This is a genomic window from Peribacillus sp. NPDC096379 (assembly GCF_044762875.1).
In the GTDB taxonomy this organism is placed as follows: Bacteria; Bacillota; Bacilli; order Bacillales; family DSM-1321; genus Peribacillus.
The window spans coordinates 57,672-109,281 of sequence record NZ_JBIWFD010000007.1 but is presented as its reverse complement, the minus strand read 5'-3'; the positions used below and the strand labels follow the sequence as shown (position 1 = coordinate 109,281).

The window sequence follows — 51,610 nt, the reverse complement described above, 5'->3', positions numbered from 1 at the left end:
TCACACCCGTTCCCATTCCGAACACGGAAGTTAAGCTCTTTTGCGCCGATGGTAGTTGGGGGTCTCCCCCTGTGAGAGTAGGACGTTGCCAGGCTGTTTTATCTTTTTATTTTGAGTTTTATAGGAAACATTATATTATTCCGCAGTAGCTCAGTGGTAGAGCATTCGGCTGTTAACCGAACGGTCGTAGGTTCGAGTCCTACCTGCGGAGCCATGCTTCCATAGCTCAGCAGGTAGAGCACTTCCATGGTAAGGAAGAGGTCAGCGGTTCGAGCCCGCTTGGGAGCTTCCTGAATGATGATTAAACATTATTTTAAAAAATACAGGCCCTTTGGTCAAGCGGTTAAGACACCGCCCTTTCACGGCGGTAACACGGGTTCGAATCCCGTAAGGGTCACCATATATATACATATTGGAGGATTAGCTCAGCTGGGAGAGCATCTGCCTTACAAGCAGAGGGTCGGCGGTTCGATCCCGTCATCCTCCACCATTTTCATTTGCCGGTGTAGCTCAACTGGTAGAGCAACTGACTTGTAATCAGTAGGTTGGGGGTTCAAGTCCTCTTGCCGGCATCAATTTTTTGGAGGGGTAGCGAAGTGGCTAAACGCGGCGGACTGTAAATCCGCTCCTTCGGGTTCGGCAGTTCGAATCTGCCCCCCTCCACCATTTTTATAAGAAATTATCTGTTGGTCAGTTATATATTATCCTTAAAAGGGAAGTATATAATTACCACCTATTTTTTTGTCAAAATGTTATGTTTATTGGGCTATAGCCAAGCGGTAAGGCAACGGATTTTGATTCCGTCATGCGAAGGTTCGAATCCTTCTAGCCCAGCCACTTTTTAATAGTATTGCATACAAATATGTATCAAACGAATTAAGATGTATCTTCTCATTAGTCTTATTCGAGCCATTAGCTCAGTTGGTAGAGCATCTGACTTTTAATCAGAGGGTCGCAGGTTCGAATCCTGCATGGCTCATTTTAATTGCGGAAGTAGTTCAGTGGTAGAATACAACCTTGCCAAGGTTGGGGTCGCGGGTTCGAATCCCGTCTTCCGCTCCAAGTCACGATTACATATTGGGGGGCCTTAGCTCAGCTGGGAGAGCGCCTGCCTTGCACGCAGGAGGTCAGCGGTTCGATCCCGCTAGGCTCCACCATCTAATTACATATCACTACATTTATGTCTTAAGCCATCCAGGTTTAAGACTTTTTTAATTGGTTGCACCCATTCTTCCATTTTTATTAGAAAACCAAGAATAAGTCTGGATGGGGTAATTAAGCAGTATATACTCATTGAAAGAAACAAGACTAATAATGCGGCCTTAGACTTCGTTTATTTGTTTTATATGCTGACACTTCAAAAGTAATATATCGTACTTCTGTATATGTATTACAAATTGTTCGGAAATACCGGTAGAGTAAGCAAAAATTTAGAAGATATGTTTTAAATAATTGATAGATCCCAACTATTGAGAGTTTACCCCTTGCTTATGAACAGATATATATCCTTTATATTTCTATTATTGGATTTAATTAAACATATTTTGTTAAAGTTTGTTAAAATAATAGTAATGTTTTTGGAACCTTTTAGCTTGCGATTCGTATACGTATCGTATAGCCGCATGAGCGGGGGTAAATAAATGGAGTTAATTGTTAAACAAAGGATTCATGAAGTATTAAAAGGTGATCAAAATGCTTTTGGGGACGTTGTCGAACTATATAAGGATAAAGTCTTCCAACTTTGCTTTCGAATGTTAGGCAATCGTCATGAGGCTGAAGATATGGCTCAAGAAGCCTTTGTAAGGGCATATGTGAATATTCATCGATTTAATATTCAAATGAAATTCTCTACTTGGATTTACAGGATTGCTACGAATTTATGTATAGACCGGATTAGGAAGAAGAAACCTGATTATTTTTTAGATGCGGAAGTTGCAGGTACTGATGGCTTAGACATGTATTCTCAAATTGCAGCTGAAATTGCCTTACCAGAAGAACAGGTAGAATCGATGGAGCTGCAAGAAACGATTCAAGCTGAAATTCTTAAACTGCCTGAAAAATATCGATCAGCGATTGTATTGAAGTATATTGAGGAATTATCTTTAAAGGAAATCAGTGAGATCTTGGATTTGCCAATTGGCACGGTGAAAACGAGAATACATAGAGGTCGAGAGGCATTAAGAAAGCAAATGCGTCATTTATAAAAAGAAGGTGAAAAAAGAATGAAATGTCCTGATGAGGTTTATGAATATATGCACAATTATTTAGATGAAGAAATCAGTGCAGAAGATGAGGAATCTTTGAGAAAACATTTACAAGGCTGTAAAGAGTGTCGTACGTATTTTCATGAGATGAAGAAAGCGGTGGCTCTAGTACAAAGTACGTCGCATATTAAAGCCCCTGACAATTTTACAGAACGAGTAAAGGCGAGTCTTCCAAAAGAAAAGAAAAATATTAGTACCAAGCGGTGGATGAGAAATCACCCATTGTTAACGGCTGCTTCTTTATTTATTATTTTAATGGCAGGATCACTGTTCCAAACGTGGAACCAGGATGAAACTTTCTCTGTATCAAAACAAAATAATTTGGTAGTTGATAACGAGACCGTCATTGTACCTGCTGGCGAAATTGTTAACGGAGATGTAATTGTCAGAAATGGGGACATTCGTATTGAGGGAGAAGTGAAGGGCAATGTGACAGTTATAAACGGTAAGCAATACATGGCTTCAGCAGGTAATGTTACCGGTCAAATCTACGTAATTGATCAAATGTTTGAGTGGCTTTGGTTTAGTATAAAGGATACAGGCAAAGCTTTATTCCAGTTGGATGAGAACTGACTAAAAGACAAGTATGGAGCCCTGTTTTTGCAAGTAGGGCTTATTTGTCTATGATTGAAATTCAGGATAAGTATCCCAATTAGAAGGTATACATTCTTTAGTAGTATTAGAAAATAAATGATATACTAAGGTGTGTTACATTGCATGGATTTAGAGTATCACCGACTGGAGGAAGTAACATGTCATTATCCAACTTTACTTTCCTGGATTATTTCATAAATATTATCGATATTGTCCTTGTATGGTTTGTTATATATAAATTATTAGTTGTTATTAAAGGAACGAAGGCAATTCAGCTGCTTAAAGGGATATTTGTCATTGTTGTGGTTCACAGTTTAAGTAATTTACTTGGCTTTAATACGCTTGGATGGCTTATGGAGCAAGTCATGGACTGGGGAGTCCTCGCTACCATTATTATCTTTCAACCAGAATTAAGGCGAGCGCTGGAGCAGCTAGGTAGAGGGAAATTTTTCTCAAGAAGCATTGTGCAAGAGGAGGAAGAGCAGGATCGCTTGGTAGAGGAAATTGTAAAGGCTACCTCTTATATGGCCAAGCGGCGGATTGGTGCATTGATTTCGATTGAAAAGGATACAGGTTTAACCGACTTCATTGAGACAGGTATTCCATTAGGATCTCATATTTCATCGGAGTTATTAATCAATATATTCATACCTAATACTCCGTTACATGATGGTGCTGTTATACTAAAGGATAATCAATTGGCAGCTGCAGCCTGTTATTTGCCGCTATCAGAGAGCCCATTCATATCAAAAGAGCTTGGAACAAGGCATAGGGCGGCGATAGGAATAAGTGAAGTAACGGACTGTATTACAGTGATTGTATCCGAGGAAACCGGCGGAATCTCCGTAACGAAAAATGGAGAGATTTATCGTGAGCTCAGTCTTGAGACTTTTAAGGAAATGTTGACAAAAGAGCTTGTTGATGACACGAAGCAAGCTTCCTCAGGACGTTGGAATTTGAGGGGGAAGAAAAATGGATAAATTCATGAACAGCATTTGGTTCACGAGAATTATTGCATTCGCAATCGCTGCTCTTTTATTTATTTCTGTCAATTTTGTGCCTGATTCGAAACTCAGTAAAGCAGGTACATCTACCCCTGGGGAAAATGATACTGAGATTATTAAAGATATACCGGTAGAAATATATTATGATCAGAAAAACCTTGTTGTTACTGGCGCACCGGAAACGGTTGATATTACGTTAACAGGTGTGAAACCTGTATTAATGTCTGCAAAAAGTAAACGGGATTTTAAAGTATACATTGACCTTTCAGATCCAGACATTACAATGGGTGATAAAAGAGTGCCACTTAAGATCATGGATTTAAGTGAAAAGTTGAAAGCAACGATTGATCCTGGATATGTGACAGTGAACGTTCAAGAACGAGTAACAGAAGAGTTTTCGGTAGAACCAGATTATAATCGGGCCAATCTAAAGGATGGCTATACGACAGAATCCTTAGTTATTCATCCACAAACTGTGAAGATTACAGGGGCGAAGGATACGATTGACCAGATTTCTTATGTAAAGGCGATGCTTCAGTTAAATAAAGATGTAAAAGATACTGTCAATGGACAAGCAACCATTCGCGCACTGGATCGAGACTTGAATAAGTTAAATGTTATAATTGAGCCAGCTACTGTACGCTATACATTAAAAGTAAATATATCTTCTAAAACGGTGCCGATTACACTCGTACAAACTGGTAAAGTAAAAAGTGGTCTGGAGATAAAAAGTATTACAGCAGAACAGAAGGAAGTTGTCCTTTATGGGAAAGCGTCGGTGTTACAAAATATAAAAGTAGTGAATGTACCCATCGATGTATCAAAAATAGTCGGTGACGAAGAACTTGACTTGCCAATTACTGTCCCCGATAATGTTCAAAGGATTTCTAGAGAAAAGGTGACAGTGAAAATTAAGACAGACCGTGTTGAAGAAAAGGAAAAAGAAAAAGAAAAAGAAGAAGAAACAAGCCCACCGAGCAATCAAGAAACGGAACAGCCAAAAGACAAGGAAGCTACCGTACAGACGAAAACCATTTCTAATATTGTGATTCAAGCAATTGGATTGCCAGCTGAGAAACAAATAGAATTTTTATCACCAACAAAAGGTGTTACAAGTATCCTTATAAAAGGATCAGAAGATGAACTGAAAAAAGTGAATGAATCCAATATACAGCTTTCAATTAATGCTGCGGATTTGGAAGAAGGCGAGCATGATCTGGAGATTCAAGTCAATGCTCCATCTTCAATAACCTGGGAACTGCAAAACAAACAGGCATCAATATCGATATCGAATATAAAAAAAGACGAGACATAATGTGATGTATTCCAATTAGGAATCATTTGAAGAAGGAGCGAATTGTAATGGGAAAATATTTTGGAACGGATGGGGTTAGAGGAGTCGCGAATAGTGAATTAACACCTGAATTGGCATTTAAACTAGGCCGATTTGGTGGCTATGTATTAACCAAGAATACGGAGCGACCGAAAGTATTAATTGGCCGTGATACCCGAATTTCTGGTCATATGCTAGAAGGTGCCTTAGTGGCAGGGCTATTATCCATTGGAGCCGAAGTCATGCGTCTTGGAGTTATTTCAACACCGGGTGTTTCGTACTTGACGAAGGCCTTAAGCGCAGAAGCTGGTGTTATGATTTCTGCTTCACACAATCCAGTAGCTGATAACGGAATTAAGTTTTTTGGGCCAGATGGTTTCAAGCTTTCCGATGATCAAGAGCATGAGATAGAGGAGTTAATTGATTTAGAAACGGATCAACTGCCACGTCCTGTAGCGGGAGATTTAGGTCATGTAAATGATTATTTTGAAGGCGGTCAGAAATACCTTCAATACTTGAAACAAACCGTAGATGAAGATTTCACGGGAATACATGTTGCCTTAGACTGTGCACATGGTGCCACGTCTTCACTGGCTGCACACTTATTCGCCGATTTAGATGCGGATATTTCTACAATGGGTGCCTCACCTAACGGGTTAAATATTAATGAAGGGGTTGGGTCTACTCATCCCGAAGCTCTTTCACGATTTTTATTGGAGAAGGGTGCAGACATTGGGCTAGCATTTGATGGAGATGGAGATCGTCTGATTGCTATTGATGAAAAAGGAAATATTGTCGATGGTGATCAAATCATGTATATTTGTGCGAAATACTTGAATGAAGAAAATCGATTAAAGCATGGTACGGTCGTTTCAACGGTTATGAGTAATCTTGGTTTCTATAAAAAGTTAGATGAAATTGGTATTAAAAGTGTTCAAACCGCTGTCGGTGATCGTTATGTTGTGGAAGAAATGAAGAAAGGTGGGTATAACCTAGGCGGAGAACAGTCAGGTCATATCATCTTCTTAGACTACAATACAACCGGGGATGGTTTGTTAACGGGTGTACAACTTGTTAATATTATCCAAACGACAAAAAAACCATTATCTGTGCTTGCTGCTGAAATGAAGAAATATCCGCAAACATTGGTAAATGTCCGTGTCACTGATAAGCATGGTGTGACAGAAAACGCTAAAGTTCAGGAGATTATTTCTGAAGTAGAAGCAGAAATGAATGGTAACGGAAGAATTTTGGTTCGTCCATCCGGTACAGAACCATTAGTCCGTGTAATGGCAGAGGCTCCTGATGCTACACAATGTAATCAGTATGTAGAACGTATTGTAGCTGTTGTGAAAGCTGAGATGGGGCTTGAAGAATGAAACAAGTATGCATAAGAGGAACGTTTATTTCTCTTATGCATATTTTTATAAAAGAGCGTGTTCAATAAAGAGGATAAAAAGAGCCGAGAAGTTTAAAGAGCGATTGTCTCGAGGACCGGAAGACAGAGCTTGGATGCAATTCGACAGATATTTTTACCGGACTTTTTGAACGTCCTCTAAAAGCAAGAGTTTTAAACAAGATGATTGACGGATCATCTTGTTTAGGTTATGATTATCCTGTTTTTACATGAATGGGGAAATAAACATGGGAGGAGGACTGTGTCAGTACAAATATAAGCGCCAGGACTAAGCTCGGACGAAATAGCTTAGTTGACGAGGTGGAGGTTTATCGATATTTCGGCGGATGCCTCCCGGCTGTATGTGTATAGCCGCAAGAATTTCGATTTTAAAACAGCGGGGTAACTTGCTGCACAAAGAATCGGAAATACACATAAAAATAACTAGAGACAAGGGGGCAAGCATGCCCCCCAGCATTCTTGTTCCCTTGCCGATTTCTGGAGGAACAAATTATGTGCGGAATTGTTGGATATATTGGTAATCGAGATGCAAAGGAAATTTTATTAAAAGGCTTAGAAAAGCTTGAATATAGAGGCTATGATTCTGCAGGTATTGCGGTCAAAAATGAATCAAGTGTGCGAGTCTTTAAAGAAAAAGGGCGGATTGCAGATCTACGTGGAGTTGTAGATGTAACGGTTGCTGCAAATACAGGGATTGGTCATACTCGCTGGGCAACACACGGTGTACCAAACCATGAGAATGCTCACCCGCATCAAAGCACTTCAGGACGATTGACATTGGTTCATAACGGAGTGATCGAAAACTATGCAATCCTGAAACGTGACTATTTGGATGGAGTAGCATTTAACAGTGATACAGACACAGAAGTTATCGTTCAACTTATTGAGAAATTCGTCAATGAAGGACAGGATGTTGAATCTGCCTTTATTTCAACACTTAAGCTTCTTAAAGGATCTTATGCACTTGCATTACTAGATAACCAAAATGACGACACGATTTTCGTTGCAAAAAATAAAAGCCCGTTGCTAATTGGTGTAGGTGACGATTTTAATGTGGTGGCTTCTGACGCGATGGCGATGATTCAAGTAACCGATCAATACGTAGAATTGATGGATAAAGAAGTAGTCATCGTAACGAAGGAAAACGTCACAATTAAGAACTTGGATGGTCAAGAAATGACTCGTTCCCCTTACACGGCAGAACTGGATGCAAGTGATATAGAAAAAGGCACGTACCCTCATTATATGTTGAAAGAAATTGATGAGCAGCCTGCTGTTATGCGTAAAATCATTCAAGCTTATCAGAATGAAGAAGGTAATCTGGTCATTGATTACAATATTGCTGAAGCAGTGAGTGAAGCGGACCGTATTTATATCGTTGCATGTGGAACAAGTTATCATGCAGGTTTAATTGGCCAACAATTCATTGAGAAAATGGCGAAGATTCCAGTTGAAGTTCATGTTGCTTCTGAATTTGTCTACAATATGCCATTGCTTTCAGAAAAACCGCTATTCATCTTTATCTCACAGAGCGGTGAAACAGCTGATAGCCGTGCCGTACTAGTAGCCATTAAAGAACTTGGACATAAGGCTCTTGCGATTACAAACGTTCCTGGGTCCACGTTGTCACGTGAAGCAGATTACACATTGCTATTACATGCAGGTCCTGAGATTGCTGTTGCTTCAACGAAGGCTTATACAGCACAAATTGCTGTACTTGCCATTTTGGCTAATGTAACAGCTAAATTCCGTAACCAGTCTGTCGAATTTGATCTTGTAAAAGAACTGGGGATTATCGGAACAGCCATGGAAGCACTTTGTGACTCGAAAGAAGAATTTGAAGCCATCGCTCGTGAATATCTGTCTGTTACACGCAATGCATTCTTTATTGGGCGTTCATTAGATTATTACGTTGGTCTTGAAGGGTCACTGAAACTTAAAGAAATTTCATATATCCAAGCAGAAGGATTTGCAGGCGGCGAATTAAAACACGGAACCATTGCCTTGATTGAAGATGGCACACCGATTATTGCCCTTGCCACTCAAGAGGCCGTCAATTTGAGCATTCGTGGCAACGTCAAAGAGGTCGTAGCCCGTGGAGCAAATCCATGCATTATTTCAATGAAAGGCTTGGAAGAAGAAGATGACCGCTTTGTCATTCCTGCTGTTCATGAATTATTAACACCTCTTGTCTCTGTCATACCGTTCCAACTCATTGCCTACTACGCAGCACTTCACCGCGAATGTGACGTAGATAAACCACGTAACTTAGCGAAAAGTGTTACAGTGGAATAAGGTTTAAGCTAAAAATGAGATTGTTTGTTCGTGAGTAACAAAGTTGCTTAAATATGGAAGTTTGAAATCCGTTTGCTTATATTTAAAATAAGCGAACGGATTTTTTTGTTTTGGAGGAAAAGCTGCCTGCTACCAGTCATCACTAGAACTTCGTGCCAGGCACGCCCCGAGAGAACCGTCTAGGGTGGAGCAGTGCCATTTAGTCCAATTCATAAGGAAATGGTATTTGAGTAAAAAATGCTGGTAACCGAATGAAATAACTTGATTGATTAGCTTGGAGAAAGGGTTCGAATGTTATGTCGATCATATTCCTCTGCTATATGAAAAGGTAGTGAGCTGTCTGTAACGATAAGATCAATATTCTTTAATGGACAAATTGTAATATAAGACGATGTCTCAAATTTTGATGAATCAGCCACTACAACTTTGTATTTTGTTCGTGAAAGAATGGTTTGAATAACGCCTACTTCATGAATTCTAAAATCTGTCAAACCATGTTCAATGGATAATGCATTTACCGTGATAAAAGCAATATCAATATTAAAGTGAGAAAGTACTTCTTCACATTGTTTCCCATACAAAGTATATTCCTCTGGATTATAAAAACCACCAGTGAGGATTACATTGAAATTTTTATTAGCTCCAAGAATACCTAATATACGAAGATCGTTTGTAATAATGGTTAATCTCTTAAACTTTTCCACAAGTACTTTAGCAATTTCAATTGTTGTTGTACCACCGTTTAAAGCAATTGCTTGTCCTTCTTCAATTAATTCAATTGCTAATGAGGCAACTTCTAGTTTTTTCTCTAAATGATTCACTTCTCGTTCGTTAAAAAGTTTGTTTAGAACATTATCTTTATTTTGCTTTAAAATAGCTCCTCCATGTACTCGTTTTAATAAGCCTTTTTTTTCAAGTACTTCTAAATCTCTACGAACAGTATCTATCGAGACATTCAATAATGTAGCAAGTTCAGAAGCTTTTACAGCTTTTTGTTGCTTTAAGTAGGCTTCAATTTTTTGATGGCGATGTTCTTGTAACAATGCCCTTACCTCCGTCTCATTCACCAATAAATAGTGATAGTTATTATCTATCTAAATCATAACATTTATTATAAAAATGCAAAACAATGCAAAAAAAAGCAAAATGTAAAGTTAAAATTAAATATTTATTGTGAGAATATCGTAAATTTTGCGTTAATAATCCGTAAAACCAATTGTAAAACTGCAAAAAAACAACTATTGTTGCATTATGGAGCAAAAAACAGCAATAGGAAGAATGTATTAGAAAATAAAACCGCGAAAAATAGCAAGGAGTAAATATTAAATAATAAGAGTGAAAAAAGCAAAAGAGCGAATAGTGAATAATAAAAGTGAGAAGGAAAGGATATGAATCATGGGAAACTACTACAATCCAGTAAAAATTAAAATAGCTCCTTTAGAAGTGATAGGGAATGTATTAAATAACCTAAATCCTCAACTAAGCAAGATTGTACTTTTAACTCGAGGAGGGGATTTCTCAGAATCCCAGGCCGGTCAAACCCTATATAAATGTCTTGAAGGCTTTGAAGTCAAACAATTAGAAGTGGAAATTTCCAATCCTGATGTTGAGGATTTATTTCATTATTTTCAACAAATTAATCACTTTGATTATCAATGCATAGTAGGAATTGGTGGCGGCAGTGTTCTTGATCTTTCGAAATCATTATCTGCATTAAAGAATATGGAGATAGATTCTACCTCAGCTTTACGTTCTGTGATTGAACAAAAACTTTATAAAGAAAATCCAAACATCGTACCATGGATTGGAATCCCTACAACTTCAGGTACTGGTTCTGAGGTTACTTGCTGGGCAACGATTTGGGATCGCGCTAACGGAGTGAAAATGTCAGTTGATAGTGAAAAATTATATGCACATACAGCAATCATTGATCCAACTCTAACAGCATCATTACCGAAAAGTTTAACGGCTTCAACAGCTTTAGATGCTTTATGTCATGCAACTGAGGCTTACTGGTCAAAGAACTCCAATGAAATTTCAAGAGTCTATTCATTAGAGGCGATCCATAGTATTGTCAATCATTTTGAAAAGGTATTAAATCATCCGACTGAAGTTACTTTAAGGAAAGAAATAGCTTTGGGAAGCTTGTATGCAGGTCTGGCCTTTAGCAATACAAGGACAACGGCATGCCATTCCATATCATATCCTCTGACATTGGAACTTGGAATGGTCCATGGGATAGCGGCAAGCATCACGTTGGCTAAAGTGATGGAAATCAATTTTGATTCTATTATTGAAAACGATAAGTTGCTCCAAGCATTTGGCGTAAGCAGCTGTAGCGAAATTCAAGAGCTTATCGAACATTTCCATCAACTATCAGGTTTCTCAAGCAAACTCAGAGATTACAAGGCCAATGAAGAAATAATCGAAACGATTGCCGGAAATGCCTTTACGAAGGGCCGAATGGATAATAACCCAGTTGCTTTAACGAAGGAAGATGTCAAACAAATTCTACTATCTATTTATTAATGAAAAGGGGAGAAAAAAATGAAGACTAAATTTTCATTTTTAATGTTTTTAATATTCACTGTTTTGTTAACGGCATGTAGTGGTGGCAACGGAGATACAGCAAAAACTGGTAACGGTGGCAATACAAAAGTGGATGATGTGATTAAAATGGTTTGGTATCCGAACGAGTCCGGTGAAAGTATGAAAGCATCTCGTGAAGAAATTGGCAGGCTTATTTCAGAGGCGACAGGTAAAAAAGTTGAGCATCAATTAACAACTGACTATGCCATTGCGATTGAAACGATGGTTAACAACAATGCTGACCTTGCATTTATGGGATCACAAAGTTATGTCGAAGCAAATAAGAGGAATGCTGCTGTTCAAACAATAGCAGTAAAATCTGGAAAATCCGGTACTTTGGATGATGCCAAGTACTATAGCTGGTTAGCGGTTAATTTGGACGAACAAGACAAGTACAAAGAAAATGGAGAATTTTCACTTGATAAAATAGCAAATACAAGGTTTTCATTCGTATCTAACAGCTCAACATCAGGATTTAAAGTACCATCCACAAATATTATCGCTCATTTTTCAAAACAAGAAAAGTATGCAGATTTAACGGCAGAGGATTTAATGGAAGGTGGACCATTATTCTCTCAAGTATTATTTGGTAACTCTCACCAAGGCTCCGCAGTAAATTTATTATCGGGTAAAGCTGATGTTGTGGCATTCTGTGATACTTGTGTGAAGGACTATGTGGAGATTGCTGAAGGTGATGAGAATACAGCCGGTGCTGTTTATCGCGTTAAAGATGATGCTGCAGAACCTTTTAATACAGTTACAGGTAAAGAATTTACATTAATGAGTGCTACACCAGTATTAAATGAACCATTCGTAGTGAACATGGATACAATCGGTCAAGAGGATTTTGATAAAATTCAACAACTATTAACTTCAGATGAATTTGCAAAAAATGAAAAAATCTTTGCTCCTAAAGATTCAGGACAGACAGCTTTATTCTCTAAAGAAGGTGAAGAAAGACTACTTGCTGTTGAAGATAAATGGTATGATCCAATCCGCGAACTTTCAAAATAATACACTTTCCCATCATTATGTGGAAATGAAAATAGTAAGAGTGTACATATATTTATATGCGCACTCTTGCTTATTAAATAAGCAATAAAAAGGAGTCAATTCACATGTCATTGTTAAAAGTAGAGGGACTCGGAAAATCATATACATCAGACATAAAAATATTAAAGAATATTAATTTTGAAATAAAAGCTGGAGAATTTGTTTCGATCATTGGTCCGTCTGGTGCTGGTAAATCAACCATGTTACGTTGTATGAATCGAATGGTTGAATTTAATGAAGGAAAGATTATTTTTAATAACAACGATGTAGGAAGTTTGAATAAAAAGGAATTACGCAAATTGCGAACAAGCATTGGGATGGTCTTTCAGCATTACAACCTCGTACCTCGTTTGACGGTTATTGAGAATGTGCTGCATGGCAGGTTTGGGTATAAAACAACGATGCAAGGAATTTTAGGTAGATATACGGAAGAGGAGAAAGAACGTGCCTTTTACTTGCTAGAGAAATTAGGAATTCATGAACATGCTTATAAACGCTGTGACCAGTTAAGCGGTGGTCAGCAGCAACGTGTAGGTATATGCAGAGCGCTTATTCAAGAACCGAAACTGGTTCTATGTGATGAGCCGATTGCTTCGCTTGATCCGAGTTCCTCTAAGATTATCATGGACCATTTAAAATCTATAAGTACGGAGATGGGCATTACCTGTTTAGTGAATTTACATCAAGTTGAAGTGGCGCAAAATTATTCAGATCGTATCATCGGTTTGAATAAAGGTGAAATTGTATTTTCTGGAACGAGCAGTGAACTTTCTGAAGAACAAATTAACAAAATTTATGGTACAGAAACTAAAGACTTAATAATGGCATAAGGAGCAATGACAGTGAATGAAAAAACGATGCGAAAAAGCAGGTGGCAGGCAGTAATCTTTCTTCTCATCATCATCGTTCTCACCTATTTATCATCAGCTATCACACAATTTAATTTCATAGATGGGATGGCGACAATACCTGAAGCAGTAGGTTGGATTTTTTCAAACTTAATGATTACACAGGAGTCGCTTGGCAAATTGCCAAAGATACTAGAAAAATTAAACGAAACCATCTTAATGTCCATTGCTGCGACAACATTAGCGGCAGTTGTTTCCCTCTTTTTAGGATTATTTGGATCGAAAACGACCAAAATAAATAACTTCTTAAGTGTATTTGCTCGTTTTATTGCATCCGTATCAAGAAATATTCCAGTTGTTGCATGGTCGTTGATTTTGCTCCTTTCTTTTGGACAAAATTCAGTGACAGGTTTTTTAGCTCTATTTGTTGGGACGGTAGGGTTTTTAACGAGAGCGTTTATCGAATCAATAGATGAAGCTAGCCAAAGTGCTGTTGAAGCATTAAAAGCAACGGGTGCAACCTATTTCCAAATTGTCAGTAAGGCGGTCATTCCACAATGTTTACCACAGATGATCAGCTGGATATTGTTCATGATTGAAACGAATATTAGAAATGCAACATTGGTTGGGATATTAACGGCTACAGGAATTGGATATACATTTGATGTGTATTATAAGACCTTGAATTACAATGCTGTAGCACTTGTGACATTTTGTATTGTCATTGCCGTTCTTATTGTAGATTTTATATCAAACTATATACGGAGGGTGATTCTATAATGGAAGCAACGTATATTAGAAGAAAGAATGATGGCCGTATTAATATAAGGTCGGGTAACAAAGTTGATCAAGTAGTAAGATGGACATTGATTCTTTTGACGATCTTGACGATCGTAGCCTTTATCTTTTTTAACTATGCAGGGCTAGATTTAGGCTCAGCTATTACTGAAACAGCTAATAACTTAAAAGTGATGTTTCTCGAACCAGCATTGAGTCATTTCAATTGGGGAGAAGCAACCTATCAAGTAGGGGTTACACTGGGTTTAGCCTTCTTAGCTACAATTATAGGAGCGATTATTGCTTTTTTCCTTTCTTTGATGGCCGCAACGAACTTATCGAATGTATGGGTATCGAGAATCGTTCGCGTATGTGTTGCCATTATTCGAGCTGTTCCCACTGTATTATGGGTTTTAATCTTTGCGATTGCCGCTGGGCTAGGAAGTGAAGCTGCAATTCTTGGTATGTTATTTCATTCTATCGCTTATTTAGTTAAAGCATTTTCAGAGGCATTTGAAGAAGTAGATAAAGGAATATTTGAAGCGCTGCAAGCAACGGGTGCCAACTGGTGGCATATCGTGAAAAGTGGGGTCTTACCGTCTACTTTTACCTATTTATTGTCATGGGTTTTCTTGCGCTTTGAAATCAATTTCGGCGTAGCCGTAGCAATGGGCGCAGCAGCTGGAGCAGGTGGGATAGGATTTGATCTTTTTATGGCATCTAGCTTCTATTTCGATCTGCGAGAGGTTGGATTTATTACCTATGCGATTCTCATTATTGCGTTTATATTAGAAGTTTTTTCAACCCGTTTGAAAAGTCGTTACTTCCCAGCAAATTCTGACTAACTCGTGGATGATGAGAAAAATATGGATTGATGATATTTTCCCTTTTATGTAGACATTGTAAAAAAACAAAGAAATCTTCTCTTTTTACAATATGTTTAGCAAGGAGTGGATGTAGAACCATGGATCATTACAAACTTTTAACACCTGGGCCCTTGACTACGACAAGTACTGTGAAAGAGGAAATGCTCTTTGATCGTTGTACTTGGGACAATGACTATAAATTCATTACGCAAAAAATAAGAGCAAAGCTTCTTGAATTTGCAGGTGCTTCAAAAGAGGAGTATACGGTCGTACTTATACAAGGAAGTGGTACGTTCGCAGTTGAATCCGTCATGACTACTACCATAATGAATGATGATAAGGCTTTAATTATTACAAACGGTGCATATGGTGAACGGATTGTAAAAATGGCTAAATGTATGGGTCTTAAATTCAGGGAATATAGCGTAGAATACAATGAATATCCAAATGAAGCTGAAGTAAGGGGAATTTTAGAAGAAGATCAAGAAATTACACATTTGATCATGGTTCATTGTGAAACAACGACAGGAATACTAAATCCGATCGATATGATTTCAAAACTATCGAAGGAATTTGGGAAAACATTAATCATCGATGCTATGAGTAGTTTTGGTGGAATGGAAATCAATGTACCTTCCCTTGGAATTGATTATTTAATAAGCAGCGCCAATAAATGTATTCAGGGTGTACCTGGATTTGGCTTTGTCATTGCTAAGCTTGAGAAACTCTTAGCATGTGAAGGGAATTCTCGTAGTTTATCATTAGATTTATATGATCAATGGAAGGAAATGGACAAGGATGGAAAATGGCGCTACACGTCACCAACACATGTAGTGGCTGCCTTCTCTAAAGCGATTGATGAATTAATAGAAGAAGGTGGCATTCCAGCTAGATTTAATCGCTATCAAAATAATAATCAAATTTTAAGAGAAAGACTTGCGCGTATTGGAATTCATGCCTATATTACGGCGGAAAAACAATCACCTATTATTACAACCTTTCTATTTCCAAACAAACAATTCAACTTTGAACACTTCTATTCATTTGTGAAAGAGAGAGTATGTGATCTATCCAGGGAAGTTAACGGATGCAGATACATTCCGAATTGGTAACATTGGTGAGATTTATGAAGAAGATATTCAAGAATTATGTAATATTATCGAAGAATACATGGGAGTGTTGACAAAATGAATAATATTGAAGGCGTACTATTTGATTGGGCTGGGACAACTGTTGATTTTGGATGCTTTGCACCAGTAAATGTATTTATTGATATTTTTAAGAATGCGGGTATTGAAGTGTCAATGGAAGAGGCAAGAGCACCAATGGGGTTGTTAAAGATTGACCATATTCGTGCCATGCTGTCTATGCCAAGAATTTCTGCTGAATGGGAAGAAAAATTTGGGAAAGCATTTAATGAGCAAGATGTGGAGAACCTGTATGCTGAATTTGAGCCTGCACTCCTGTCTTCCTTAGCAGAGTATACTGACCCCATTCCAGAGGTTATTGAGACGGTGAGTAATTTAAGAAGTCGAGGATTAAAAATTGGTTCGACAACAGGATATACACAAACAATGATGGATGTCGTTGTTCCTAATGCTTTGAAAAAAGGCTATGGTCCAGATTTTTATATTACCCCTGATGGAACAAATTCGCTTGGAAGACCTTATCCTTATATGATTTATCGGAACATGGAGGCATTGAAACTAACTTCAGCATGGAAGGTAGTAAAAGTAGGAGATACCACTTCTGATATTAAAGAGGGAGTGAATGCAGGTGTTTGGTCGGTTGGTGTCATCATCGGAAGCTCTGAAATGGGATTAAGTTTAAATGAATTTAATGCATTATCTGAGTCTGATAAAGAAGGAATCATATCTAAAACAGAAGAATCCTTTTTGAAAAAGGGAGCTGATTTTACGATCAAATCAATGCGTGAGCTTCCACAGCTAATTGAGAAAATCAATGTTCTGATTGCTGAAGGGAAAAGGCCAGGAGTAAGTTCAAAATAAGCAAGGGGACGGTTCTTAAAGGGGACAATCGGAAGTTTGGAGAAAAAAAAGCACAATGAGCGGTTTTATCTGCTTTTTGTGTCTTTTTGCGTTCTAGTGTTAAGTCTGAACGCAAAAAATGGCCCCCCCACCAATAGGCAGGGAATTCACGAGTTTATCGTATGGTCACAGTTCTCCTTCAGGCGCTTTATATCTGCTTTAGGTGGAAAACCAAACATGCGGGCATATTCACGGCTGAATTGCGAAGGGCTTTCATAGCCTACCCGGAATGCATCCTCTGATTCTAATAATAAAACCAATGGTGGTAAATACAGCCCAGATACAGCATCAGCAAATCAAGAATATGTTTATGAAGTAGTTAAAAAATATATAACTACGTTGTCAATCAAATAATATAGAAAACCAGATTAGCACCAGTTCCATTTTCAATTAAAAAAATAATTGATTCCCATCTCTTATCTCGGGTTCGACTGCCTGTGGGTAAAAGAAGTGCATCCATTTTCGAAGGCTTTAGTTGAGGAACTATAGAGCTGTTTATGCAGCTCTTTTTTTATTGGACTAACTGGTGCTTATCTTGAATAAGGTTTAAGCAATGATCTTCAGCAATCGGGCGCTTTTCCGGATTAAGGAAAGTGTCTTTTCTCTATGAGTAGGGTGCGTTCACTGATTGAAAAATGATCAAACTTTTTTATAAAAATTAAATAATTAATCTCAAATGTGGAATCCATTTTGATCAATCTTTTTTCAAAATGGATTCTTTTTATTTGCCGCAAAATACGGGTTAGATGAAAGATAAGCTATCAGATGGACGAGTGTTAGAGCAATTCTGGATTGAGCGTGAGTAATGAGAGCATAAAGGCATTGATTGGGGCGTTGTAACGGAATACCCCATATTAAAAGTTTCCTATCTGAAATTACAGAATCTACTTAGCAATCCCAAATCAGACGGTGTTATAAGATTATTGATCGAACGGAACCCATTGTATTATGGAAAGTTCAACGTATTGACGCATTGAAGTCACATCATATTCATGAAAGAAAGCCGCATTTGCAAGAGAGAGAAACAATATGGAATAAACCAACTTATATAGGAGGAAGTTCAAAGAGTCCGGTAAAAAAGCTGGCGAATTGCATCAAAGCTCTCCCTCTCCAGTACTCACGTATTACTGCGTACGCGCAGGTCTAGAGACGAACATTCCTCCAACATCTTTGCTCTTTTTATCCCTTTTGAACACCCACTATAAGTAACAAGTATTTTTGTTGATTTATTTAAGCGAGTTAAACAATGGAAAGAAAAGTGCTTTTTTTACAATTGTGGTTTAAGTAATATTCCACATTAAAAATTTTTAATCATAATCCCATTAAGATTTTCATTTTTAACTGGTACTTTTAATATCGACCTTTGTTTTATTGGATAAGTAATTAGAATACTAGAATTCTTTAAGTTGTTGCCTTTCTTACAATCAACTTAGATATTCCATTAGTAAAGGAGAGTTGAATTATGGAAAATTGGATTACAGATATAATGAATAATTATGGTTATATGGGGATATTTCTCTTAATTATGTTAGAAAATATTTTTCCTCCTATCCCATCAGAGGTCATACTAACTTTTGGAGGTTTTATGACCACAACCACGAATATGAGCGTTCTATGGGTTGTGGTTGCCTCGACTGCAGGGGCAGTGGCAGGTGCTGTTATTCTTTATGCTATTGGAATGGTAGTTAATGTGAATCGGCTTGAAAAAATTGTCGATAAATGGGGTCACTTTTTACGCCTTACCAAAAAAGATATTGATAAGGCACAGTCATGGTTTGACAGGTACGGAGTTTGGACTGTCTTCTTTTGTAGATTTATCCCACTAATAAGAAGTTTGATATCCATCCCAGCAGGCATGGCACGTATGAATTTTTGGGTGTTTATCCTTCTTACTACAGTTGGAACAATGATCTGGAATGTTGTCTTGATTAAAGTGGGCGCTGCGGTTGGTTCTTCGTGGCATGATATCGTTAATTATATGAACATATATTCGAACATCGCCTATGCAATTTTGGCCATAATTTTTATTATTTTATTTGTAATATATGCAAAAAAGAGAATGAAAAAGAACAGCGACCAATAGGAGTGTTTGTATATGGATTCATTAAATGTGATTGAACTATTAAAATATTTATTTTTAGGATTAATTCAGGGGATTACGGAACCTATTCCCGTTTCGTCGAGTGGTCACCTAGTTTTATTTGAACATTTTATGGGCTTGAAAATATCCGGATTAAGTTTTGAAGTATTGGTTAATTTCGCCTCATTACTAGCAGTGTTATTTATTTATCGTTCAGATTTGATCCAATTAACAAAGAACAGTGTATCGTATGTAGTCGTTTCAGAAAAAACTCAAAGCATGAAGAAAGACTTTTATTTTGTCCTTTATCTAATTATTGGTACCGTCCCTGCTGGAATTATTGGTGTCCTATTTCAGGACCAAATAGCAGAGGTTTTTAAAGGAGTAAGAGTTATTGGTATTACCTTAATCATTACGGGTATTGCGCTTTGGCTTATTCGAAATTTAAAGGGTAGTAAAAGTGATGGTGAATTAACACTTAAAGATTCTATCATCATTGGATTATCTCAGGCAGTTGCCCTGATACCGGGGATTAGTCGTTCAGGAGCAACCATTGTCTCGGCTATGGCTCTAGGGACAAAACGAGATACTGCGCTTAAGTTTTCTTTCTTTCTCTATATTCCAGTTAGTTTAGGTGGAATGATCTTATCGATTTCGGACTTAGTCCACGATCCTAGGATAGGGGAACTTCTTCTACCATATACCTTAGCCTTTATTGCTTCATTAATTGCTTCCTATTTTTCTTTAAAATGGTTTATTAATATTATGAAAAAAGGAAAACTTGGTTACTTTTCAATCTATTGTTTTATCGTAGGCATTGCTGTCATTATTTTTGGGTAATGAAATTTGATTTTTGGCTACTCCACTTAAAGGTGGAGTTTTTATTTTGTGGATTATGAAAAAAAATTCATCGGAATTTTAGTTTGTATTATTTTAACCTTCAAAAGAGATTCATAGTCATTCAGTATGTTTAGATTGTATTTGGAAAATTGGGCATTAAGGAGGGTTTAAAATGATTAAGGCAACAAATTTAACAAAGCAGTATGACAATGGTTTTGTGGCTGTTGATTCTTTGAATCTTCAGGTGAATAAAGGGGATATATATGGTTTTCTAGGTCCAAATGGTGCAGGGAAAACGACCACTATTCGAATGTTAAATGGGTTGATTGAACCAAGTTATGGGAACGTGACCATTTGGGGGAAAGAAGTAAAGTCTGAGAATGCTTCAATTAGTAAACTAATTGGGGTATTGCCAGAGTCGCATGGTTACTATAATTGGATGTCTGGAAGAGAATATATAAAATTATTTGCTGAACTCTATGGTGTTGAAAAGAATAAGGTCAAGTCTAGGGTGGATGAAGTTCTTGAGTGGGTAGGTATGTCCGAAAAAGCAGACATTCTAATTGGGCAATATTCACGAGGAATGAGGCAAAGGATCGGCATTGCGAAAACAATTGTCCATGAGCCATCTATTGTTTTTCTTGATGAACCTACATTAGGCCTAGACCCTCAAGGTCAAAAAGATATACAGTCTATTATTACTAGGTTAAATAAAGAACAGAAAGTTACAGTTTTTATCACCTCCCACTTATTAAAAGAAATCTCAGAAATTTGTAATCGTGTCGCCATAGTAAAAAAAGGAAAACTACTTGAAGAAGGGTATTTAGATGAATTAATTAAGGGCTATCGTTTGGTTTTAAGGAATGAGAATCCAACATTAGAAGATATATTCTTTAGTCTAACAAGCGATGAAGTTGGGAGGGGACTATAATGTTCAGTTTAATCAAAAAGGAGATAAGGGAACATGTCCTTTCTCGAAAAGGTGTTTGGATCTTCTTTGCTATCTCCATTCTATTCAGTGGTTTAACCTATAGTTTTATCTCAGTGAAGGAACTAAGTTTGCTTGCACAAGTTGAAGTAAATATGACATTTATGAAAGCGTTAATTGGGATAAGTATTTTAGTTTCAATTATTTTAGGTTCAACAATGGTTTCTGGTGAAAGGGAACAAGGGACTTTAGAAAGTCTTTTATTGACACCATTATCAAAGATGAAAATAATCCTTTCCAAGGTAATAGGAATTTTGGCATTTTGGTTGATTATCTCAATTATATCGATTCCTTACTTTTATGCACTCACATATGGGACCAATATGTTGTTTACGATTCTAGCCTATTTATATCTAATAGGGTTGCCGCTAGTCATTAGTTTTTCATTGCTGTCATTAGCCTTTTCTTCATGGATTTCATCTAGTAAGAATGCAACACTCCTATCGATTATTGTGTTTTTAGTGACTGCTATACCAATGTTTCTTTCAACGACAATGAAGAAATCAGGTTTTGCCCATTTAGTTGACTCATTAAGTCCTGTTTCCTCAAGTATGCTGACATTGAAGGACTGGTTAGTGAATAAACTAAGTACTTTTACAATCTTAATGGATAGTTTACCTGTTTTGTGTTTCTTGATTATATCTATCATTTGTCTATCCTATGCTAGTAAAAAAATGGACTTCTTAGGAGGGGAGTAATGTGTTTAAAAAGGCAGCAATTATAATAGCAATACTTTTGGGATTTGTTGTAACTGGAAAAAATGCTTTTGCTATGGAACAACCGACTGTTGAGGTCCAAATAATCTCTCCTAATCAGGTGAAAGATTATCCGGGGAAAGAGACAATGGTCAAAGCACAAGTAAGGAATCATACAAACCATTCTATAAAAGATTTAGTTGTTTATATTACTATGGCTGATATGGGAAAAAAGTGGACAGTTAATCTCGAAGATTATAGTGCCGATAAACCAGAACAGATTAAAGAATTAAAAGCCGGGGAAACAAAGGAAATTTCACTACCAATTCGATTTGTTTATACCAGCAATTATTATTTATATGTGACTGCTACAAGTGCTCATAGTTTGGATATTTATTCAAGTGTTGGAATCCCAATAGAAATAATGGGTAATACAAAAATAGATCCGACGATTATACAAATTGTATCTATAGGAACCCCGCTTATTATTTTGGTCTTTGTGATTATACATTTCACTAAAAACAGAAGGAAGAGAGTTGCTTAAGGGATCATATATGGTTGTGGATAAAGATTTAATTTTTCTAAATAAGACTTTCGAAGAAATGGTGATAGAAAAGCAATCAAAATGAAAAAAAATTCATGTTAAGGTTAACCTAATTTTAAAGTCTATTCAGATTCACTTCATAGTAGAGGCTTAAAGTAAGGATGTACCACAAAACAATTTGAGGAGGAAGACAAATGAAGAAAGCATTTTTAGTACCTGCACTGGCAGTAGTCGTTATTGGAGGAGGAGTGGCTGGTTCTCTTCTAAACACTTCCGCATTCGCAGCAAACTCTGATAGTACTAGTAAAGTAGAGGTGTCAGATAAGCAAGAACAGAAGCAATTAGAAAAAGAAGCAACCATCACTAAGGAAGAGGCTATTTCAGCCGCATTAAAACAAGTAGCAGGAAAAGCAACGAAGACAGAACTTGAAGATGAAGACGGAAGAGTTGTTTATGGTATAGAAGTTACTGACGATCAAGGGAAAAAGCAGGATGTAAAAGTAGATGCTAAAACAGGTAAAGTGCTAAAAGTAGAAGCAGATGAAGAAAATGAAAAAGCCGATAAAGAAGAGAAAGAAGACAAAGACGGAGGGGTTTCCGATAAGCAAGAACAGCAGCAATTAGAGAAGGAAGCCAAAATTTCAGCTAATGAGAGTACATCTATTGCATTAAAAGAGGTAAAAGGCAAAGTAACGGATACTGAACTTGAGGATGAAGATGGAACTGTTGTATATGGTGTGGAAATTACCGACGACCAAGGTAAGAAACACGATGTAAAAGTAGATGCCAAAACAGGTAAAGTACTAAAAGTTGAAGCAGATGACGAAAATGAAACAGAAAATGATAGTGATCAAGAATAATTAGTTAACAATAGAAAATAAAGGTCCTGCTTGCATTGCAAGTGGGACTTGTTCATTTGTATACAGATTAAGTGCACTTGCAACAAAAATATAGTTTGTATCATACCTTTTCTTTTTGGTTTAAGATAGTAGTGTCAATTTAATTAAATTCAAAAAGTAATTCAAAATAAATAAAGTAACAAGTTGGAGGGTATAAATTTGGATATTTTAGTAATTGAAGATGAAGAAGCATTATCAGAATTTATAGTACTTGAATTAACACATGAAGGATACGATGTAACGGCTGCCTATGATGGAAGAGAGGGTCTTGAACTTGCATTAGCAAGAAAGTGGGATGTAGTCCTTCTTGATTTAATGTTGCCAAAGTTAAACGGTATCGAAGTTTGCAGAAGATTAAAAGCAGTAAAGGATATTCCGATTATTATGATTACAGCAAGGGACAGTGTAATGGACCGGGTACTAGGGCTTGATAGTGGGGCTGATGATTATATCCCAAAGCCATTTGCGATTGAGGAATTACTGGCTAGAATTAGAGTCATTATGAGAAGAGAAGAAAAACGAAATGACGTACCTACTTTGATTTTATCATTTCAAGATTTAGAGTTGAATATTGAATCAAGATTATTAAAAAAAGGTGAACAGTTGATAGAATTAACGAAAAAGGAATACGACTTATTGTTTATGTTAATGAAAAATATTAATCGTGTCTTAACAAGGGAGGTTCTCCTAGAAACTATCTGGGGTTATGATGCGGAAATTGAGACAAATGTTGTCGACGTTTATGTAAGACATCTTCGAAATAAATTAGATTCTGCAGATAAAGAAAGTTATATTCAAACGATGAGAGGGATGGGGTATGTGATGAGAGAATGAGAAAATTAAAAGATTTAATTCCAAAAAACATCAATATTAAATGGAAATTAACTTTATGGGCTGCCTTCTTAATGCTTTTTTTATTTTTTTCTTATAATATTTTACAGTATTTTGTTATTCAGAACTGGGTAGTCAATAAAGAAAAACAAACCATTCATAAAAAGATGGAAGAAGTAACTGCGTACATTCAGGATTCTAGTTTTTTAGGAAGTGTTTCCGATAGTGAAAAATATTTAGACGTTCTGAATGAAAAGTATCAACTGATAAGGATCGTGAAGAAGAACAATTCCCCATTATTTACGATTTCGGACGAAGTGCCACAGAGTTGGGTTGCGCCAAAAAATGTGACAAAAGAAGAACTAGTTGAAATTTCTCCGAAGGGCGATCGTTTGCTGATATATAGGAGGCCAATCGAAGTGAATGGCTTTAAAGGAACAGTAGAAATTGTTCGTAATTTGGAGAATTTTGATAGTTTGATTAATCAAATATTTATGTTAGTTATCGTAACAGGACTGGTTGCTATGATCCTTAGTCTGCTTGGTGGCAGACTTATTTCCTTTCAACTGTTAAAGCCAATTAATTCAATGATAAGAACCATGAAAAGAATAAAAGAAAATGGTTTGGAAGAAAGAGTTCAAATTAACAAACAACGTGATGAAATGACGGAGTTAGGGATTATGTTTAATGAATTAATGGATAACTTAGAAAAGTCTTTTCAGCAGCAACAACAATTTGTAGAAGATGCATCCCATGAACTAAAAACACCGTTGTCCATAATACATGGGCATTTATCACTTATAAATCGTTGGGGAAAGGATAATCCAACGGTATTAGAACGCTCTATTCATTTAAGTTTAAATGAAACCAACAGACTTATTTATCTTGTTTCAGAGTTGTTGACTCTTTCAAGAGCTGAAGAATCAACTACAAACACAAATTCCTTGGAAGAAGTCAAAATAAAAGAGATTTTAGTGGATATTGTTGAAAATTTCAAAATAATAAATAATGATTTTGAAATACTCTCCACTATAGATATTAGTTCGGATTTCACCTTGAAAATTCTAAAGAGCCATCTGGAACAAATAATGATCATTTTATTAGACAATGCCATTAAATATTCAGCAAATGAAAAGATCATACAGATTTATGTAAGAAATACAGGCAAGCAATTGACGATTGAGGTAAAAGATTATGGAGTGGGTATCCCGAAAGAAGAATTACCTTTTGTGTCCAATCGCTTTTATCGTGTGGATAAGGCCAGAAGTAGAAAACATGGTGGAAATGGATTAGGATTATCGATTGCAAAAAGGTTATTGGATATTTATCAAGGGACCATAGAAATGGATAGTGTGTATGGGAAGTGGACGAAGGTTCAGATTACTTTTACACTAGAAGAGGATGTTCAAAAAGTCCGGTAAAAAAGCTTGCGAATTGTGTCATCGCTCATGAATGACATACTGTTAAAATTGCGAGCGTTCTGTGCAAGTCTCGTCCTCGCGATGCGCTCGCGGAACTTCTTGGCTCTTTTTATCCTTTTTGAATATGCACTACAAAGGGGAAGTTGTAAAGATCGAAGCAGGAATGATTAAGCTATAAGATGGGGATTATGAGCCATTTTAGTATGTATTAAAATTGTTAGTTGATAACTGGCGTAAAGAATGCAGTTAAATAAAAAATAGGGAGGAAGTTATTTTGATTAAAGCTGTTATTTTCGACTTTGATGGTTTAATTTTAGACACAGAGACGGTTTGGTATGAGGCATATAAAGAAACGATGGGTTTTTATAAATCTGATTTGCCTCTTGAACATTTTGTTAAATGTATCGGAACAGATAATACTGAACTCCATGAGTTTTTCAAAGAACAACTGGGGGAGAGTTGTAATATTGAAGAAATTGAAACCAGAGCAAAAAGCTTACATAAAGTAAAGATGGAAACATCCCAAGCACGTGTTGGTGTAAAGGATTATTTAGAAGAAGCAAAAAAATTGGGATATAGGATTGCCCTTGCTTCAAGTTCCACAAAAGAGTGGGTCACTCATTATTTGGGTGAACTCGGACTGTTAAACTATTTTGAAGTTATGATCACAGGGGATGAAGTTGATAAAGTGAAACCAGCGCCTGATTTGTATTTAAAGGCAATCGAAGTTTTAAACATTCATGCCACAGAAGCCGTAGCATTTGAAGATTCGTTAAATGGGCTTCAATCGGCTCTAAATGCTGGATTAAAGTGTGTAATCGTACCAAATCCTGTGACGGAAGCTTTAGCTTTTGAAAATCACCATTTACGACTTTCATCTATGAAGGAAAAGAGCCTGATAGATGTGATAAAACTTATTGAGCAATAGATGCAAGGGGACGGCTCTGGAATATAAAAGTGAAAACAAAAAGGAGATACTTATGTGCCGAAACATTAGAACATTATTTAATTTCGATCCACCAGCTACCGATGACGAGATCCACGCAGCATCTCTTCAGTACATCAGAAAGATAACGGGCTATAACAAACCCTCAAAGGTGAACGAGGAGGCATTTTATCGTGCAATCAATGAGATAGCAACGGTTTCTAGGAATCTATTAAATACGCTGGAGACCAGTGCCGAGCCTCGCAATCGTGAGGTCGAAGCTGAGCGTGCTCGTATCAGAGCAGCTAAAAGGTTTGGAACGAATTAGTGAGGAATAAGGAATAGAAATTGTATTTATCTGAATGTTTAATTTGATCAAATTCAGGTGTAGACAACTATCACACCAGAATTTCAAAACTATGAAAATCCTTCAAAATTATGGTAACCTTAGTATATTACTAAAAGGAGTGATTAGTTATGGGTAATTCAGTTCCTGAAATAACACTTAATGATGGTGTTACTCTGCCGGTAATAGGTTTGGGTACATATACACTTAAGGGGAATCAAGGTGTCAATTCTATACAAAATGCTATTGATGAGATAGGCTATCGACTAATTGATTCTGCTTATAATTATGAAAACGAAGGAACTGTAGGTGAAGCCGTTAGACGCAGTTCTGTTCCAAGAGAACATTTAAGGATTACCTCCAAATTACCTGGACGCTATCAAGAGTATGAAAAAGCTGTTACTACCATAGAAGAATCCTTATATCGTGCAAATCTAGATTATTATGATTTATATCTAATTCATTGGCCTAACCCTAAACAGGATCACTACGTGGAAGCTTGGCAAGCACTAATTGACGCTAAAAAGCGGGGGCTTATTCGATCTATTGGTGTTTGTAATTTCTTACCGGAACATATTGAACGCTTAGAAAAGGAAACGGGCGTTAAGCCGAGCGTAAACCAAATCGAATTACATCCATTTTTTAATCAAGCACAACAAAGAGAATGGCATAAAGAGAATGATATTAAGACACAATCTTGGAGTCCGTTAGCACGGGCTAATGAAGTCTTAGAAAATAACATTATTCAACAGATTGCTAACAATCATAACAAGTCTATTTCACAAGTTATTTTACGATGGCATTACCAACTCGAGGCCATTGTAATTCCTAAATCTTCTTCACCTGTGAGACAACTCGAAAATATATCAATTTTTGACTTTAACCTAGATGAAGCAGAAATGAGCCTTATTTCAGGGTTAACTCGTCCAGATGGTAGGCTTAAAAATCAAGATCCTGCTACATATGAAGAATTTTAAACTAGTAGATTGTTATTAAACTAAAGCTTTTTTTAATAAAGCTATTCAATAAATAGACACAAACTTATATTAAGTTTGTGTCTATTTATTTTGTTATGCAACCTGAATATTGATAAAAACAGTTTTAGCTAGTATTAATTATGCTGCACATAGAATGGTATGAATTGTAAACCGGATTTGTACTTAAAGTACGCACTCGCTATCTATTTCATAAAATTGTATGATCCAAAAAAATACATAATTCTATCTTCTTTGGGTCACCTTGTAAGGCTAGTAGAGGTCAACCAAATTGACATCCAATAGCGGATTTTGTATAGTAAGTGGCGAAGATTATGATTGGAGTGAATCGTTTGACTTCAAACTCTGAATTACAAAATTTAGATCTTATAGATTTATTAAGTGAGCGACATAGTTTGGTCCGAAGAATCTCAGAGAAAGCATGGAATGATCAAAGTGAGATTTATATTTCAAATTCTGAATGGTATATCATGGCCAGGGTTTTTAAAAAGCGACCAACCATTTCGTATGTTACGAAAAATGTAAATATTTCTCGCCAGGCGATACATAAGTTTATCAAAAATCTTTCTGCAAAAGGATTAGTGGAAGTCCGAAATGTCGAAAACAACAAGAAAGAGAAGTGTATCCAGTTAACAGCTTTAGGAGAAGAATGCTATGAAAAGAACGCGGCTCTTAAAGCCCAACTAGAGAAAAAAATTGCAGAAAAAATAGGTGCTGAGCAAGTAAATATTCTTAAAGATATTTTAAAGTTAGATTGGGGAATATAACTTTAACGACTGTTAAAGGAAGATAAAAAACCCCCTCTTTGTCAACGTGGTTGACGAAGAGGGGGTTTTTCTTTAAGCTAAAATAGCCAAATGGAGTATTCACTTTATCCTATTTAATTCTCTTTATCAATCTTATTACCATTTCATTTACTTCTTCGAAAGTAGTGTTCAATGAAATGGCTAATTCTTTAAATAGTATATTTTGTGTAGTGTCCAAAAGTTTACGATCTTGTTCATAAAATTTTCTTTCCTGAAGTTCAACCTCAATTTTTTTTCGCATCAGCGTATTTACAACTTTAGCGATTTCTTTTCGATCACCTGTATTTACTAGATCGAAATATATATCGTGACGCATGTTAGGTTTGTCAATCCATCTTATCCCAGTGTTTTTAAAAGATTCAAGTATTTCATCGGCTTCCTCTTGATGGATTAGTTCAAGCATGACTACCTTATCATTATTAATAGGAGTACTTATTGTTAATTGATGATTGTTCTCTATAGGATGCAATACGTAATAAGGTCTTGTGATACCTGAAACTGTTTTTTCGCAAATATCATCAATTTTACAAATGCCATGTGCAGAATAGATGATTAAATCGCCTATATTAAACATTTTTTCCTCCTGATATGAAATGTCAATTAAGTTGATAATAACTTAATGAAAAAATAATGTCAATCAAGTTGACAATAAGGATTTTTTTTTGATATAGTAAACAAACCGGTTGGTATGTGGGGGTGTGCAACGGAAATGGATACAAAATCGCTGATAATCGACATCGCGACAAATCTTTTTCAACGGAAAGGATATAAGAGCGTAGGAGTAAACGAAATCTTAAAAGCATGTTCGATTACAAAAGGTGCGCTTTATCATCATTTTCCGAATGGAAAAGAAGAATTACTCATCGCTTGTCTGAAGAACATGGATGAAGCGATTACTACGGACATCGAGGATATTTTCAAACGATATCAAACGACGATGGAAGCCCTTCATGCGATGATTAAGAAATTAGTAGCCAACTTTGATCGGGAAGGTACGATTACTAGTTATACATTTAGCAGCATAGTTAGCGAAACGGCATCACTAAGTGAACCAGTTCTAAATGCTTGTTCGGACCTTTACACAAAGATTCAAGGGATTTATTCGGAAAAGTTAGTAGCAGACGGATTTTCGGAAGAAACGGCTTACTCAATTGCTCTCATGATGACGGCTTCTATCGAGGGTGGAATTATGCTTTGTTTAACCAATAAAACAAGTGAACCACTAAAAATTATTTCGCACATATTACCAAATTTATTAAAGGAGTTATAATAAGTGAATACACAAGCCAAACCAGTTCCGATGACGGAAAAACAATTCAAAACAGGCCCGATAATGGCTGCTCTTTTAGTGGCAGGTTTTGTCGGACTTTTTAGTGAAACGGCATTAAATATTGCCTTTACACAATTAAGTCAAATATTCAGTGTCGATCCCACAACGATTCAGTGGCTAGCAACAGGTTATTTCTTAACATTAGGTATTTTAATACCAGTAACAGGTATTTTGATGCAAAAATTTACAACAAGACAAATGTTTATGACTGCTATATTGTTAGCCATTATCGGTGCGATTTTAGCAGCAGTAGCACCAACATTTAGTGTTTTATTGGTGGCACGTATTATTCAAGCAGCAGGATTAGCTATTACTTTACCTTTAACGCAAAATGTTATTTTTACTATCTTCCCTCCAAATAAACGTGGTGGCGCTATGGGGCTCATGGGATTAGTTATGTTAGCTGGGCCAGCACTAGGTCCAACAGTAGCAGGACTTATTTTAGATACATTATCATGGCATTGGATTTTCTGGGTTACAGTACCTTTCTTACTGTTTTCTCTTATTTTCGGACAAATATATTTAACGAATGTGAATGAAGTACGTAAGGTTTCGATTGATACACGATCTGTTATACTTTCGACGATTGCATTCGGTGGTATTGTATACGGATTTAGTGTATCTGGTGTTCACGGTTGGACAAGTGCAACGGTTTTAGGAACAATCATCATTGGATTGATAGCACTCATTCTTTTTGTGATTCGCCAAACAAAAATGGAGACTCCTACGATGAATCTAAGGGCATTTAAAACTCCACTCTTTGTTCTTGGCGTCATAATGAGTTTTATTACGTTTTTTAATATGATGTCAATGCTGGTCATTTTACCAATGTATATGCAAATGGCTTTATTAATGGCTGCTTTTACAACAGGTCTTATCCTTCTACCAGGTAGCTTACTTAACTGTATATTAGCTCCATCCATTGGTAAATTATTTGACAAATATGGCCCGAAAGCAGTGATTACACCTGGAACGATTTTAGTAGTTATTGGTTATGTATTATATTCACAATTTAGTACAGAAACGGCCATATGGATGATTGTGGTAACTCATATTGTTATGATGTTAGGTATAGGGGCAGTGCTTGCTTCTGTACAAACAAACACGCTAAATTCGCTTCCTAAACGATACTATCCAGATGGAATTGCGATCACTCAAACAATCCAACAAGTAGCTGGTGCTATTGGTATTGCAGTATTGGTATCGGTTTTCTCAGCAAGACAGGGGAGTTACTTAGCAACAACTGCGAATGACTTGCCACAAGCGGCAGCTGTGGGATCATCACTAGTCTTTACAATCGGTTTAATATTAGCTGTGATTAATGTTGTACTGTCTTTCTTCCTAAAAAAGCCCCAGCATTAATCTAAAGACAATATTTCAAATGAATACAACGGACTCTTTGTACAGGGGGAGAACTTCCATTGAATAGATTTCGAATCATGCTAGAAGGAGATTATGACAAATGGCCAATCATTATAAAAGTATTGTAGTAGCTGTAGACGGTTCAAAAGAAGCTGAATATGCATTTCGCAAATCAATAGATGTTGCAAAACGTAATGAAGATTCAGCATTAAACATAGTAAACGTAATCGATACTCGTTCATTCGAAGCTTACGAACGTTCAAGTGTTGAGCGTGCCGTGCTGCGATCAGAGGAACTTTTAAATAGCTATAAGGCACAAGCTGAGGCTGAAGGTGTTGAGAACGTAAAGGTAGTAATTGAGCACGGTTCGCCAAGGACGATCATCACGAAAGAGCTTGCTAACTTGGTCGAGGCTGATTTAATTATCTGTGGTGCTACGGGGCTGAATGCTGTTGAACGTTTCTTAATTGGTTCTGTATCTGAAGCAATCGTACGTTCAGCTAAATGTGATGTTTTAGTGATCCGTACACCTGAGTGATTGTTATGATTCTTAATTGAATGATTCGGTTATCCAAACATCAAAGTGCGTGTATGATTTTTATAGCAACTAATCTCCATCCACTACTATGATATCGGGGATGGTGTTTACATTTTAACCCACTAAAACAAAGTCAGAAAGAGAAGCAAAACGAGGACAAGGACGAGGATGGAATGAGGATTATTTCTCCTCCAGAGCTTAAGGATTTCTGTGAAACGTCAACAACCATTCAAGACGCTTCAATGGTTAGGACTCTGGACGTTTATGACGGAATGGCAAAGTTGGCAATTAAAAAGGCTTGTGAACCAAGAACAACTGGAAAAATTACTAAATGTGTTGCTGACTTCAACAACGGAATGATTAAGGAGCAAAGGGACATTGATTATGTCTAAAATATACTTTATCACCACTTGCTTCTTTCTCAGTTTCATTGTGTCACTGTTGGGAATGTATTTCGTTGCTTCATTTGTAGAGGAAGTCATAAAACGTGTTACTCATAAGAGGAAAAAAAGACGTTGACTAATCAATCTTTTTTGTGAAAATGGGCCTCTTTAACCAATGATAAAAACGTCTTTTAATAAAGTTTTGATCAAAATGCGTTTTTTCAATTCTATATAGAACTAGCGTTTTCAATATACTTTTCATTAAACTTTATTCCAAAGCTACACCTTTTTTGAATTCTTCGTACAATATAGATTCTTAAAAGATAGTATCGAAAATACTAAACGTAACACTGTCTATTTTCCATGGAACAAACGAGGATGAAGTGGAGAAAGGTGTCGGTCACTTTGCAGAAAGTGTGCTACTAGGTGAGAATGACAATTCCGTTCTTTCGGGTCATCGAGATACGGTATTCCGTAAACTCGGACAAGTAGGTGAAGGTGATTTGTTGATTGTAAGCACATCGGCGGGAGAATTCATATACAAAATCAACAAAGTTCGGATTGTGGATGAGGGTGATCGAACCGTAATCTTTCCAAAACTACGTGCAGCCCTAACCGTCAGTACATGTTATCCTTTTGATTTTATGGGGTCAGCACCTGAACGCTATATACTTGTCGTTTATCTGGCTTTAAAAACAGAAAGTTAATAAAAAGGTGATTTTTTGTTGCACCTATGGTCTCAACATTTCTTCTGTTAAATTAATAAGCGAGATTCCCAATAAGGTAAACTCTATTGGGACTTTTTTAATTTCTCGAGAATGTATTGCAGCTTTAAAATAAAGATGAGCCGTGTATAAAAAATATAAACCGTTAAATTACTACGGTAAGTTCTACAAATCAGAGATGTACTCAATATTAAGGTAGAGAGGAAATCAGCAGAAGTTTATAATCTAGGTAATGGGCTTGGTTATTCTGTAAAAGAAGTCATTGAGACGTGTGAAAAGGTAACAGGGATAGAAGCCAATGTCGAAAAAGCCGCCGGCCGCGCCGGGAATCCAGCAAGACTAGTAGCTTCTTCCCAAAAGATCTTTTCTGAGTTTGGATGGAAAGCAGAATGGAATTTAGAACAAATCATTGCTGATGTTTGGAGATGGCACCAAAATCAATTATATTAGATCTATCACCCTTATCTGCGAAAGCAGGCAAGGGCTTATATAAATGTTCAGGAATGAGAATCTGTGCAGTGTTCTCGTGATTCGCTAATCAGTAAATCTATGTTTCTGCTAGTTAGGTGATTCTATGTTTCTTTTGTTGCTTTTTGATTTTTTGTTTTGTTTTTGTTAGAGTTTTTAGCATTTCTGTATTGTGAAGGAGATAGATTCGTCTCTCGTTTAAAGGATTGTGCAAAGAATGATTGGGAAGAAAAGCCGGTAATGGTTGAAATATTGGAAATCGGATAGTTGGTGGATTCCAACAATATTTTGCTTTCTCTGATGCGTGTTTGAATTAAGTATTCAATGGGTGAAACACCGACTAGTTTCTTGAAGGAATGGGCTAGATAGTATTTATTAATATGACTGGCTTCTGCTAAGGTATCCAGATTGATATTTTCGCGAAAATGCTGCTTAATGTAATTTTTGATAAATGCAATATCTTTACTGATTTTTTGGGTAGAGGTTTTCTCCAAGTTGAATGCTTTTTTTCTCATCATTTTAAGCAACAAAATTTCTAAAATATCTTGTATAATCAACTCATAATCTTCCTTCTGGTTTTCCACTTCTTCAACCAATTGCTGGAGGTAAAAGAGATAGACTTCTTGCTCCTTTTTATAATTGTAAAAATTAACCTGACCCGGATTATCTGGAGATGAAAAGGCGAGACCTTGGATACCAAGTGCAATGTATTCGAGCGGGTGATCGGCATCAGACCTTTCCGTGTGTTCGACATTCGGATTGATGATAATTAAATCATGCTCTTTGACGGGAATTTCTTCTTGGGAAAAGATAAAAGTTCCTTTGCCTTTGGTAATGTACAATAGCTCTGTGAAGTGATGCGTATGATTAGTACTATGCCAATCTTTATCATATTTAGACTTTGTTACATAAAGAAGATTTACTGGAAGACGGTCTCGTCGAGATTGCGGTACGTCAAATATCTCATTAGACAAATGATTCCCTCCTTTATAGAACTTTTATTCATATTATAGGGATATTAGTGAGTTATTACAACGGAAAGCAAGATACCTAAAAAACTGAACAAGATGTTTATTGTGAAAGCGTTTTTATTTTTCGTATACTTTACCTATAAAAGGGAAATAAGGAGGAGGGTCAAGATGAAGATGAAAAAGAAGTTTTGGTTGTCAGGAATGACAGCGTTATTATCTCTGAGTTTAATAGCCTGTCAGAGTAGTGAAACTACGAAGGTTGATGGCTCTAAGGACGGAAAAAAACAAATCCTTCATGTGGCGGCGCTTGAATCAGCTTATGGGAAAGATATGTGGACCAAGGTAATCGATGCCTATGAGGCTGCAAATCCGAAGGTCGATGTTGAATTGACGGTGGATAAAAATCTCGAGGATGTTATCAGCCCGAATATGAAAGCAGGAAACTATCCAGATGTGGTTTTATTGGCGACTGGAAGAAAACTGGCACTGACAGAAACATTGATCAAAGATCAAGCTTTAGAAGACATTACGGATGTTTTGGATATGAACGTTTATGGTGAAGATGTCAAAGTTAAAGATAAGTTGGTACCAGGGTTTACCGATACCCTTGCAACGAGCCCCTATGATGACGGCAAAATGTATTTGGCACCGATGTTCTACAGCCCAACAGGATTATTCTATAATGCTAGTTTGTTAAAAGAAAAAGGCTGGGAAGTACCGAAGACATGGGATGAGATGTGGGCTTTGGGTGATAAAGCTAAAGCAGAAGGAATCTCTTTATTCACTTATCCTACCACTGGTTATTTTGACGCATTCTTCTATTCTTTACTATTTGAGGCGGGCGGTCCTGAATTCTACAATAAAGCAATGAAATATGAAGATGGCATTTGGGAAACTCCTGAAGCAACTCAAGTGTTTGGAATTATTGGAAAATTGGCGAAATATACTGAGCTAACAACTGTTGCAAATGCCAATGATAAAGACTACACGAAAAACCAACAATTGATCCTTGATAACAAAGCACTTTTTATGCCAAATGGTACGTGGGTCGTTGGTGAAATGGGAGAAGCGCCTAGAGCGGATGGCTTTGAATGGGGGATGACGGCTTTACCAGCTGTTGAAGAAAATGGCGACCGTTACGCTTTTACCTTCTTTGAACAAATGTGGATCCCTTCTGCAGCTGAAAATAAAAAGGCTGCTAAGGAGTTCATGACGTATGTGTATTCCGATGAAGCAGCTGCTATTTTCGCGGAAGCTGGTGCCATTCAACCACTCGAAGGTATTTCTGAAAAACTGACCGGTGACAATAAACTTTTCTATAGTATATATGATTCTGGAGCTAAAGCAGGAATGGGTGGATTTGCAGCAACAGAGGCTGTTGAAGGTGTCAGCATGGCTGATACTTTATTCAGAACGATCGACAGTATTGTTTCTGGTGATAAAAAAGTAAAAGATTGGCAAAAATCGGTTGAAAAAGTGAGTGACCAAATGCGTTCTGCATTAAAATAACTAGTTTTATAGAATTCACTACGTATAACGGTGAGTAACTTTTCTCACCGTTATATTTATTAGTTGAGGTGATGGTAATGAATAAAACAATAGAAAAAAGAATTTTTATCTTTGTTTGTACGGCACCCGCATTGATTTTGTTAACTATTTTTATGATTTTGCCTACGGTTGAGGTATTCAGGATGTCCTTATATAAGTGGGGCGGATTTTCTAATGATAAGGTATTTGTCGGGCTGGATAATTTCAAAATTTTGTGGAATGATTTGAACTTCTTTCGATCACTTCAGAACAGTATTGTATTGATTGTTATCGTCACACTCATTACCATGGTGCTGGCGATCTTGTTTGCTACTTTGTTAACGAGAGAAAAGATGAAAGGCAACAGCCTTTTCCGGATTATTTTCTACATCCCTAATATCTTATCCGTTGTGGTCATTGCTGGGATTTTTTCAGCAGTTTATGATCCAACCACAGGTTTGTTGAATAATCTACTTGCTTCATTTAACCTTGAGAACCTTCAAAAAATGTGGCTCGGCGATCAAAAAATTGCCATCTACAGCATCGGCGGGGCGCTCGTCTGGCAAGCCATTGGCTATTATATGGTCATGTATATGTCTAGTATGGCGAGTATCCCAGAAAGTTTTTATGAAGCATCTGCTTTGGAAGGTGCTGGACGAATCAGACAATTTTTCAGTATTACTCTACCGTTGATTTGGAATAACATTCGGACAACGTTAACCTTCTTCATCATCAGTACGATTAATTTAAGTTTTCTGCTCGTCCAAGCGATGACCGGCGGCGGGCCAGATGGATCGACAGAGGTATTTTTAAGCTACATGTATAAGCAGGCTTATACCAATTCTTCTTATGGTTACGGTATGGCTATTGGGGTGGTAATCTTCATATTCTCATTCGCATTATCTGCAATTGTCAGCCACGTTACCAAACGGGAAGTGCTGGAGTATTAAGGGGGTCCATGAACATGAAACGACACAAAGGAATGAGTGCAGAAGCAGCCTATCGCTTGTTTATCTACGTCGCTCTGATTACATTAGCAATTTCTATCATTATCCCTGTTGCATGGGTTTTCTTAGCTTCAGTGAAGCAAAACTCGGAATTTTATGGAAGCCCTTGGGCCATGCCAAAAGGTTTCTATTTTCAAAACTTCATCGATGCTTTACAGAAGGCAAACATGGGTACCTATATGTTGAATTCAGTCATGGTGACTGCTTTGGCACTGCTCATTTTATTGATCGTCGCCTTGCCAGCAGCTTATGTGTTGGCCAGATACACCTTTAGAGGCAGTCAATTTATGAATGCCTTATTTAAAGCTGGGTTATTTATCAATGTGAACTACATTGTTGTTCCGATTTTCTTGATGTTGTTGGATGGGGATACCTTCTTACGTGGACAATTTGGGGATGGATTCTTATTGGACAATTTATTTATTTTAGCTGTGGTTTATGCGGCGACCGCATTGCCATTTACCATTTACTTGTTGTCCAGCTATTTTCAATCGCTGCCATCAACGTATGAGGAAGCCGCGTTGGTCGATGGGGCCGGATATTTCAAAACGATGATTTCAATTATGATTCCAATGGCCCGACCAAGCATCATAGCCGTCATCTTATTCAACTTCCTTGCATTTTGGAATGAATACATTATTGCCCTAACTCTGATACCGGGTCAAAATAAGACCTTGCCTGTTGGGCTAATGAACTTAATGGCAGCTCAAAAATCTGCTGCTAATTACGGCCAAATGTATGCGGGAATGGTTCTCGTCATGCTGCCAACCTTGATTTTATATATCATTGTTCAAAAGAAAATGACGCAAGGGATGACCCTTGGCGGATTAAAGGACTAGGAGGATTTACATGGAAAAGAGAAAAGGCCAGGTTACCTTGCCCAGTGAAGAAAACTTTCTAAAGGAAACAAAAGAATTAATGGAGCGTTGGGGAGCGGATGCGATTCGAGATAGTGATGGTACGAAACTGGATGATGACATCAAACAATTGGATGCCAAAATATATACGACTTATTTTGTTGCGCGGGGACAGAATGAGTTTGCAAAGAATCATATGGAAGAATGCCAGCAACTTTATTTAATGAGCTTGTTCAATACTGCACTTACTGACACACTGGAAATTGATTTTATGAAAGGCTATTTTGAAGAACAATTACGGCCGGATTACCTCCATGATCCTATGAAATATTGGGAAGTCATCGACCGGACAACCGGAGAAGTGGTTGATGTAAATGATTGGGAAGTAAACGAAGAGGCAAATCGGGTCGTCATTACGAAGGCGATTCCTTGGCACGAATACACGGTATCCTTTTTAGTTTATGTGATTTGGGATCCAACCCAAATGTACAATCATATTACCAACAATTGGGGCGATAAGCCACATGACATTCCTTTTGATGTCAGGCAGCCATACTCCAATGAATTTATGAAAACCTATTTAAAACAATGGCTGACGGAAAATTCGGATACAGATGTGGTCAGATTCACAACGTTTTTCTATCATTTTACCCTTGTGTTCAATAATCTTGGCAAAGAAAAATTTGTCGATTGGTTCGGTTATGGTGCCAGTGTTTCGGTGGCTGCTTTGGATGCCTTTGAACAAGAAAAAGGTTATCGTTTAAGACCAGAAGACATCGTTGACCAAGGCTATTATAATACTTCATTTCGAATTCCAACTCCGGTCTTTTTAGATTATATGGATTTTGTGCAAAAATTTGTTGCCCAAGAAGCAAAGAAGCTCGTGGACATTGTCCATGAAAGCGGCAAGGAAGCGATGATGTTCCTTGGCGATAACTGGATTGGTACAGAACCGTATGGAAAATACTTTGAAAATATTGGATTGGATGCAGTGGTAGGGAGTGTCGGCGGCGGAGCAACATTACGAATGATTGCGGATATCCCACATGTCCGTTATACAGAAGGCCGTTTCTTACCTTACTTCTTCCCGGATACGTTTTACGAAGGTAACAACCCGGTGATTGAAGCCAATGAAAACTGGTTAACGGCCCGGAGAGCGTTACTGCGGAACCCTGTTGATCGCATCGGCTATGGCGGTTATTTAAGCCTGGCCTATCAATATCCAGAATTTGTCTCATATATTGAAAAAGTCACCGAGGAATTCCGTGAAATTTATGACACGATCAAAGGCGTTAAACCATACAGTGGTCTTAAAGTCGCAATTTTGAATTCTTGGGGCAAGCTGAGAACTTGGCAGACACATATGGTTGCCCATGCTTTGTGGTATAAACAAATTTATTCTTATTTAGGTGTATTGGAATCTTTGAGCGGGGCTGCTGTGGAAGTTTCATTCATTAGTTTTGATGATATCATCAACGATGGGGTACCTGAGGGTGTTGATGTTATCATTAATGCCGGCGATGGGGGTACGGCTTTCTCAGGAGGGGATTATTGGATTAATGAAAAGTTAGTCACTACAATCAGAGCCTGGATTCATAACGGCGGCGGCTTCGTAGGTATTGGTGAACCAACAGCTTATCAGCATGAAGGCCATTACTTCCAATTGGCGAATGTCTTAGGTGTTGACAAAGAACTGGGATTCAGTTTATCAACAGATAAATATTTTGTCACTCCTATCGAAGAGCATTTTATTTCTGCAGACAGTGCCCAATTTGATTTTGGTGAGGGAATGAAAAATATTTATGCATTATCAGAGGAAATCGAAATTATTGAGTATTCCAATGGAGAAGTTCGTCTTTCCAGTCATCCATTTGGAGAAGGCCGAGCCATCTATATAGCGGGGCTTCCATACAGCGAGGAAAATACGCGGCTGTTGATCCGTGCGTTATACTATGCTGCCCATAAAGAGGAAGAATTCCATAAATGGCATGCGAGCAATATCCATTGTGAGATTCATGCCTACCCTTCCATTCGAAAAATGGCAATTGTTAATAATTCAATGAAGGAACAAATGACGGCTGTTTATGACGGAGAAGGCAACAGTAAAGAAATGACTTTGGCACCTAGTGAAATTCGATGGGAGGATTTTTCCAATGAGGGCTAGTGTTTTAGTCCTTATTAAGCTGGTTGTGTTTATCTCTTGTCTAGTATTGATTATCATGGGCCAAAAGACAGCAGGTAAACTCGAATTCGGCATGATGTTAATCGGATTAGCCGGTCTCTTAGGACTGCTTTATGATTACAATCGAAAATACATTTAAAAAAATGAGAGTAAAACTTTATTGAGGTGTTCTTTACGCTTCGTTAAAGTTTTACTTTTTTAAGGATGGAAGATTTACTGAAGGAAACTAGCAATAAATCCAAAGCCATCTATACTTGTTGGGTTAACACTATAAGTGTCGGAGATGTTTACACGTAGTAAAGAAACATTAGTATCGTTGGGTGCATCGATTACAGCACTATTACGAATTTCCGGTGGCTAAGGCAGATTCTGACTGGACCTTTGAAATGGTTGGGTTTCCGAATGTGAAGTGTTCCATTATCAAATGGCCGATGTCCGTTATTCGTCGCCGTTCAGAACAAATCAGTACTCTTGTTGAGGCAGGGGCACATATTTTTATGAAGCAAAATTACAGTGATGAAACGCTTGGAATTATCGCAAGAACTGGTGAGACATCGCACAATACGATTACACCCATTGCTCGCAAACATGGGACCTTTTGAACTAGATTTGGTTTTGCGAAATAATCGGACGAACGAAGAGCATCCACTGGGAATTTTTCATCCTCACAACAATTTTCATCATATTAAAAGGGAAAACATCGGGCTGATTGAAGTGATAGGGCTTGCCTCTTTACAGGCACGCTTAAAAGAGGAACTTGAGGAAGTGGAAAAATATATTTTTGGCGATGCACATATGGTTGCTGACTATCATTTAGCTTGGGCTGAAGAGCTAAAAGTACGTTACCAAGAGATTGCCAATGAGGCAAATATTGAATTACTCGTAAGAGAAGAAGTTGGGGAAAAAGTTTTTGAAGGGACTAGAAGATGCCGCTGTTTTTAAGCGGAATGAAGAGGGAAGAGAAGGATTTCGTGGTTTTATTGGTGCCTGTCACTCCTCGAATGTTGTCGAAATTTGATAGTTTTATTGTAGCGAACAGTGACAGGAACTTTTCGCTTTTTTTTACAATTCACTAAAAAAACAATATTTCTAAAAATTTGGACAATATCTTTATTGTGTAAGCGCTTTAATAAAAGTAATCTAGAGTACAAGTAGGTGGTGGTACTTGGTAATAATTTTGTTTTATCTTAACAGGTATCGCCTTCTATCAAAATATTAAATTCAAAGAAGGAGAGGAATTGGGGAGCAAGTATTATAAGAGATTCTTCCAAACCCTGCTTGCGCTTGTGTTGATTTTGCCAACGTTTTTTACGGGTTTCATTCCGCCGTTCGGTGCAGAAGCAGAAGTGACAAATCTAAGGGTTACAATTTCATCTGGAGGAAATGAAGTGCTTTTTAACAGAATGTAAAAATGAAAAGGAGGGTATATATGAAAAACCCAAGAAATAAGTATAAGAAAACGATTGCAGTACTTTTAGCTGGTTGTATGGTAGGCTCTACATGGTATGCGAATAGTTCTCTGACATTAGCTGAGGGGAAAACGGATAGTAAACAAGAAGCAAGTCAAATCATTCCACGAAGTGCACAAGCGATTATTTCTTCTAATCAAATGGACGTTCTTGTCGATGTGAAGTTTCCAAGAGTAATTCAGTACGATTTAAAATCTGGGAATGGAGCAGGGAAGACTTTTTACGGACAGACTGAGGCATTAGATACAATCCTTATTAATGACGTAGCAGTAAAACCAAAGGTAAAAGCAAAAGTTTCATCTGATAAAATTGTGTATGAGATGACTTTAATAGACGCTAGTAACAATATCTCTGCAGTTATTACTGCAGAAATGGTTGTTAAAGATAATATTTTAGAATTTAATATTACAAAAATTGTGGACAATAAAATCGTAAAAACAATTGAAATTCCAAATCACAATTTAATTTCTGTAAATAGTAGTCAAAAAGATGCTGTACTAGATGGAGTACAGATGTCTACAAATACACATATCAATGGTGACAGACAGGTAAAGGTTGATCAAAATTTAAATACGAAAGATGAAGAGAAAAAAGGATATATGTATGCTTTTCTTTCTAATGATGAATTAAGTGCAGGTATATGGTCTAATACGGAGAATAGTTTAGCAAAAAAAATAGCTCCAGATTCTTATGCTGCAAAAACTGACGCACAAAGAATTACAGCTACGGCTTCGACTAATAGTGTAGGGCAAAAAATAATTGGTTTAAGTAGTACATTCTGGACGTATCAAAAATCAGAAGAACATCGTAAGGAAGATGGTACTCTGGAGCTAGAAGATGGAACAGTAAACAAGGTAGATGAAATGCCATCTGCGAAGGTTGTTATTACTGCTGACGCTAATGGTGATAAAAAAATAAACTGGCAAGACGGAGCTATTGATTATAGAAATATTATGAACGAACCTCTAGGGACAGAAAAGGTTCCAGACTTAGTTGGTTACCGGATTAGCATGAATTTTGGCGGTCAAGCTCAAAATCCTTTCTTAATGGCTTTAGATGGAGTTAAGAAGTTTTCTTTAAGTACCGATGGACTAGGGCAATCTATTCTACTGAAAGGTTATGGTAGTGAAGGGCATGATTCTGGTCATTTAAATTATGCAGATGTTGGAACTCGTATCGGTGGCGCAAAGGATATGAAAACATTGCTAGCGAAGGGTAAAGAATATGGGGCAACTTTTGGAGTTCACGTGAATGCAAGTGAAACTTATCCAGAGTCAAAATATTTCCAAGAAGATCGTTTATTAAAAAATCCAGATGGAACTTATAAGTATGGTTGGAACTGGATTGACCAAGGAATAAACATTGATGCTGATTATGATTTAAGAAATGGTAGAGCACAGCGATTCAAAGATTTTTATGACGTTCTTGGTGGCCAAAAGAATGATTTAGATTTTATTTATGTAGACGTTTGGGGTAATGGACAGTCAGGTGATAATAGTACATGGCCAAGTCGTCAGTTAAGTAAAGAAATCAACAGTTTAGGTTGGCGCTTAGGTAGTGAGTGGGGATATGCTAACGAGTATGATTCTACATTCCAACACTGGGCAGCTGATTTAACTTATGGTGGTTATACTCTAAAAGGTATCAATAGTACAATCACGCGTTTTATTAAAAACCATCAAAAAGATGCATGGATTGGTAACTATCCCAAGTATGGTGGCGACGCTGATGCTCCATTATTAGGTGGCTACAGCATGAAAGACTTTGAAGGATGGCAAGGTAGAAGTGACTATAAAGCCTATATGGATAACTTGTTTGCAGTGAACGTTCCTGCAAAATTCATCCAACATTATAAAGTAACACAGTGGGAAGATGGAAAAGCAGTTGAAATGACAGATAATAATACAACTTACAACTGGGTACCGGGCATGAAGGCGGTATTAAAAGATGACTCTGGTAGAAATACACTTGCAATTGAAAGAAAGACTAATGATTTTGCAAATGATAAGGATGGTTACCGTACAAGAGTTATGACATTTAATGGTAATGAAGTATTTGAAGGTAAACCTGGTGATGAAAAGTATTTAATTCCATGGTCTTGGGATCAAAATGGTAAAAAATTATCATCAGCGAATGAAAAATTATACCATTGGAATACAAACGGTGGAAAAACAACTTGGACTGTTCCAGCTGGCTGGAAAGGTACAGTTAAAGTTTATGAGTTAACAGAACTAGGTAATCAAAATGAGGAAAACGTTGTGATTAAAAATGGTAAGATCACATTAAATGCAAAAAAATCTACCGCATATGTAATTCATAAAAAAGCAAAATCTAACAAAGATGTTAAATGGAGTGAAGGAATGCATCTTGTAGATACTGGATTTAACAGCAATTCCTTAAATGATTGGAAAGTTACAGGAGATTCAAAAGCGGTTAAGATTACGAAGAGTGAAGGTAATAATAACATGTTAACAATCTCTAACAATAAAAAGAAAGTAAATGTTACTCAAAAAGTAACGGGGTTAAAACCAAATACTAAGTATGCTGCTTATGTTGGTATTGACAACAGAAGTGAAGAACAAGCAAGTATTACAATTACTTCTAACGGTAAAAAGTATACAAATAGTACTGGTAAATCTATCGCTAAAAACTATGTAAGAGCTTATGCACACAATACTCTAGGTTCTGAGCAAGCAAAAGCAGATGGTCAAATGACTTCAACAATAGATGGAACAAGTTATTTTCAAAATATGTACGTATTCTTTGAAACTGGTAAAAAAGCATCTGATGTAACCCTTGATTTGTCTAGAGATGCTGGGAATGGTACAAGTTACTTTGATGATATTCGTATCGTAGAAAATAACACTAAAAACCAAGTAAGCAGTAATAAATTCGTACAAGACTTTGAAAGTGTTGCACAAGGTATCCATCCGTTTGTAATTGGTGATATTGAAGGTGTAGAGGATAATAGAACTCACCTTGCTGAATTAAATGCACCATATACTCAAAGAGGTTGGAACCAAAAATTAGTGAATGATGTTATTTCTGGTAAATGGTCAATTAAAACTAATGGTTTAACAGAACGTGACACACTTGTATACCAAACAATACCTCAAAACTTCAAATTCAAACCAGGTGTAACGTATAAAATCACTTTTGATTATGAAGTAGGTAGTGATGGAACTTACGCAGTAGTAACAGGTAATGCTCCATTTGAAGAAAAAGGAGTATTAACTAAGGATGAATTAAAATCAACAGCAAGTAGCGATAAGGAAGCAAAAGCTGGCACATATTCCTTTACTTTAAAAGGGGATGAATCAGGTCAAAGCTGGTTTGGTATTTATTCTACTAACAAAGCTGCCGATACTCAAGGTGTGAAAGGCTCACAAGCTAACTTTAATGGCTATAAAGATATTATGCTTGATAATCTAGTTATTGAAACGGTACCAAACAAATAGAATCAGTTGTTTTAAAATGGGAGAAGTCCTTTTAATTTTATAGGGTCAGCACCTGAACGCTATATACTTGTCGTTTATCTGGCTTCAAAAACAGTAAGTTAATAAAAAGGCGATTTTTTGTTGCACCTATGGTCTCAACATTTCCTCTGTTAAATTAAAAAAGTCCCAATAAGGTAAACCCTATTGGGACTTTTTTAATTTCTCGAGAATGTATTGTAGCTTAAAGTCAAATTTTAAGTTAAAAAGGCTACTTCTCAAATGGACTTTCCTATAATCTATTTTCCTGTTTGGATAATGTCCCAGTCCATGTGTCCCTTTTTCTCAAAATCAGTGTATATTTTTGTCACAGAAACTTGTTGCATCCATGCAATTGCTGTTGTATACTAGCTGAGAAAAAAACGAACATTAAACGTAATTTTTGTTTAAATATTCGTTTTAATCAAATGAGGGGAATTCACATCTATGAAAAACAGATTTAATCTCAAATATTTTACAGTAATCATGTTTGCTGCTTTCATGCTAATTGGGTGTTCTAATAATCAAGATGAGTCTAATGTATCTTCAACTGAACAACAAGAAGAAAAAACAAATACAGCACAAACAGATAAGCGGGTTATCGGTATTATTGGTGCCATGAAAGAAGAAGTAGAAATCCTTCATGAGAAAATGAAAATTGAAAGTACTGAAACTGTAGCGGGAATGGAATTTTATAAAGGAACATTAGATGGTGAAAACATTGTCTTGGTTCAATCAGGAGTCGGAAAAGTTAATGCAGCTGCATGTACGCAAGTGCTAGTAGATCATTTTGGTGTTGACTATCTAATTAACTCCGGTGTTGCTGGTGGTCTAGGCCCTGATGTAACGGTGGGGGATATTGTCATTTCTACAGATGCTGTCCAACATGATGTAGATATCACTGCATTAGGGGAAGATCCTGGTGTCATTTCCAGAATGGATACAAGTATTTTTACAGCGGATGAAAAGTTAATTCAACTAGCACAGTCATCTGCCGAAGGATTATCTGAAGATATCCATGTTTTCCAAGGAAGAATTGCTAGTGGTGACCAATTTATTGCAAGTGCAGAACAAAAAGCAGAAATTAATGAAATATTCTCTCCATATGCAGTAGAAATGGAAGGAGCAGCTATTGCTCATGTTGCACATTTGAATGATGTACCTTTTGTTATTATTCGCGCTATCTCAGACGATGCCGGCGGTGAGGCTGATGTAAAGTATGAAGACTTTGTCAAAATGGCAGCTGAAAATGCCAGCAAGATGATTGAACAAATGATCAAAAGTGCTAATGAAAGCTTGTAATCTTTATTTGTTAAAAAGTTACCAGATATCTTAACGATAACATAGTATAAATATCCTCATATTTGTAAACCAAGAGTAACAGTGCAACTGCGATCAAGTAGACTGTTACTCTTTTCACAATTTCCTCATTGTAAATAAAAGACATCCTATTATAGCGGGATTTATATATACGAAAAGTAATATCTTTTAAAGCATAGAGTTGTTTAAGTTACGTCTATTAGCCTATAATTAAAAGTTCGTAATTGCTTTTCTTACGAGGGTATAAAAAAGAAAATTATTCCTATCTATAAGAAGGAACAATAATGAATGGAGGAAATGAAATAATGTTTGATCTGCCAAATTGTCCAAAATGTAATTCTGAATACACATACGAAGATGGAAGTCTTTTTGTTTGCCCAGAATGTAGTCATGAGTGGACTTTAGAAGGAGAAACTGAAAACGGTGAAGGCGAAAAGATTATTAAAGATGCAAATGGCAACGTCTTAAATGATGGCGATTCTGTAACAGTAATCAAAGATCTTAAAGTAAAAGGAAGTTCATTAGTTGTAAAAATAGGGACAAAAGTAAAAAGTATACGTTTAGTTGATGGGGACCATGATATTGATTGCAAAATTGATGGTTTTGGAGAAATGAAATTGAAATCTGAATTTGTAAAAAAAGTGTGAAAGCAATAGACAGAAATAATAGGTGTGTTATAGAACACTTCCACTATGAAATCCTCGTTTGTAAAGATAGAATTTCTCTCTAAATAATTGATAAAACGAACAGGTGTGTATCGAGAAGGATCAGACATCACACGCTAAAAACCGTTTATGTCTCATTTATACATAAGGGTGTGTATGTAGATGTGGGTCTGACCTTTGTTATAGGGCAACATCTTTTGACCTAATACATAGTTTTATATAAGTAATTGTTCGGGCTTTACTTCTTTAAAATTCAGTTTTGGATCTATATCAAACAGTCAAAGTCGATAGAAGGCATTTAAGGTCTCATCAACTATTTCTAGTTTTAACAAAACCATTTATTACGTGTAGAGTTTCTACTAGAGGAGTGAGTTATTTTTGCTTTTCTGTTATCTGCTCATCTTTAGATGTGTCATGGCCTACTGCGAAGTTTAAAGTTATAACACCGATAATAATGAGCAGTATTGAAACAATTTTTAGTAAGCTAAAACTTTCATTAAAGAAAAAAACGCCAATGAAAGTGATGATCAAGATACCAATACCAGACCAAATCGCATAGGCAACTGACACCTCAATGGTCTTCAGTGCTAACGTTAAAAAACTAAGGCTACCAATGTAAAAGAAAGCTAATAATAGACTAGGTACTAATTTTGTGAATCCCTCAGATAATTTCATATTGATTGTGCCCGCTACTTCAAGCAAGATAGCTAGGCATAAATACACCCAAGACAAGTTCATTCCTCCTTACTAAATTAAAATTCAGAGTAGATTGTAAATTCCGATAATTCAATTATACATGAAAGAAGTACATAACAGTTATCTGTAACTACCTGTTGTTAAGAGGAATGTTATAAATGGATAAAAAGATGTATGATACCGCTATTAAAAAATTTACGCAACCTTAAAAGATTTTTTTGAAGGGGTTTTCAGGTAGAATTAAAAATTGTTTCCCGTGGAACAATTTTTTTTGCCGCTTGTCGTTCAAATATCTCGTTGCTATCATTTTGTACATTATTAGTTCGAAAAGATGTTAAAGTAGTGTGATGTGTCAGTTGGCTAATTACGCCTATCATATCTTAGTTGTTAAGGAGTCTGGCCTCTGTTTGTATGACAGCCACTATTGTCTGGTAAGTTTGCTTCTTAGTCATTTTCTACATTGGGAAAAATAATCTGAACTTTTAAAGTAATAAGGGGAATTATCTGTTATGTTGGGTGAACAATTTAAGGTTATAAATGAATAGAATGAAATGAGTTTTCTAATATGACGGCGTCATGGAAGGCTTGATTGTAATATAATAGAGTAGCGGGAGTGGAGAGTATGAAACCATTTATTAGAAGTGATCAATATAATTTCATTAAAGCGCAAATACAGATTTTAATTAATGGCCACGCGACTGTTAATGACAATGATGTTCTGCAAGCATTAAAATCAATCGTTAACGAAAAGGTGTTACATTTGTTCATCGATATGAGCGAAGAGCAGAGACAGGTATTAGATCCAATCATTACGATTGAAGATAACGATAAAGCTGAAGAGTATCTATCACAAGTAAAGCCATATGTGATTCCTTTTAAAGAAGTAACCGAAATAACGATCAAAAAATTATTTCCAAAAGCAAAGAAGTTAAAAGTGCCAATTCTCGAGAACGTGGATCTGAAAGAGATTTCATATTTGGGATGGAATGATAAGGGCTCTAATAAAAAATATATCGTAGCTCTCAGCGATCATAAACTTGTTGGCTTGCAAGGGACATTTAAAAGTATAAACAAAAAAGGAATTTGTGCACTGTGTAATCATCATGAAGAAATAGGAATGTTTCTTTCTGAAGCAAAAGGATTGGCAATCGGTACATTTATTAAAAGAGGGAATTATATCTGTGAAAATAGTCAGACATGTAATCAGAATATCATCACACTTGATAAATTAAATGACTTTATTGAGCGAATTACTCGTTAATAGGGTTGGAATAGTTAAAAAAACCAGTTTTCACATGCGGATAACTGGTTTTTAAGGATAACTAGGCTTATTTATTTACTTGATGCTCTGAAAAGAAGAAATCAACCGGATGCAGCCAATTGATTCGCGCCAGTCGAGCAGCTTCATCTTTATTATTCTCTTCGAAAGCATTCAAAATTGCTTCATGTTCTTCGATTGAACGTTGCGTGAAAACAATCGATGAATGAAAATAAAGTCGAAAAACATGTGACTGAAGCGTGGAAACTGAACTTGAGATATACTCATTATGAGCGTTTTCTACAATGATATTGTGGAATTGTTCATCCAACTTTAAGGTGTTGTCAGAGTCGCCGTTTTTAATAGATTGAGCAAATTTCGTATTAATATCACGTAGCAAATGAAGCGTTTCTTGATTAATAACAGGTGTTGCAAGTTCTGTGGCTAATGCTTGTAACACTGCTAATGGAGGCAATATTTTTGAAACATCCTCTTTATTTAAGGTGGTCACTTGTGTGCCGACCCCTGGATACATTTCGACGAAACCTTGGACATTAAGCAATTGCAAGGCTTCCCTAATAGGAGTTCTACTTACACCTAACGCTTGTGCAAGGTCAGCATCATGCAGTTTTTCTCCTGGTTGAAGAGTACCATCAATAATCCATTCTTGAATTTGATTAAATGCACGTTTTTTGGCAGATAAACGAGGCTTTATTGAAAAATTAGTAGGTATGGGCATTGTATGACCGCCTTTAATAGTGCTAGTTAAATTATATTGAAATTATATTGTAATCACTTTATTGAAATCTATCTATTTTCAAGTCTCAGCTTGTGCTTGACTGTAGTATATAAAAAAATAGTGATAAATTCAATATATTACATATGAATTAAATATTTCAAATTCTCCGAAATATATTGCACAAGTATAACTTCTATGTTATCTTTCGTATATTAAAAAAATAATTTACTTGCTACGAAGGGAGTTTAATATGACGAATAAAATATCATTTTCATTTTTAGTAGCTATAGGATTTATGTTGTTCGCTTTATTTTTTGGGGCCGGAAATCTTATTTTCCCTGTAATGCTCGGTCAATCATCAGGTGTGAATTTCTGGTCAGCCAATGCAGGATTTGTCGTAACAGGAGTCGGGCTTCCGTTACTAGGCGTTCTGGCATTTGGGATATCGGGTAAAAGTGATTTACAATCACTAGCGAGTCGCGTACATCCAATTTTTGGACTTGTTTTCACGATGGCTCTTTACTTATCAATTGGTCCATTATTCGCGATACCAAGAACGGGTAGTGTTTCATACGAAATCGCATTGAAACCTTACTTGCCTGAAAATGTTGGCTTTTTACCTTTACTAATTTTCACGATCATATTCTTCGGTGTTACTTGTTTTTTTTCACTCAATTCTGCGAAAATTGTCGATATAGTAGGGAAAATCTTGACGCCTATTTTGTTAATTGTAATAGCAATCTTGATTATAGCAGGCATAATCAATCCGATTGGTCAATTCCAAGCGCCGATTGATGCTTATAAGGAGAATGCATTCTTTAAAGGGTTTCAAGAGGGATATTTAACAATGGATACTCTTGCAGCATTTGTTTTTGGAATCATTATTATTAATGCAATTAAGGATAAAGGGGTAACAACGAAGAAGCAGATTATGGTGGTTTGTACACAAGCCGCATTAATTGCCTCAGCGCTTTTGGCTATTATCTATACGTCTCTTACGTATATGGGGGCATCAAGTGTAGCGGGAGTTGGGCATTTAGAAAATGGCGGAGCGGTTCTAACAGCCATTTCTAATCACTACTTCGGATCATTTGGGGGGCCTTTGCTAGGATTAATCGTGTTAGGTGCATGTTTAACAACGAGTATTGGACTCATTACTGCGTGTTCATCTTATTTCCATAAGCTATTTCCAACCATTTCTTACAAAATGTTTGCCGTTGTATTGTCTGTTTTTAGCATGATTTTTGCGAATGTCGGGTTAATGAAATTAATTAGTATTTCTGTTCCTGTTCTTACAGCGATTTATCCATTAGCGATTGCGTTAATCTTTTTAACCTTCTTACATTCGTTCTTTAAAGGAAGACAAGAAGTTTATCTAGGCACAATGCTAATGACTTTTGTTATCAGTTTATTTGACGGATTAAGTGCTGCGGGATTGAATATTAAAGTAATTGATGACCTATTTACTGCGATTCTACCTGGATATGAAGTAGGGCTCGGCTGGATCGGTTCTGCTATTATAGGAGGAATATTAGGGTATCTTATCAGCATCTTAAGAAAAAAACTTAATCCGTACGCTGCTCAATTAGATTGAGAGGGGAACTAGTAAAAGGAATTTAGCAACTTAGATTCTTCGCGTTACGACCTAATCATTGTCTAATTTGTAAATAAAGGATGCCCTAAAAGGTCAGACCTCACACTTTATACACCGTTTATCGAGTCATGTTCATGTCTCAAACGGTATATAGTAGTTGTGGAGTCTTGACCTTTTTGGTTTTTGGCATCCTCTTTTTTATAGAACCGGATCTTACGACCACTATGTAGTGAGTAAGTTAAGAGTCCATTTCCTCTATTTTTAAATGTAGATTCTAGATTGGCATATATTCCATACAATTTAGTATGGTCTATTTTTGGTGGAATATAAAATAAAATTGTGCATAAAATTGGCTTCATGCGTTTCATCGTCTTATCAACCCTTTCAGAGTGAAGTGTCGGTAGTTTTACTATCGAAATCGATGTTTTTATTTCCTATGATAGTAGTGTTTTGGTTGCTAGTAACTCTGCTACTCCTTTTAAATAAAATTCACAGTTCCGTTTAATTCTTCAAAACCTCGGCTAAATATTGAGTAGTAAGTGAAGTAGCGATTTCCTTGTTTAATCCATACTTGCGTCATTGACTGGA

46 protein-coding genes, 10 tRNA genes, 1 rRNA gene and 5 pseudogenes are annotated in these 51,610 nt (G+C 36.7%); 56 read left to right on the top strand and 6 right to left on the bottom strand.

What is annotated here, in order from left to right:
• The 17 genes from rrf to glmS all read left to right on the top strand — a co-directional run.
• Positions 1-94, top strand: a 5S ribosomal RNA gene (rrf, locus tag ACIQZI_RS22020); the annotation flags it as partial.
• 45 nt (positions 95-139) lie between these two features.
• Positions 140-214: transfer RNA gene (locus ACIQZI_RS22015), tRNA-Asn, on the top strand.
• Position 215: 1 nt separating this feature from the next.
• Positions 216-288: transfer RNA gene (locus ACIQZI_RS22010), tRNA-Thr, on the top strand.
• Positions 289-325: 37 nt separating this feature from the next.
• Positions 326-400, top strand: a tRNA-Glu gene (locus ACIQZI_RS22005).
• Positions 401-414: 14 nt separating this feature from the next.
• Positions 415-490: transfer RNA gene (locus ACIQZI_RS22000), tRNA-Val, on the top strand.
• Positions 491-499: 9 nt separating this feature from the next.
• Positions 500-572, top strand: a tRNA-Thr gene (locus tag ACIQZI_RS21995).
• 10 nt (positions 573-582) lie between these two features.
• Positions 583-666 (top strand) — tRNA-Tyr (locus tag ACIQZI_RS21990).
• Positions 667-762: 96 nt separating this feature from the next.
• Positions 763-837, top strand: a tRNA-Gln gene (locus ACIQZI_RS21985).
• Positions 838-906: 69 nt separating this feature from the next.
• Positions 907-979: transfer RNA gene (locus tag ACIQZI_RS21980), tRNA-Lys, on the top strand.
• Positions 980-987: 8 nt separating this feature from the next.
• Positions 988-1,062 (top strand) — tRNA-Gly (locus ACIQZI_RS21975).
• A gap of 19 nt (positions 1,063-1,081) precedes the next feature.
• Positions 1,082-1,157, top strand: a tRNA-Ala gene (locus ACIQZI_RS21970).
• 483 nt (positions 1,158-1,640) lie between these two features.
• Positions 1,641-2,204, top strand: coding sequence for an RNA polymerase sigma factor SigW (sigW, locus tag ACIQZI_RS21965; protein ID WP_062187060.1), 564 nt, complete (start codon positions 1,641-1,643; stop codon positions 2,202-2,204).
• 18 nt (positions 2,205-2,222) lie between these two features.
• On the top strand, positions 2,223-2,837 hold the full coding sequence (locus tag ACIQZI_RS21960) for a zf-HC2 domain-containing protein (RefSeq protein ID WP_062187058.1): 615 nt from the start codon (positions 2,223-2,225) through the stop codon (positions 2,835-2,837).
• Positions 2,838-3,016: 179 nt separating this feature from the next.
• Positions 3,017-3,838, top strand: a complete 822-nt coding sequence (gene cdaA, locus ACIQZI_RS21955) for a diadenylate cyclase CdaA (RefSeq protein WP_403077390.1) — start codon at positions 3,017-3,019, stop codon at positions 3,836-3,838.
• Positions 3,831-5,177, top strand: coding sequence for a CdaR family protein (locus ACIQZI_RS21950; protein ID WP_403077384.1), 1,347 nt, complete (start codon positions 3,831-3,833; stop codon positions 5,175-5,177). The genes cdaA and ACIQZI_RS21950 overlap by 8 nt, the downstream gene beginning before the upstream one ends.
• Before the next feature lie 47 nt (positions 5,178-5,224).
• Positions 5,225-6,574: a phosphoglucosamine mutase gene (glmM, locus tag ACIQZI_RS21945; protein WP_403077382.1), complete on the top strand. Its 1,350-nt coding sequence runs from the start codon at positions 5,225-5,227 to the stop codon at positions 6,572-6,574.
• Between the two features lie 530 nt (positions 6,575-7,104).
• Positions 7,105-8,907 (top strand): glutamine--fructose-6-phosphate transaminase (isomerizing), encoded by a 1,803-nt coding sequence (gene glmS, locus ACIQZI_RS21940; RefSeq protein WP_403077379.1) that lies wholly within the window; start codon positions 7,105-7,107, stop codon positions 8,905-8,907.
• Between the two features lie 269 nt (positions 8,908-9,176).
• Here glmS and ACIQZI_RS21935 read toward each other — a convergent pair whose 3' ends face one another.
• Positions 9,177-9,950 (bottom strand): DeoR/GlpR family DNA-binding transcription regulator, encoded by a 774-nt coding sequence (locus tag ACIQZI_RS21935; RefSeq protein ID WP_403077376.1) that lies wholly within the window; start codon positions 9,948-9,950, stop codon positions 9,177-9,179.
• Between the two features lie 352 nt (positions 9,951-10,302).
• Here ACIQZI_RS21935 and ACIQZI_RS21930 point away from each other — a divergent pair, with 352 nt between their 5' ends.
• The 7 genes and pseudogenes from ACIQZI_RS21930 to phnX all read left to right on the top strand — a co-directional run bounded on the left by ACIQZI_RS21930 (position 10,303) and on the right by phnX (position 17,049).
• Positions 10,303-11,436, top strand: coding sequence for a phosphonoacetaldehyde reductase (locus tag ACIQZI_RS21930; RefSeq protein ID WP_403077373.1), 1,134 nt, complete (start codon positions 10,303-10,305; stop codon positions 11,434-11,436).
• An 18-nt stretch (positions 11,437-11,454) separates the two neighbouring features.
• Entirely contained in the window at positions 11,455-12,510 is a 1,056-nt protein-coding gene (locus ACIQZI_RS21925) for a PhnD/SsuA/transferrin family substrate-binding protein (RefSeq protein ID WP_403077370.1), read from the top strand.
• 104 nt (positions 12,511-12,614) lie between these two features.
• Positions 12,615-13,379, top strand: a complete 765-nt coding sequence (gene phnC / locus ACIQZI_RS21920; protein WP_062187041.1) for a phosphonate ABC transporter ATP-binding protein — start codon at positions 12,615-12,617, stop codon at positions 13,377-13,379.
• A 12-nt stretch (positions 13,380-13,391) separates the two neighbouring features.
• Positions 13,392-14,177, top strand: a complete 786-nt coding sequence (gene phnE, locus ACIQZI_RS21915) for a phosphonate ABC transporter, permease protein PhnE (protein WP_403077367.1) — start codon at positions 13,392-13,394, stop codon at positions 14,175-14,177.
• A complete protein-coding gene (locus ACIQZI_RS21910) occupies positions 14,177-15,019 on the top strand; it encodes an ABC transporter permease subunit (protein WP_403077365.1) in 843 nt (280 codons plus the stop codon). The genes phnE and ACIQZI_RS21910 overlap by 1 nt, the downstream gene beginning before the upstream one ends.
• A 119-nt stretch (positions 15,020-15,138) precedes the next feature.
• Positions 15,139-16,231 (top strand): annotated as a pseudogene (gene phnW / locus ACIQZI_RS21905) (2-aminoethylphosphonate--pyruvate transaminase).
• Positions 16,228-17,049, top strand: coding sequence for a phosphonoacetaldehyde hydrolase (phnX, locus tag ACIQZI_RS21900; protein WP_403077362.1), 822 nt, complete (start codon positions 16,228-16,230; stop codon positions 17,047-17,049). The pseudogene phnW and the gene phnX overlap by 4 nt, the downstream one beginning before the upstream one ends.
• Before the next feature lie 146 nt (positions 17,050-17,195).
• On the opposite strand, the pseudogene ACIQZI_RS21895 reads toward phnX, so the two are convergent.
• Positions 17,196-17,345 (bottom strand): annotated as a pseudogene (locus ACIQZI_RS21895) (AraC family transcriptional regulator); the annotation flags it as partial.
• Between ACIQZI_RS21895 and ACIQZI_RS21890 the strand changes: the two are divergent.
• The 13 genes and pseudogenes from ACIQZI_RS21890 to ACIQZI_RS21830 form a co-directional block, all read left to right on the top strand.
• Positions 17,332-17,442: pseudogene (locus tag ACIQZI_RS21890) on the top strand (5'-methylthioadenosine nucleosidase); the annotation flags it as partial. The pseudogenes ACIQZI_RS21895 and ACIQZI_RS21890 sit on opposite strands and share 14 nt — an antisense overlap.
• A gap of 1,108 nt (positions 17,443-18,550) precedes the next feature.
• On the top strand, positions 18,551-19,171 hold the full coding sequence (locus ACIQZI_RS21885) for a DedA family protein (protein ID WP_403077359.1): 621 nt from the start codon (positions 18,551-18,553) through the stop codon (positions 19,169-19,171).
• Positions 19,172-19,183: 12 nt separating this feature from the next.
• Entirely contained in the window at positions 19,184-20,008 is an 825-nt protein-coding gene (locus ACIQZI_RS21880) for an undecaprenyl-diphosphate phosphatase (RefSeq protein ID WP_403077356.1), read from the top strand.
• A 172-nt stretch (positions 20,009-20,180) separates the two neighbouring features.
• Positions 20,181-20,939, top strand: a complete 759-nt coding sequence (locus tag ACIQZI_RS21875; protein ID WP_403077354.1) for an ABC transporter ATP-binding protein — start codon at positions 20,181-20,183, stop codon at positions 20,937-20,939.
• Positions 20,939-21,694 carry an ABC transporter permease gene (locus ACIQZI_RS21870; RefSeq protein ID WP_403077352.1) on the top strand — a complete coding sequence of 252 codons (756 nt, stop codon included), beginning with the start codon at positions 20,939-20,941 and terminating at the stop codon, positions 21,692-21,694. Before ACIQZI_RS21875 ends, ACIQZI_RS21870 begins: the two co-directional genes overlap by 1 nt.
• 1 nt (position 21,695) lies before the next feature.
• Positions 21,696-22,235, top strand: coding sequence for a hypothetical protein (locus ACIQZI_RS21865; RefSeq protein WP_403077349.1), 540 nt, complete (start codon positions 21,696-21,698; stop codon positions 22,233-22,235).
• Between the two features lie 194 nt (positions 22,236-22,429).
• Entirely contained in the window at positions 22,430-23,095 is a 666-nt protein-coding gene (locus tag ACIQZI_RS21860; RefSeq protein ID WP_403077346.1) for a PepSY domain-containing protein, read from the top strand.
• A gap of 192 nt (positions 23,096-23,287) precedes the next feature.
• Complete coding sequence (locus ACIQZI_RS21855) at positions 23,288-23,968, top strand: response regulator transcription factor (RefSeq protein ID WP_403077410.1); 681 nt, start codon at positions 23,288-23,290, stop codon at positions 23,966-23,968.
• The gene (locus tag ACIQZI_RS21850; protein WP_403077344.1) at positions 23,965-25,386 is read left to right on the top strand and encodes a HAMP domain-containing sensor histidine kinase; all 1,422 of its coding nucleotides are present in this window, start codon (positions 23,965-23,967) and stop codon (positions 25,384-25,386) included. The genes ACIQZI_RS21855 and ACIQZI_RS21850 overlap by 4 nt, the downstream gene beginning before the upstream one ends.
• Positions 25,387-25,660: 274 nt before the next feature.
• On the top strand, positions 25,661-26,314 hold the full coding sequence (locus tag ACIQZI_RS21845; protein ID WP_062187010.1) for an HAD family hydrolase: 654 nt from the start codon (positions 25,661-25,663) through the stop codon (positions 26,312-26,314).
• A gap of 52 nt (positions 26,315-26,366) precedes the next feature.
• On the top strand, positions 26,367-26,639 hold the full coding sequence (locus ACIQZI_RS21840) for a DUF2277 domain-containing protein (protein ID WP_403077340.1): 273 nt from the start codon (positions 26,367-26,369) through the stop codon (positions 26,637-26,639).
• Positions 26,640-26,788: 149 nt separating this feature from the next.
• On the top strand, positions 26,789-27,634 hold the full coding sequence (locus ACIQZI_RS21835; RefSeq protein ID WP_403077337.1) for an aldo/keto reductase: 846 nt from the start codon (positions 26,789-26,791) through the stop codon (positions 27,632-27,634).
• Positions 27,635-27,966: 332 nt separating this feature from the next.
• Positions 27,967-28,419, top strand: coding sequence for a MarR family winged helix-turn-helix transcriptional regulator (locus ACIQZI_RS21830; protein WP_403077333.1), 453 nt, complete (start codon positions 27,967-27,969; stop codon positions 28,417-28,419).
• Between the two features lie 109 nt (positions 28,420-28,528).
• On the opposite strand, the gene ACIQZI_RS21825 is transcribed toward ACIQZI_RS21830, so the two are convergent.
• Positions 28,529-29,032, bottom strand: coding sequence for a CarD family transcriptional regulator (locus tag ACIQZI_RS21825; protein WP_062187001.1), 504 nt, complete (start codon positions 29,030-29,032; stop codon positions 28,529-28,531).
• A gap of 135 nt (positions 29,033-29,167) precedes the next feature.
• Between ACIQZI_RS21825 and ACIQZI_RS21820 the strand changes: the two genes are divergently transcribed.
• The 6 genes and pseudogenes from ACIQZI_RS21820 to ACIQZI_RS21795 form a co-directional block, all read left to right on the top strand.
• On the top strand, positions 29,168-29,728 hold the full coding sequence (locus tag ACIQZI_RS21820; RefSeq protein WP_403077331.1) for a TetR/AcrR family transcriptional regulator: 561 nt from the start codon (positions 29,168-29,170) through the stop codon (positions 29,726-29,728).
• A 30-nt stretch (positions 29,729-29,758) separates the two neighbouring features.
• On the top strand, positions 29,759-31,150 hold the full coding sequence (locus ACIQZI_RS21815; RefSeq protein WP_403077408.1) for a DHA2 family efflux MFS transporter permease subunit: 1,392 nt from the start codon (positions 29,759-29,761) through the stop codon (positions 31,148-31,150).
• Positions 31,151-31,250: 100 nt separating this feature from the next.
• On the top strand, positions 31,251-31,688 hold the full coding sequence (locus tag ACIQZI_RS21810) for a universal stress protein (protein ID WP_403077328.1): 438 nt from the start codon (positions 31,251-31,253) through the stop codon (positions 31,686-31,688).
• A 173-nt stretch (positions 31,689-31,861) separates the two neighbouring features.
• On the top strand, positions 31,862-32,080 hold the full coding sequence (locus ACIQZI_RS21805; RefSeq protein ID WP_403077326.1) for a hypothetical protein: 219 nt from the start codon (positions 31,862-31,864) through the stop codon (positions 32,078-32,080).
• A 329-nt stretch (positions 32,081-32,409) separates the two neighbouring features.
• A pseudogene (locus ACIQZI_RS21800) lies at positions 32,410-32,778 on the top strand (sortase); the annotation flags it as partial.
• 222 nt (positions 32,779-33,000) lie between these two features.
• Positions 33,001-33,246: pseudogene (locus ACIQZI_RS21795) on the top strand (UDP-glucose 4-epimerase GalE); the annotation flags it as partial.
• A 122-nt stretch (positions 33,247-33,368) separates the two neighbouring features.
• Here the strand turns inward: ACIQZI_RS21795 and ACIQZI_RS21790 are convergent.
• On the bottom strand, positions 33,369-34,238 hold the full coding sequence (locus tag ACIQZI_RS21790; protein ID WP_403077323.1) for an AraC family transcriptional regulator: 870 nt from the start codon (positions 34,236-34,238) through the stop codon (positions 33,369-33,371).
• Between the two features lie 171 nt (positions 34,239-34,409).
• Between ACIQZI_RS21790 and ACIQZI_RS21785 the strand changes: the two genes are divergently transcribed.
• The 11 genes from ACIQZI_RS21785 (at position 34,410) to ACIQZI_RS21735 (ending at position 46,717) form a co-directional block, all read left to right on the top strand.
• Positions 34,410-35,744 carry a carbohydrate ABC transporter substrate-binding protein gene (locus tag ACIQZI_RS21785; protein ID WP_403077405.1) on the top strand — a complete coding sequence of 445 codons (1,335 nt, stop codon included), beginning with the start codon at positions 34,410-34,412 and terminating at the stop codon, positions 35,742-35,744.
• A 77-nt stretch (positions 35,745-35,821) separates the two neighbouring features.
• On the top strand, positions 35,822-36,712 hold the full coding sequence (locus ACIQZI_RS21780) for a carbohydrate ABC transporter permease (RefSeq protein WP_403077320.1): 891 nt from the start codon (positions 35,822-35,824) through the stop codon (positions 36,710-36,712).
• A gap of 14 nt (positions 36,713-36,726) precedes the next feature.
• Positions 36,727-37,608 (top strand): carbohydrate ABC transporter permease, encoded by an 882-nt coding sequence (locus ACIQZI_RS21775; RefSeq protein WP_403077316.1) that lies wholly within the window; start codon positions 36,727-36,729, stop codon positions 37,606-37,608.
• 10 nt (positions 37,609-37,618) lie between these two features.
• Positions 37,619-39,790: a 1,3-beta-galactosyl-N-acetylhexosamine phosphorylase gene (gene gnpA / locus ACIQZI_RS21770; RefSeq protein ID WP_403077313.1), complete on the top strand. Its 2,172-nt coding sequence runs from the start codon at positions 37,619-37,621 to the stop codon at positions 39,788-39,790.
• Complete coding sequence (locus tag ACIQZI_RS21765; RefSeq protein ID WP_403077311.1) at positions 39,780-39,947, top strand: DUF6903 family protein; 168 nt, start codon at positions 39,780-39,782, stop codon at positions 39,945-39,947. Before gnpA ends, ACIQZI_RS21765 begins: the two co-directional genes overlap by 11 nt.
• 214 nt (positions 39,948-40,161) lie before the next feature.
• Positions 40,162-40,410: a hypothetical protein gene (locus tag ACIQZI_RS21760; RefSeq protein ID WP_403077309.1), complete on the top strand. Its 249-nt coding sequence runs from the start codon at positions 40,162-40,164 to the stop codon at positions 40,408-40,410.
• A gap of 13 nt (positions 40,411-40,423) precedes the next feature.
• Positions 40,424-40,750 (top strand): hypothetical protein, encoded by a 327-nt coding sequence (locus tag ACIQZI_RS21755; protein ID WP_403077306.1) that lies wholly within the window; start codon positions 40,424-40,426, stop codon positions 40,748-40,750.
• 296 nt (positions 40,751-41,046) lie between these two features.
• Complete coding sequence (locus ACIQZI_RS21750; RefSeq protein WP_403077304.1) at positions 41,047-41,217, top strand: hypothetical protein; 171 nt, start codon at positions 41,047-41,049, stop codon at positions 41,215-41,217.
• A gap of 20 nt (positions 41,218-41,237) precedes the next feature.
• Positions 41,238-44,735: an endo-alpha-N-acetylgalactosaminidase family protein gene (locus ACIQZI_RS21745; protein WP_403077301.1), complete on the top strand. Its 3,498-nt coding sequence runs from the start codon at positions 41,238-41,240 to the stop codon at positions 44,733-44,735.
• Positions 44,736-45,197: 462 nt separating this feature from the next.
• A complete protein-coding gene (locus ACIQZI_RS21740) occupies positions 45,198-46,052 on the top strand; it encodes a 5'-methylthioadenosine/adenosylhomocysteine nucleosidase (protein WP_403077299.1) in 855 nt (284 codons plus the stop codon).
• A 323-nt stretch (positions 46,053-46,375) separates the two neighbouring features.
• The gene (locus tag ACIQZI_RS21735) at positions 46,376-46,717 is read left to right on the top strand and encodes a zinc ribbon domain-containing protein YjdM (RefSeq protein WP_062187079.1); all 342 of its coding nucleotides are present in this window, start codon (positions 46,376-46,378) and stop codon (positions 46,715-46,717) included.
• Between the two features lie 390 nt (positions 46,718-47,107).
• Here ACIQZI_RS21735 and ACIQZI_RS21730 read toward each other — a convergent pair whose 3' ends face one another.
• Positions 47,108-47,467, bottom strand: a complete 360-nt coding sequence (locus tag ACIQZI_RS21730; RefSeq protein WP_062186982.1) for a DMT family transporter — start codon at positions 47,465-47,467, stop codon at positions 47,108-47,110.
• Positions 47,468-48,053: 586 nt separating this feature from the next.
• Here ACIQZI_RS21730 and ACIQZI_RS21725 point away from each other — a divergent pair.
• A complete protein-coding gene (locus tag ACIQZI_RS21725) occupies positions 48,054-48,692 on the top strand; it encodes a FusB/FusC family EF-G-binding protein (protein ID WP_403077296.1) in 639 nt (212 codons plus the stop codon).
• Positions 48,693-48,759: 67 nt separating this feature from the next.
• Here ACIQZI_RS21725 and ACIQZI_RS21720 read toward each other — a convergent pair whose 3' ends face one another.
• Positions 48,760-49,428: a GntR family transcriptional regulator gene (locus tag ACIQZI_RS21720; RefSeq protein ID WP_403077294.1), complete on the bottom strand. Its 669-nt coding sequence runs from the start codon at positions 49,426-49,428 to the stop codon at positions 48,760-48,762.
• 250 nt (positions 49,429-49,678) lie between these two features.
• Between ACIQZI_RS21720 and brnQ the strand changes: the two genes are divergently transcribed.
• Positions 49,679-51,022 (top strand): branched-chain amino acid transport system II carrier protein, encoded by a 1,344-nt coding sequence (brnQ, locus tag ACIQZI_RS21715; protein WP_403077291.1) that lies wholly within the window; start codon positions 49,679-49,681, stop codon positions 51,020-51,022.
• The last annotated feature ends 588 nt before the right edge of the window (positions 51,023-51,610 follow it).

What these genes read in the sequence shown, in the direction of transcription:
- phnC (WP_062187041.1), top strand. Translation starts at nt 12,615, where the DNA reads ATGTCATTGTTAAAAGTAGAGGGACTCGGAAAATCATATACATCAGAC.
- ACIQZI_RS21875 (WP_403077354.1), top strand. Translation starts at nt 20,181, where the DNA reads ATGATTAAGGCAACAAATTTAACAAAGCAGTATGACAATGGTTTTGTG.
- ACIQZI_RS21810 (WP_403077328.1), top strand. Translation starts at nt 31,251, where the DNA reads ATGGCCAATCATTATAAAAGTATTGTAGTAGCTGTAGACGGTTCAAAA.
- sigW (WP_062187060.1), top strand. Translation starts at nt 1,641, where the DNA reads ATGGAGTTAATTGTTAAACAAAGGATTCATGAAGTATTAAAAGGTGAT.
- ACIQZI_RS21910 (WP_403077365.1), top strand. Translation starts at nt 14,177, where the DNA reads ATGGAAGCAACGTATATTAGAAGAAAGAATGATGGCCGTATTAATATA.
- ACIQZI_RS21930 (WP_403077373.1), top strand. Translation starts at nt 10,303, where the DNA reads ATGGGAAACTACTACAATCCAGTAAAAATTAAAATAGCTCCTTTAGAA.
- ACIQZI_RS21835 (WP_403077337.1), top strand. Translation starts at nt 26,789, where the DNA reads ATGGGTAATTCAGTTCCTGAAATAACACTTAATGATGGTGTTACTCTG.
- ACIQZI_RS21815 (WP_403077408.1), top strand. Translation starts at nt 29,759, where the DNA reads ATGACGGAAAAACAATTCAAAACAGGCCCGATAATGGCTGCTCTTTTA.
- ACIQZI_RS21820 (WP_403077331.1), top strand. Translation starts at nt 29,168, where the DNA reads ATGGATACAAAATCGCTGATAATCGACATCGCGACAAATCTTTTTCAA.
- ACIQZI_RS21780 (WP_403077320.1), top strand. Translation starts at nt 35,822, where the DNA reads ATGAATAAAACAATAGAAAAAAGAATTTTTATCTTTGTTTGTACGGCA.
- ACIQZI_RS21765 (WP_403077311.1), top strand. Translation starts at nt 39,780, where the DNA reads ATGAGGGCTAGTGTTTTAGTCCTTATTAAGCTGGTTGTGTTTATCTCT.
- ACIQZI_RS21830 (WP_403077333.1), top strand. Translation starts at nt 27,967, where the DNA reads ATGATTGGAGTGAATCGTTTGACTTCAAACTCTGAATTACAAAATTTA.
- ACIQZI_RS21745 (WP_403077301.1), top strand. Translation starts at nt 41,238, where the DNA reads ATGAAAAACCCAAGAAATAAGTATAAGAAAACGATTGCAGTACTTTTA.
- ACIQZI_RS21925 (WP_403077370.1), top strand. Translation starts at nt 11,455, where the DNA reads ATGAAGACTAAATTTTCATTTTTAATGTTTTTAATATTCACTGTTTTG.
- gnpA (WP_403077313.1), top strand. Translation starts at nt 37,619, where the DNA reads ATGGAAAAGAGAAAAGGCCAGGTTACCTTGCCCAGTGAAGAAAACTTT.
- ACIQZI_RS21775 (WP_403077316.1), top strand. Translation starts at nt 36,727, where the DNA reads ATGAAACGACACAAAGGAATGAGTGCAGAAGCAGCCTATCGCTTGTTT.
- ACIQZI_RS21735 (WP_062187079.1), top strand. Translation starts at nt 46,376, where the DNA reads ATGTTTGATCTGCCAAATTGTCCAAAATGTAATTCTGAATACACATAC.
- glmM (WP_403077382.1), top strand. Translation starts at nt 5,225, where the DNA reads ATGGGAAAATATTTTGGAACGGATGGGGTTAGAGGAGTCGCGAATAGT.
- ACIQZI_RS21720 (WP_403077294.1), bottom strand. Translation starts at nt 49,428, where the DNA reads ATGCCCATACCTACTAATTTTTCAATAAAGCCTCGTTTATCTGCCAAA.
- brnQ (WP_403077291.1), top strand. Translation starts at nt 49,679, where the DNA reads ATGACGAATAAAATATCATTTTCATTTTTAGTAGCTATAGGATTTATG.
- ACIQZI_RS21950 (WP_403077384.1), top strand. Translation starts at nt 3,831, where the DNA reads ATGGATAAATTCATGAACAGCATTTGGTTCACGAGAATTATTGCATTC.
- ACIQZI_RS21850 (WP_403077344.1), top strand. Translation starts at nt 23,965, where the DNA reads ATGAGAAAATTAAAAGATTTAATTCCAAAAAACATCAATATTAAATGG.
- phnX (WP_403077362.1), top strand. Translation starts at nt 16,228, where the DNA reads ATGAATAATATTGAAGGCGTACTATTTGATTGGGCTGGGACAACTGTT.
- ACIQZI_RS21740 (WP_403077299.1), top strand. Translation starts at nt 45,198, where the DNA reads ATGAAAAACAGATTTAATCTCAAATATTTTACAGTAATCATGTTTGCT.
- ACIQZI_RS21960 (WP_062187058.1), top strand. Translation starts at nt 2,223, where the DNA reads ATGAAATGTCCTGATGAGGTTTATGAATATATGCACAATTATTTAGAT.
- ACIQZI_RS21860 (WP_403077346.1), top strand. Translation starts at nt 22,430, where the DNA reads ATGAAGAAAGCATTTTTAGTACCTGCACTGGCAGTAGTCGTTATTGGA.
- cdaA (WP_403077390.1), top strand. Translation starts at nt 3,017, where the DNA reads ATGTCATTATCCAACTTTACTTTCCTGGATTATTTCATAAATATTATC.
- ACIQZI_RS21840 (WP_403077340.1), top strand. Translation starts at nt 26,367, where the DNA reads ATGTGCCGAAACATTAGAACATTATTTAATTTCGATCCACCAGCTACC.
- ACIQZI_RS21880 (WP_403077356.1), top strand. Translation starts at nt 19,184, where the DNA reads ATGGATTCATTAAATGTGATTGAACTATTAAAATATTTATTTTTAGGA.
- ACIQZI_RS21725 (WP_403077296.1), top strand. Translation starts at nt 48,054, where the DNA reads ATGAAACCATTTATTAGAAGTGATCAATATAATTTCATTAAAGCGCAA.
- ACIQZI_RS21870 (WP_403077352.1), top strand. Translation starts at nt 20,939, where the DNA reads ATGTTCAGTTTAATCAAAAAGGAGATAAGGGAACATGTCCTTTCTCGA.
- ACIQZI_RS21805 (WP_403077326.1), top strand. Translation starts at nt 31,862, where the DNA reads ATGAGGATTATTTCTCCTCCAGAGCTTAAGGATTTCTGTGAAACGTCA.
- ACIQZI_RS21885 (WP_403077359.1), top strand. Translation starts at nt 18,551, where the DNA reads ATGGAAAATTGGATTACAGATATAATGAATAATTATGGTTATATGGGG.
- glmS (WP_403077379.1), top strand. Translation starts at nt 7,105, where the DNA reads ATGTGCGGAATTGTTGGATATATTGGTAATCGAGATGCAAAGGAAATT.
- ACIQZI_RS21825 (WP_062187001.1), bottom strand. Translation starts at nt 29,032, where the DNA reads ATGTTTAATATAGGCGATTTAATCATCTATTCTGCACATGGCATTTGT.
- ACIQZI_RS21785 (WP_403077405.1), top strand. Translation starts at nt 34,410, where the DNA reads ATGAAAAAGAAGTTTTGGTTGTCAGGAATGACAGCGTTATTATCTCTG.